Below are 56,949 nucleotides of genomic sequence, written 5' to 3'. Positions count from 1 at the left end.
CTACAGCCGGCGTGTTGGCTGGACCACCCTCAACCGGTTTTCCAGTTCAGGGGGAGCCAGCGCCCGCTTCACCTGCAGCCGCCTGACGGGCTGTTGAGGGCAATAGGGGACATGGCTTGAAAAAGCTGTCGTCGATTTTATTGTTATAATATAACATTCGAAATCATCTCCTACGACGGACCCGCTCATGAATGCGCTGACTCTGCCGGATATCGCCGCGCAGGCCGCACGCCAATCCTTGCCCCTGGACTGGGTGGGCATGTGCGGCATTGCTCTTCCTGTTCTATTCGACGACCAGCGCCTGAATGCCAAAGCCGATGCCGGCGTCAGCCTCGATGACGCGCAAGCCCGTGGCATACATATGTCGCGCCTGTACCTGGCACTGGCCATGCTGGAGCAGGAGAACCTGACACCCGCGCTCCTGCGCCGCGTACTGCAAGATTTTCTCGACAGCCATCAAGGCCTGGCGACCTCTGCTTACCTGCGTATTCACAGCGATGTCCTGCTGCAGCGCTCAGCCTTGGTCAGCCCATTGGCCGGCTGGAAAAGTTACCCGATCAGCCTCGATGCGCGCCTGCAAGGGGCGGTGTTCCACGTGGAACTGCGTGTCGATGTCAGTTACTCCTCCACCTGCCCCTGCTCCGCGGCGCTGTCCAGGCAACTGATTCAGCAGCAGTTCGTCGATGACTTTGCCAACACACCTTTGCAGCATGCCGAAGTGCTGGCTTGGCTTGGTTCCACCCGCGGCATAGTCGCCACCCCCCACAGTCAGCGCAGCACGGCCCAGTTGTGCTTGCACCTGGACGGGACGCTCGACGATCTGCCGCTGATCGCCGCCATCAACCACGCCGAAGCCGCCCTGGGCACCGCGGTACAAACCGCAGTCAAGCGCGCGGACGAGCAGGCCTTCGCCCTGGCCAACGGGCAAAACCTGATGTTCTGCGAGGACGCTGCACGCCGCCTGCACCTGGCGCTGCAACGCTTCCCGGGGCTGCAGGCGTTCGATGTGCGCGTGGTCCACGCCGAAAGCCTGCACGCCCATGATGCAGTCGCCGAAAGTCACTGGCGCCGGGAGCAACCATGATCCGCAAGAATCCCTCCGGCGACTTGCCGCGCATTGCCGAGTCCGCCTACGTCGATAAAACCGCAATCATCTGCGGCAAGGTGGTAATCGGCGAGAACGTGTTCGTCGGCCCCTACGCGGTGATTCGGGCCGACGAAGTCGATGAGTCGGGCCAGATGCAACCGATCACCATCGGCGCCAATTCGAATATCCAGGACGGCGTGGTCATCCACTCCAAATCCGGTGCGGCGGTGACCATCGGCGAGTTCAGTTCCATCGCCCACCGCTCCATCGTCCACGGTCCCTGCACCGTCGGTAATCGGGTGTTCATCGGTTTCAACAGCGTGCTGTTCAACTGTGCGGTCGCCGACGGTTGTGTCGTGCGGCACAACTCGGTGGTCGATGGCCGCGACTTGCCCAGGGATTTCTATGTGCCCTCCACCACTCGCATCGGCCCCCACACCGACCTGTCCCAGTTCCCGCCGGTCAGCGTCAGCGCCTCGGAGTTTTCCGAAGATGTGGCACGCACCAACGTCGATCTGGTGCGAGGCTACAAAGCCTTGCAGAACGAGTTTTGAGCATGGCCAGTGTGCTGATTCGCAATGCGCGACTGGTCAACGAAGGACGAGTATTCGATGCCGATCTGCTGGTGGATCATGGGCGCATCGTGAAAATTGCCAGCAGCATCGACGGCGAAAACGCTGCGGTGCAAATCGACGCCAACGGCCAATGGCTGCTGCCGGGGATGATCGACGACCAGGTGCATTTCCGTGACCCGGGGGCGCCGGAAAAAGGCAGCTTCTACAGCGAGTCGCGCGCTGCGGTGGCCGGTGGCATTACCAGTTTCATGGACATGCCCAACACCCATCCGGCGACCTTGACCCTGTCAGCGCTGGCCGATAAAAAACGCCGGGCGGCGATGCATTCGGTGGCCAACTACGGCTTCCACTTCGGCGTCAGCAACGACAACCTGGACACCGTCGCGGCGCTCAACCCCAGTGAGGTGGCAGGGGTCAAAGTGTTCATGGGCGCGTCCACCGGTAACATGCTGGTGGATGACCCGCGCGTTCTGGAACGGCTGTTTGCCGAGGTGCCGACCTTGCTCCTGGCCCATTGCGAACACAGCCCCAGCATCCGCCTCAACGAGAGCGAATTCGCCGAACGTTACGGCGACAGTGTGCCCGCCAGCGCCCACCCGCTGATTCGTGATGCCGAGGCGTGCTTTCGGTCATCCTCCCTGGCCGTCGACCTGGCCAAGCGGTTTGGCACTCGCCTGCACGTCCTGCACCTGACCACCGCCCGCGAACTGGCGCTGTTCGATGACCGGCCCCTGGCGCAGAAACACATCAGCGCCGAGGTCTGCCTGCATCACTTGTTGTTCGATGATCGTGACTATCCACGCCTGGGCAACCTGATCAAGTGCAACCCGGCCATCAAGACCCAGGCTGACCGCGATGCGTTGCGCCGGGCCCTGCTAAGTCACCGCCTGGATGTCATCGGCAGCGACCATGCGCCGCATACCTGGGCGCAGAAACAGCTGCCTTATCCACAGGCACCCGCCGGCTTGCCACTGGTGCAACACGCCCTCCCCGCGCTGTTGGAACTGGTGGCCGACGGCCTGATTCCGCTGCCGACGCTGGTGGCGAAAACCAGCCATCGGGTAGCGGACCTGTTTGCGATTCCCGATCGCGGTTACCTGCGCGAAGGATACTGGGCCGACCTGGTGCTGATCCGCCCCGAACCTGGGGGCAAGGCGGTCGACCAGCAGCCGATTCTCGCGCAATGCGCCTGGACGCCGTTTGCCGGACGGCAGTTTCGCCACAGCGTCAGCACTACTCTGGTCTCGGGACAAATCGCCTGGCACGCCGAAAGTATTAATGACGGCTGCCAGGGTTTACCTTTACGGTTCATGCGTTGAATCCGGTTTTGCGTAAAACTGCCGGGGGTCACTGAGCATGCTGAAAATCACCTTGGCCGATGGGACCGTGCGCGAGTACGACCAGGCGCTCTCAGTATCGGAGCTGGCCTCGAGCATAGGCCCGGGGCTAGCGAAAGCAGCGGTCGCCGGACGGGTGAACGGCCTGCTGGTGGACTGCGCGTTCATGATCCGCCAGGACGCCCGCGTCAGCCTCATCACCGCCCGCGAACCGCAAGGCCTGGAGATTCTACGGCGCTCCTGCGCACTGCTGCTGGGCATGGCGCTCAAGCAACTGCATGCCAAGGCCGAGCTGGTTGCCGCAGCGCCAGTCGGTGATGGTTTCTACTGTGATTTCACTCTGGCGCGAGCCTTGGGCCCTGAAGATCTGCAACGGATCGAGACCCGGATGATCGCGCTGGCCGCCGCCAACCATTCACTGCATTACGTGCTGGCGAGCTACTGGTCGATGGACGGCACCGCGCTGGCCGCAGGCCCCTATGTGCCCACCACCCGGGTGATGAACGCGTTTGCCCTGAGCCACTTGAGTGGCAAGGGAACGCAACGCATCTATGGCGTGTGCTGGACCGACCAGCAGGAGTTGCAGGCGTGGCAAGCCACCCCGCAACTGGTCGTCATCAACATCGATGAACGCCAGATCGACTACAGCCAAGCGCTGACCGACACCCTGCGCCGCGCCGGGGTGCACGCTCACTCGGACCTGCGCAACGAGCATATCGTCAGCAAGATCCGCCAGCATCGATCGCAGGGCGTGGAGTATGTGCTGGTGATTGGGCAACGGGAGATGGAGGGCGGTTTTGTCAGCCTGCGCGCCGGCTTTGGAGACGACCTGGGCAGGATGAGTGTGCAGGCTGTGTGCGAATACTTACTGAAGGTTAGTGACGGGCGGCATTGCGCCGCCCCACAGCAAAGCGCTTAAGCCCGCGGCTTGACGGTGCCGCAATCCTGTCCCAGCCACACCGCACGGGTGTCCATGCTGCCCTGTTGCTGGATGCCGGTGGCATTGAAGGTGCCATTGACCTTGGTATTGAACTCGCGGTCGCTGAGGAAGGTGGCAACACCGGAACCCTGGGCTTTCGGGCAACTGAAGCGAAACTTCCACTGGTTAGCGCTGCGGTCGGTGATCTCTTGCTTGCAGCCCGACTGCGCATCCTGCAGCGGAATATCGTCGGTTTTCACTTGCTCGGGTGTCAGGCAAACGCGGATGCCCTTGCCGCCCATGTTGATCCCCTGTTTCTCCAGGGCGGCCTTTTGTGCCGGGGTCATCTGGTTACCCAACTGCCCGAGGATCAATTGCAGGTCCGGCAGATTCTGGTTGTCGACCTTCATGTTGCTGGAGGTCAATTCCCACAGACCCGGTTGCAGCATCTGCGCCTGAGCGGCCACAGGAAGTGACAAGCCAACAGCCATGGCCAAACCCAGCAGACGTACGTTCATTGAGTAACTCCTAGTCAGTAATGGCCGTTAGACGTCGCCAATCTACTTCGGTTGCATGGCGAATTAAATAGCGACATTCATCGAAGAACATGGTCTGTTACGCATTGAATTCTCCGGAGCAAGGTTGCCCCATGGATTTTTTTGGCCCCCATCTTTTTGCCTACCTGATCACGCTCATTCACTCCCTGGGCACGATGGCCGCAGTCCACGCCGTGCTGACCGTCAGGACCGCCCAAGGCTCGATTGCCTGGGCCCTGTCGTTGATCTTCATTCCCTACCTGACCCTCATTCCCTACCTGGTGTTCGGACGCAGCACCTTCGATGCGTACATCAAGGCTCGGCGCCAGGCCAACGAAGAGATGCGCAAGGCCATCGCTGACCTGAACTGGCGCCCCTGGGTCGAGGAAGCGCTGACGGCCCGTGCCTCCAATGCCTACGACTCGCTGCGCGCCATGCCGAAGCTGGGGCGCATGCCGTGCCTGGCGAACAATCAACTGCGCCTGCTGATCAACGGCCAGGCCACCTTCGACGCCATCTTCGAAGCCATCGAGCAGGCCCGGGAAGCGGTGCTGATCCAGTTCTTCATTGTCCATGACGACCAACTCGGGCGGCGCCTGCAAAGCCTGCTGATCAAAAAAGCCGCGCAAGGGGTCGCGGTCTACCTGCTGTATGACCGCATCGGCAGCCACTCCCTGCCCCACCGCTACGTGCAGGCCCTGCGCGACGCCGGTGTCCAGGTCAAAGCGTTTGCCACCCGCAGCGGCTGGCTCAATCGGTTCCAGGTGAACTTTCGCAACCATCGCAAGATCGTGGTGGTCGACGGCCGGCAAGGCTTCGTCGGTGGGCACAACGTCGGCGACGAATACCTGGGCGCCAAGCCCCCGCTCTCGCCATGGCGCGACACCCACGTGGCGGTCAGCGGCCCGGTGGTGGCCTGCATGCAGGAATCGTTCGCCGAAGACTGGTTCTGGGCGGCGCGCGAACTGCCGCCATTGATCCTGCCACAGAGCTATCCCGACGACGGCGTGCTGTGCCAGTTGTTGGCCAGCGGCCCGGCAGACCCCTACGAAACCTGCTCGTTGTTCTTCGTCGAAGCGATTCATGCCGCCACGCAGCGTGTGTGGATCACCAGCCCGTACTTCATCCCCGATGAAGCGGTATTTGCCGCGCTGCGCCTGGCGGTCCTGCGTGGCGTCGATGTGCGGTTGCTGCTGCCGTCGCGACCGGATCACCGCATCGTCTATGCCGCCTCCAGCCTGTATGCCTTTGAAGCCGTACGGGCCGGGGTCCGGGTGTTCCGTTATCAACCGGGGTTCCTGCATCAGAAGGTAGTGCTGGTCGACAGCGAAATCAGCGCCATCGGCAGCGCCAACCTGGACAACCGTTCGTTCCGGCTGAATTTCGAGGTGATGTTGTTGACCGTCGACAGCGCCTTTGCCGGCGAAGTCGAACAGATGCTCAACGCCGACTTCGCCCTGTCCCACGAGATCAACGAGGACGAAGGCCGGGAGACCCACCGCCTCAGGCAGCTCGGTATGCGGGTCGCCCGCCTGATTTCGCCGATTCTCTAGGGCGTGTAGATATCGTCCCGGGTCCAGGGCAGCTCGTGGCTGCCATCGGCATGGGCCTTGACCGCCAGGATCTGGTGCAGGTTGATCCAGCCCCGCGCGAACGCGTAGGCGCAGCCTGCCAGGTACAGCCGCCAGATCCGCAGCGCTTGCTCCGGCACCTCTTTGGCCGCAGCTTCAAGGTTGTCTTCCAGGCGCTCGCTCCAGTGATCCAGAGTGCGCGCGTAGTGCAGGCGCAAGCTTTCGACATCGACTATTTCCAGGCCCACCTCGCTGATCTCGGCCGAGATCATCGACAGATGGGGTAGCTCGCCATTGGGGAACACATAACGCTCGATGAACTCGCCGGCGCCTCGCCCCACTGGCCGACCATCGATATGTTTGGCGGTAATCCCGTGGTTCATCACCAGGCCGCCTTCGCGGACCGCACCAAATAAAGTCTGGCAGTACTGCGCCAGGTTGGCGTGGCCGACGTGTTCGAACATGCCGACGCTTACCACCTTGTCGAATCGGCCATCCTGCGGCAGGTCGCGATAGTCGAGCAGTTGCAACTCCACCAGATCCTCCAGCCCTTCGTCGATGACCCGCTGCCGGGCCAACGCCAGTTGCTCTTTGCTCAGGGTGACGCCGAACACCCTGACCCCGAATTCCCGCGCCGCATACCGCGCCAACCCGCCCCAGCCGCAGCCGACATCCAGCAAGTATTCACCCGGCTGCAGCCGCAGCTTGCGGCACAGGTGGCGGAATTTGGCTTGCTGGGCCTGCTCCAGGGATTCACTGCCGGTTTCGAAATAGGCACAGGAATAGGCCATGTCGCTGTCCAGCCACAGCTGGTAGAAGGCATTCGACAGGTCGTAGTGGTAGGAGATCGCCGCCGCATCGGTGGCCTTGTCATGCACGCTGCGAACCGGCTGGTCGTCATCGTCTTCGTTGAGCAGGGCCTGGCTCCACTCATCACACACCCGGATCACGTCGCTGATCGAACCTTCGAGTTCGAGCTTGCCCTCGACGAAGGCCGCGCCCAACAGGTCCAGGCTGGGGTGGGTAAATTGCGCGACCATTTGCGGGTCCTTGACCACAATCGTGACACTGGGCGCAGGGCCCAGGTTAAATTCGTGGCCGTCCCAGAGTCGCAAGCGAAGTGGCAGTTGCAGATTCTGTAAGGCCGGTGGAAGTTGCGCGAGCATGAAAATTCCCCTTGTTTCAGACGTCTGAAATGAGGGTAGACCATAGTAGAAAATTAGCTGGCTATCGAATCAGACAGCTGCGCAGGCACGCCCTCACTGCGGTTGACTGTCATTTCTGGTTTCAGTTCGATAAAGCCGATTGTTCACAATTTGTCCCCGCCTACATGTTCCACGTGGAACCCCGCGCCTGGCTGTCAACCAAACGCGGGGTACGCCGTTACTGACTCAGGAAGCCTGGCGCCGGCGCCGCAGCAACAACAGGCCCGCTACCCCCACCAGAAGCAGCCCGCCGACCTGCAGCACGCGCTTGTACGGCCGCAAGTCCGAACGCACGTTGTCCACTGCCTCGGTCACGTAGCGCTGGTTGGCGGCGGCGAAGTCCGGCTCCTCACACTGCTGGCCAAAGTTCTCTGCCCACGGCACATAAGGCCCCTGCTCGACGTAGCGCCGGTACAACGCACGCTGGTCCTCCAGGCCGGTGCCCCAGCCCGAGGCCTTGCACAGCACGGCGGCGAAGGCCTGGCTGGTATGGGGCAGCAGGTCGGCCGCCTGGCTCGCCAGCGCGGTGGCGACGTAGCGATAGTGGAAGCGCTCGTTCGGCTGGGCGACGCTGGCGTGCTGACGCTGGACTTCGCCGAGGGCGATCAGGGGGGCGGCCTTGATCTCGGGGATGTCGAGGCTGAAATTGCCCTCGAAGGTGGCGAAATCCGGGGCCATCTCGTAGCCGAGCAGCTCCATGCCGTGTTCCCGGGCCAACCGGCCCGCGTCATAGAAGGCTGCGGCGCGTTTGGTCGGCCACCAGCTCGAGTGCGCGGTTTCGCGCAAGCCCACGTACTCCTTGGCCAGCGCCTGCAGCCCAGGGTTGTCGAAGTACGCCGCGGCCTCGGCATAACGCTCCTCGCGCAGTAAACGCCGGCCCAGCAGGTCGCGCAAGCGCGCGCTCACCGGCAGGGGCTCGTAGTTGTCACGCTGCTCCTGGGTCAGTGGTGTGGGGGCTGGCACCTGCTGGTCCACGAACTGCTTGAGTTCGTCCACCGTCAGCACCCGCTCCGCGACCAGCGCGGCATCCTGCCAATACAGGTCCTGGCTGCGGTACAACTGCTCGAATGCCTGCAGGTAGTCGCCGCGCTCCAAGGCCAGCAAGGCACTTTCACCCTCGACCCGGCAGCCGGGCTTCAGCGCTTCATAGTCACCGCTGGCGGTGTTGCGCAGGCCCCAGTCTTCATCCTGGGGAAAGGCTTTGGCCGCCTTGGCATACGCACTGGCAGCCAAGGCCTTGTCGCCGTCGCGCAGCGCCATTTTTGCCCGCAGCCACCAGGCCAGGCCACCGTCACCTGCATGCTCGAGCAGGGTTTTGCTGGTGGCGTAATCACCGATCTGGTAGTTCAGCGCCGCCAGGCGGTCAGCATTTTCCAGGCTGCCGGTAGTGCTCTGTATCAGGGCCTTGATGATTTTCTGTTCAGCCGGCGGTTGCTCACCGAAGGACCAGCCTACGTGGCTGATCAACGCCGCCGTGACCAATTGCTGGACTGCCTGGCCTTCGAGCAAGGGGATGAGCTGCGCCTCAGGCATGGCATTGAGCTCATCGATCAACTGCTTGAGGGAGCTGTAGCCGACGGGCGAACCTTGCCGGCTCTGGGTCGCGTACAACTCGACTGCACTGTTCCAGTCACCCTCCTGGCGCACCAGTCGCGCTTCTTCACCGAGGCTGGCAATACCCAGTTCGAGCGGGTCACTGAAGCCGTCGACACTCAGTTGACGGGCCTGGATAAAGGCCTGCCGGGCTTGTTGCAAGACGTCCTGGCTGGCGGGTTGATTCTGCTCGCTGGCCTGCTGATTGATAGCCATCAATGCCCGGCCGAGCGAGTACGCGGCCCAGGTGCTGCGCAGGGCGCGCTGGTCGGCCGGGAGCGCCAGCACCTGGCGGAAGTAGTCGGCTGCCGTGGCCGCATCGCCAGCGTTGAACGCCACCGCACCCGCGGTATAGAGGCTGAGTTCCGGGGCCAGGCCGGCACTCTCGGCCAACACCTGGTGCGCGTCCTGCAGGGTTCGCAGCCGGGTTACCTGCGCGCGCTGCGCATCAGTCAGGCCCAGCTGTTCAGCGTTGTTCCGGGCCTGTACGTAGGGGTCCAGGTCACTGTCGTAATCGCGGCTGAGGCCCGTTGTCGCCGCTGGTTTCAGGCCGGCGATGACCTTGCCCAGGCGATTGATCTCGAACTGGAAACTGCCTTCCGGCAACTCACCCAGGGTCATCGCCCGGTCGCCCAACAGGCGCAGTGGAAAGTCCGGCCCGCAGGCGGTGGCAGTGCCCAGCGGCAGAAACAGACTCAACGCGAGCAAATGCCGCGACCAGTTACGGGAATACATGTGAACCTCCTTGATCAATTTGTGTGCAGCGTGCCCAACCCAGGGTACGCTCGGCACCGGCGGGCAAACGGCCGTCCCTGAGGCGGCTGAAACTCAGTTGTCCAGGCGTCTGCTGTACGGCATAGCCGTTGAGCGCATCTACGGCGACGCATTGGCTGACGGCCAGGGTCACCCGTTGCGGCAACGTGCCGTCGAGGTTGCCGTCATTTCTGACCACGATGTCGTACAGACCTTGCTGGCTGGAAAGGTTCAACGCCAGGCGGCTGCGCAGTTGCTCGCCGCGCGCCACGGCCCCCAGGGTTGTCAGGCTCCAGGCACGCCGGTCGCCCTTGAGCGGCAGGCGAAACCAGATCAATCCGGCCAGGTGTGGCGGCGGCTCGGCACGCAACTGACTGGCCAGTGTCGCCAGTTGTTGCGGGTCGGCCATCAGTTCGCGGCGCTGGCCGACCCGTTCGATCGGCACTTCACTCTCCACCAGGGGCGCCCCGCCCTCTCCCGGCAGCAGGGCGATGCCATAGGCCGGCAATGCCAGGTAAAACGGTTGCCGAGTGATGCGGCTCCAGCGCTCGGCCCATTGCTTGGCTTGCACCGGGTCGAACAGGCCAAGCTCCGGACGGCTCACCGCGTGCACCTGCAAGACGCTGCTGTCGACCGCCGCCAGCAAGGCCGCCAGCTCGGGACTGTCGAGCCAGGCTGGCAAGGCAGTGATGCTCAGCTTCAAGGAGGCGGGCAAGGCCTGGCGCAAACCCAGCAGGAACTCGCGATAGGCCGGCAATCGCGCGGTCCCGGCGTCGTGATCGATTTCCACACCTGCCAGCGTCAAGCCCAAGGCCTGCCAATCGGCGACCATTTGCAGGATCTGCGCCGTGGTATCGACCGGGTCCAGGTGCTTGAGCTGGCCATCCAGGCGGACCACCGCAATCAGTGGCCGGCCGTCACGCTGCAACAACGACCCATCGATCTGCGCGCGACGCCAGCCGCCTTGTGGATAAGTCTGCAGGGCGAGGACCCGCAGGGTGGAAAAATCGGCACGCGATTGCGCCAGCGCCTCGGCATGGGCGGTGGTCCATTGGCGCTGCCAGATGTAGAGCTGTTGATCGAGGGGGGGCGCGGTCGACTGCTGGCAACCGCCCAGGAGCGCGAGGCTGAACAACAGCGCACGACGCAGAAGATAAATCGAAGACATTAAGGGCCTGTGGCTGAAGGACTGACCTGGCCTGCTGGGTATGGGGTATGGGGTATGGGGTATGGGCGTAGGAGCGAGCTTGCTCGCGAAAAACTCAAGAGCGACGGGTTTTTTCAGACAGCACGCGTCATCGTTAACGTCCATCGCGAGCAAGCTCGCTCCTACACCCATACCCCACATACGCGCATCAACACCCACACACAGCCGGGCCGGTGCGTCAGCCTACGCAGCCAATGGCTTGCGGGCAATGATCACCTGACTTTTTGCGACTACGCCATCCAGCGCCTGCTTGATCTGCTCGCCGCGTGGCGACTCCAGGACCGCCGCCCAGGTCTCGGCCCAGTGGTTGAGCAGCGGATGGTCGGGACTGCTCAGGTCGACCTTGGCTTCCCAGAACAACATCATCCACAGCGACCAGTAAAAGCCGTACTGGCTGTGGCTGAGCACTTCCAGCCCGGCGTCGCTGACCATCTGCTTGAACTGATCTTCGCTGATGATGCGGATGTGGTTAGGCTTCTGGAAGTACTCGGGGGCGGCGATGTCTTTCTGCAGGTTTTCCGAACTGGGGTGCGGGACACTCAGCAGATAGAGCGCGCCCGGCTTGCCGACGCGCACCAGTTCGGCGAGAAACTGCGCGGGGTCGTCGACGTGTTCGATGACCTCGGTGGACACCACCCGGGTCGCCGTCTGATCGGCAATCGGCAGTGGCGCGCAGTCGGTGACGTGGCACTCGACGCTGGCCGCGATGGTATCGCCCAGGCGCAGGCGAGTGGCTTCGACCTTGGCCGCGTCGATGTCAGCAATGATGATGTGCGCCCCCCGGGTAGCACAGAAGTGCACGTTGCCACCGTCACCACACCCCACGTCCAGCAGCGTGTCGGCGGCCGTTACCGGAAAGCCGGTGAACAGTTCGCCGGTCTGCTGGTTGAACCAGCCACTGAGCACCGCATCGCGCAGGCCCAGCATGTAGGGATCGACCTTGGGTGCCGGCGCAGGCGTTGCCACCGGGGGCGCGGCTGGCGCAGGGGGACAGGCCGCAGCGGGGGCAACAGCGCCCCCCGCCAGCTTCTTCAACAGGCTCAGCATGAGGTGACTCCTGGGGATGGGGTGGCCGCTCGGGACGCACTCAAGCGTTTGACCAGCGCCGCGCCGCGATTACGCATGGGCATTTCGATAAACCGGTAGTTGAGCTCGCTCAACAGCACGATCAGGCCGAACGCCAGCAAGATCGTGATGATCGGGTGGCCGGCCGGGCTCGGCAAAGACGCCGCCTGCAAGCGAAAGATCAATTCGCGCACCAGCGCATAGGCCGGGATATGGATCAGGTAGATGCCATAGGAGCGACTGCCGATCCAGGTCATCACCCGCTTGAACAGCCCCGGTGGCATCAGGTAGTCACAGTTGTAGGACGCCAGCCAGACCAGCACCGCACTGAGCAGCGCGATGGCGCCGATGCGGTAGGAGGTGAAGGTAAAACGATCGGTCGCCAGAAAGCTCATCAACATGGCAATGGCCACCAGCACCGCGATACCTGCCCAGGGCCGGCGCAAGAAGGTCGGCTGCCAACGGCGGTAGGAAGGTTGTGCACTCCACATGGCCAGCAACACCCCCAACGCCAGCGCGTCGGTGCGGATCACCATCAGGATCGGCGTGCGCAACGTCAGCAGTTGCACCGCCACCAGGGCCAGCAAGGCCCACACCAGATGTTTGCGGCAGACCAGGATCAACAACGGAAACAACAGGTAGAACTGCTCCTCCAGGGACAGGCTCCAGTACACGAAGCTGGTGCCGTACTCATAGTGGAAGAAGCTGTCGGCGAAGCGGAAGTTGGCGTACTGCAACACCCCGGCCAGCGTCGCCTGCAGGTTGGCGGCCAGGGTGCCGAAGGCGCCTGAGCGGTTGATGAACAGGCAGGCGAGGAGCATCAGCGCTAGCCACAACCAGGCCGACGGCAAGAGTCGAAAGGCGCGCCGCAGCCAGAAATTGCGGGTCTGCTCCCAGCACTCCTGGCGCGTACTGCAGCCCTGCAGCGCGGGGATCAGGCTGCGCGCGATGACAAACCCGGAAATCGCGAAAAACAGATCGACGCCCCACCAGGGCTGGCCCAGGGCATGGATGGCTTGCAACAGCGGGACCTGCCCGGCGAACAGGCTGTCTTGCAGGTGATGGAACAGCACCCCGAGCACGGCAATGCCGCGCAACAGTTCGATGTCCATGATCCGCTTGTCACTCATCCCGCGCTCCCGGGCGTTACTTCGCCAGCCATGGGCTTGCGCGCGATGATCACCTGGCTCTTGGGCATGAACTGGTCCAGCACCTGCTTGATGGCCAACCCGTCGGGCTGCATCAGCAAGTCATGCCAGGTGCCGGCCCAGCCTTCCATCAGGGGCGGGTAAGGCGCCTGGATCCGGTCACGCACTGCGCCTGCCATATCCCGCCCCGCCGCGCGCTCGCTGGCCCAGAAGAAGATCATGCCCATGACCCAGAAAAAGCCGGTGGCCTGACGGTGTTCAATGATTAGCCCCGCGTCTTCGACCAGGGCGGCAAAACGTTCATGGGAAAAGATCTGCACATGGTTCGGCGCCTGGAAATAGGCGGCAGGCGCGATGCCTCGTTGCAGGTGCTCACCCACCGGCGCGGGCACGCTGAGCAAGTACTGGGCACCGGGACGACCCATGCGCACCAGCTCGGCCATGAACTGCTCGGGGGTATCGACGTGCTCCAGCACTTCCATGCACACCACTTTGCTCGCACAGCCGTCCGCCAGCGGCAGCGGCAGGCTGTTGCTGACCAGGCCGAGGGCTGGGGCCTGGGTCATGGCATCCACCTGGCGTGCCAGTTCGCGGACCTTGTCCTGTTCGCTGTCGGTAAAAATCACCGCGGCGCCCTGGCGAACTGCAAACAAGGTCGCCGCGCCCTCGCCACAACCGACGTCGAGCAGGGTGTCGTCGGCGCCAATCGCAAAGCCCTTGAGCAATTCCCCAGTACCGCCGAGAAACCAGCCGTCGAGTACCGCATCGGTGAAACCACAATCACGCGGCGATACCACCGGGACCGGGGCCGGTACTGGCTCCGCTACCGGGACGGGCGCAGGACGCAGCCAGTCGAACAGGCGGCCGATCATGCTGGTTTCGCCTGGGCGATCACGCTTGCCAGAAACGCCTGCAAGCGCTGCTCGGTAACCGCTTGGCTGCAGAACGCCTGCAGACGACTGACGGCATGGGCTGACATGCGTGCATAGCGTGGCGCATCGTTACGCGCCACCTGATAGCTGGCCTGGTAGGCCGAACACAGCGAATCCCAATTGGTGACGTACCGCAGGGTGCGGTAGGCCGCGCGCGGGTCATGGGGCCAGGCGGTGAGTTCATCGGTCGAGTCGACGATGAAGGTGTTTTGCCCATCGATGTAATCGGCCATCGCCGTGTTGCACGGGGCAACCGCCGGTTTGCCGCAGGACATGAACTCCATCAGCGGCAGGCACTGGCCTTCACCGAATGAACTGTTGACCACAAAGCTGGTGGCCTGCACCAGGCGCTCATAGTCCGCATCGGCGAGAAAGCCGTGGATCAACACAATGCGGCAACGGTAGTGCTGGTTCTTGTAGAGGTGGTGCAGCATGTCGTTCAAGGCGTCGGTGATGTCGTGGTGCGTGAGCTTGAGCACCAGAGTGGCATCGGCACACTCGCGGAACGTGGTGCAGAACGCGCTGAGCATGTCCTGCCAGTTCTTGCGCCCATCGTAGGGGTTGAACACCGAGGTGTAGATCACCCCGTCGAGCACCAGTTCGTGCTCGCCGGCAGGCGCGGCGAAATCCACCGGCTCGCCTTCACGCAACGCCACCGGGCCATACGGCCGCAGGTCCAGGTTGCGGCTGTCGATCAGCAGGCCACGCAGGCTGAGGCTGACCTGTTCGGCCAACGGCTGCTGCCCGAGCCCGCGCCCGCGCCCGGCAAAACGGTCCCAGACCGGCGCCGGAATCGCGCTGATCGGATAGTCCGGGCCCATGGCATCACGCACCGCGGTCACGGTAAAACTGGAATGGGTAATCGCGGCGCCGACCTTGTCCAGCACCATGCGCCAGTCGTGCCGGGGTTCGCCCTGCCAGGTGTCGGTGGGAATGGTGCTGAACTCCCAGGCAAACACCGGAATGGTCGGACAGGCGTAGTGGATCGGGGTGCGATGGGGCGGCGAGAACGACAGGAACACGCAGTCTTCGCCACGGCTTTGGCAGTCGAAATACAGGCGGTCGACCAGTTCGTCGGGGTTGCTGACCTCGATCACCTGCCCCAGCCGCTCCAGTACCGGACGGAACTCCTTGAGCACAAAGTAGTAGCTGTACTCGGGACGGCCGAGATTCTGCTCGATGTTACTTTTGTTGGTTTCCGAATGAATGATGATCAGCATGAGGCCGCCCCTGCGGTCGCGACCGGCGACTCAGGCACCGGGTTGGTTGGCTGTTGCAGTCGCAGGAAGTCCGCCAGGCGTTGCTGCACTCCTGGGAAATTGCAGTAGTCGCGCATCCGCTCGTTGGCCGCACTGGCCATGGCCTGGTAACGCTCGGGCTGCGCCTTGGCCATGTGATAACTGGCCAGGTAGGCATTTTTCAGCGATCCCCAATCGGGACGCTGGTAGACAGTGCGGAACAGGATCCGGCTGTCCTGCGGCCACACAGTCGGCTCCTGGCTGGAGTCGACGATAAAGGCCACGCGGTCGTCGATGTAGTCCAGCATCGCCGTATGCCGAGGGGCGATCACCGGCTTGCCACAGGCCATGAACTCCATCAGTGGCAGGCACAGCCCTTCGCAGCGCGAGGCATTGACATAAAAACTGGCGGCGCCGTACAGCCGGGCAAACTGCTGGTCGTCCAGGTAGCCGTGGATGACCACCACCCGGCAACTGAAGGGCGACAACTGCGACAGCAGGGTCAGCATGTGCACGTAGTAAGTGGACAGGTCTTTCTGGGTCATCTTCAACACCAGGGTGGCGTCTTCGACATCGCGCATGGCCCAACAGAATGCGGTGATCACGTGGTGCCAGTTCTTGCGTCCGTCATCGGGGTTGAACACGCTGACGTACACCACCCCCTCGACCTGAATTTCGACCACTTGATCGGTGTCGGGAAACACTGCTTGCGGGTGTGAATCCTCGAGGGGCACATGCGCCCTTTCAACCACCTCCACTACCGGGGCAAGCGGCGATACTTCGGCGGCAGGTCGCTCGCCGCGCAGGCGTGCTCGCAGGCTTTGCGGCAGCAAATCACGAAAACCTTCGCCGTAGACCTGGTGCAGGTAATGGCGAAAGATCACCAACTGCCGGCGCAAGGGTTGGCTGGCAGCCTCGCGCAGACTCTGGCGCAGGTAATGTTTGGTGATGAACAGACGCCGATGCCAGGTCAGCGGTGGCGCCAGAACCACCGCTTCAGGCTCAAGAGCGGGCTCGGGTTGCGGCTCAGGTTGCGGTTCAGCCTCAGCGACGATCGGCGCGATCAGGCCGTCCGCCGAAAGCCCCAACGTGCGGCTGTCGATGATGCAGCCCAGGGTCTGCAAGGTGGTGCCGGGGTTGACCGGCTGGCTCGCGGACTGTTGGCGAATATCGGCAAAGCGTTCCCAGAGCGGGGTCGGCAGCACCAGCACCGGGAAGTCTTCGCCCAAGGCCCGACGCATCGCCTGCGCCGTATGGCTGGACAAGGTGATGACCCGGCCATGCTGCGCCAGGGTATGGCTCCAGTCCTGCCGGGGGTCGTTGTCCCAGTGCTCGGTGGGAATGGTGTCGAACTCCCAGGCAACCACGCAGATCGTCGGGCAGCTCAGGTCGGTAGGCGTCTTGTGTGGCGGTGCGAACGAAAGGAACAGGCTTTCTTCACCCTCGGCGGCGAGGCGTCGAAAAAGTGGGTCGACTTCGCTGATCGCGTCCACCATATGGACCCGACCCAGGCTTTCAAGGACCGGACGATAAGCCTTGAGGACAAAGTAGTAGCTGTATTCAGGACGGCCGAGGCTCTGGCTGATCGAGCGCTCGTTCACATCCGAGTAAAGAATGAAATTCATGGCATCCCACGCTGAAACCGCCTTTTCGGCAGCCTCATTCTTATGACGGCACAGCCCTGGATTTACCCGCCATAGCGCAGTTCGTCCAGCGCCTGCATGCCCGTCTACGTTCTTGTTTTTGTGGTCAGCTTTGTGTGGTCGAAGGACCACTTTGCTGATCGCTGGGCAATCGTGCTGAGGGGCATTCTAAACACATCCGTTGGGGATTCGTGAACACCGGCGATGAATAAATCCGACGGTCCTGACGAGAACTGCCCAGTCACGTTAAGACCTGTTGAAATTGCCGCGCAATTGGCACAGATTGACGCAAACAACTACAACAACGACTTTGCATATCAGAACCTTCCGAAAAGTGAGCACAGCTTTTCGGGTTCGCCCAATGAATTGATTGGGGTATGGCAAAGTTTACCGATTGAGGGGCTGTTGCTTGAAAAAGCGTCTGTTCGTTACAGGCCTGAATGGATTCGTCGGCCGTCATATCCAATCACGTCTGAACGCTGTCGACTCGCAGTGGCAACTGCTACCTGTTGCCCCGGGCTACGACCTGCGCGAGCCAAAAAGCCTCGAAGGCCTATGGCCAGAACTGCCCGATGCGGTGATTCACCTGGCGGGGCAAACCTTCGTTCCCGAAGCCTTCCGTGACCCGGCCAATACCTTGCAGGTCAACCTGCTGGGCACCCTCCACCTGTTGCAAGCACTCAAGGCTCGCGGCTTCAGCGGCACCTTCCTGTATGTCAGTTCAGGCGATGTGTATGGCCAGGTCAGCGAAAGCGCCTTGCCCATCGACGAACACCAGCCACCCTGCCCGCGCAACCCCTATGCAGTGAGCAAGCTCTCGGCAGAATTGTTGTGCCTGCAATGGGGCATGACCGAGGGCTGGCCGGTACTTGTCGCGCGCCCGTTCAACCACATTGGCACCGGGCAAATGGACAGTTTTGTCGTCGCCAGCGCCGCCCGGCAGATCTGCCGGATCAAACAAGGCCTGCAACCGGCGCAACTGCAGGTCGGCGATATCGATGTGACGCGCGACTTCCTCGACGTCGCGGACGTGGTGTCGGCCTACCTGGCCTTGCTGGCGAAGGGCGAGCCTGGGCAGGTGTACAACATCTGCTCCGGCATCGAGCAGAGCGTACGTGGCCTGATCGAGCAATTGGCCGATCTGGCCCAGGTCCCAGTGCAACTGATTCAAGACCCTGCGCGCATGCGCCGTGCCGAGCAGCGGCGTGTCTGCGGCAGCCATGCCCGGCTGCACCAGACCACCGGATGGGCGCCTGAACTTACAACACAACAATCCTTGCGGGCGATCCTGTCCGACTGGGAGTCACGGGTACGACAAGAATGACAAAAAGTGCACTGATCACAGGGATCACCGGCCAGGATGGCGCCTATCTGGCCAAACTGTTGCTCGACAAGGGCTACCAGGTTTTTGGCCTGGTCGCACGGCGCAGCAGCGACTCGCGCTGGCGCCTGCGGGAAATGGGTGTGGAAGGTGATATCCACTACCTGGACGGCGACATGGCCGACGCCTGCTCGGTGCAGCGCGCAGTAATCAAGTCGGCACCCGATGAGGTGTACAACCTGGCGGCGCAAAGTTTTGTCGCGGCGTCCTGGGACCAACCCGTGACCACCGGAATCGTTGACGGCCTGGGCGTGACCCACCTGCTTGAAGCGATTCGCCAGTTCAGTCCACACACCCGTTTCTACCAGGCCTCGACCAGCGAGATGTTTGGCTTGATCCAGGCCGCACAGCAGGACGAAAACACTCCGTTCTATCCACGCAGCCCCTACGGCGTGGCCAAGCTCTACGGCCACTGGATCACGGTGAACTACCGCGAAAGCTTCAACCTGCATGCCAGCAGCGGCATCCTGTTCAACCACGAGTCCCCGCTGCGCGGAATCGAGTTCGTGACGCGCAAGGTCACCGACGCAGCCGCCCGCATCAAGCAGGGCAAACAGCAGGAACTGCGCCTGGGCAACATCGACGCCAAGCGCGACTGGGGTTTTGCCGGTGACTATGTCGAAGCCATGTGGCTGATGCTGCAACAGGACAAGGCCGACGACTATGTGGTTGCCACCGGCATCACCACCACGGTGCGCGAGATGTGCCAGATCGCCTTCGATCATGTGGGCCTCAACTACCGCGACTTCGTGAAGATCGACCCGGCGTTTTTCCGCCCGGCCGAAGTCGACGTGTTGCTCGGCAACCCGGCCAAGGCTCAACGGCTGCTGGGCTGGAAACCGAAAACCGATTTGCAGACCTTGATCCGCATGATGATGGAAGCGGACATGAAACGCGTCGCCAAGGAGTAGGTCATGTTCGAAGATCAGTACGGCAGGACAGTCTGAATGCTCCTCAACCTCTATCGCTCACTGCGCAGCTATCGGGGTTTCATCCTCGGCAGCGTCAAGCGCGAGTTCCAGTCGCGTTATCGCAACTCTCTGTTCGGTGCCTTGTGGACCGTGCTCAACCCACTGTCGATGATCGTGGTGTACACGGTGATCTTCTCCCAGATCATGCGCGCCCGGTTGCCGGGCGTGGAGGATGGGCTGGCCTATAGCGTGTACCTGTGCGCCGGGCTGCTGACCTGGGGGTTGTTCTCCGAGATCACCCTGCGCAGCCAGAGCATGTTCCTGGAAAATGCCAACCTGCTGAAGAAGATCAGCTTCCCCAGGATTTGCCTGCCGGTGATTGTGCTGCTCAACGCCGGGATCAACTTCGCAATCATCCTCGGCCTGTTCCTGGGCTTTTTGCTGATCACCGGGCGCTTGCCCGGCATGGCGTTGTTGGCGCTGGTGCCGTTGCTGGCCCTGCAAGTGATGTTCTCGGCCGGGCTGGGGATGATTCTTGGTGTACTGAACGTGTTCTTCCGGGATGTCGGGCAATTCTTCGGCATCCTCCTGCAGTTCTGGTTCTGGCTGACGCCCATCGTCTACCCGATGTCGATCCTGCCCGAAGGCATCCAGCGCGTCCTGGCGCTCAACCCGCTGACCGCCTTGATGCACAGCTACCAGAATGTGTTTCTCTACAACCAGTGGCCGGACTGGAGTTCGCTGACCCCCGTGCTGGTGATCGGCCTGCTGTTCTGTGTGATGGGGCTGCGGCTTTTCCGCCAGCGTGTCGGTGAAATGGTGGATGAGCTCTGATGGGAACCATACGCGTCAGTGGCCTGGGCAAGGCCTACAAACAATACCCGAACCGCTGGAGCCGGCTGGTTGAATGGCTGGTGCCCTTCTCCCGTCCTCGCCATCAACAGCATTGGGTGCTGCAAGGCGTCGATTTCGAAATCCCGGCCGGTGAAGCCGTGGGCATTGTCGGGGTCAACGGTGCCGGCAAAAGTACCCTGCTGAAAATGATCACCGGCACTACCCAGCCCACCTGCGGGCAGATTCATCTGCAAGGCCGGGTGGCGGCCCTGCTGGAATTGGGTATGGGTTTCCACCCGGATTTTACCGGTCGGCAGAATGCCTTCATGGCCGGTCAGTTGCTGGGTATGCAAGTCGAGGAGATCGAGGCGCTGATGCCGGAGATCGAAGGGTTTGCCGAGATCGGCGAAGCCATCGATCACCCGGTGCGCACCTATTCCAGTGGCATGCAGATGCGCCTGGCGTTCAGTGTAGCTACCGCGCGCCGACCCGACATCCTGATCGTCGATGAAGCGCTGTCGGTCGGTGATGCCTACTTCCAGCACAAGAGCTTCGAACGCATCCGCAGCTTTCGCCGCGCCGGCACCACGTTGCTGATCGTGTCCCACGATCGCTCGGCCATCCAGTCGATCTGCGACACCGCGATCCTCCTGGAGAAGGGCCGCATGGCCATGCACGGCAAGCCGGAAGAAGTCATGGACTACTACAACGCCATGCTCGCCGAGCGCGAAGGCCAGATCGTGCGCCAGGAAATGCTCGCCAACGGCCAGGTGCAAACCATCTCCGGTACCGGTGAAGCGACCATCCACAGTGTGCGCCTGCTGGACCAGCGCCAGCGTTCGGTGGAAGTCGCCGAAGTCGGCCAGCCCATGGTGCTGGAGGTGCAAGTGGACGTGCGCCAGGACATCGAGCGCCTAGTGCTGGGCTTCATGATCAAGGACCGCCTCGGCCAGGCGATCTACGGCATCAACACCCACAGACTCGACCAGGCGCTGACGGACCTGCACGCCGGCGAGCGGGTGACTTACCGCTTTGCGTTCCCTATGCGCCTGGGCAAGGGCAACTACTCCGTGGCCCTGAGCCTGTCACGCCTGGACTCGCACCTGGACCGCAACTTCGAATGGCGCGATTACGGCCTGGTGTTCCACGTGATCAACAACCGCCAGGAAGACTTTGTCGGCTGCTCGTGGCTGGAGGCACAAACCAGCATCACCCGTTCATCAGAAACCTCGGTACAACCTCAGGCGCCGGAGACCGCCCCATGACACGACTGCTGGTTGAATGCACCTATGTGTTCGAACACCCGCAAGCCAACTCGGGTATTCAGCGCGTGGTGCGCAACGTCATTACCGAGCTGCCAAGAAACAACCCGGCCGTCGAATGCATTCCCGTGGTGATGCTCAAGGGCGCGCTGTATCAAGTGACCAGCCTGGCGCCACTCAAGGTGCCCAAGCTGGACCTGATGGGCGTGCGCGTACGGCTGGAGCAGATCGCCAACCGGTTCTGGCTGATGCACCGCACGCTGGAGCGGCGCACGCCGTTTCGCCAATCCCGGTTCGCTCGCCGAGTGTTGTATGTAGGCTGCCGGCTGGCGGCATTTGCCGCGTTGAGCGTGCCGATCCGGCTGCTCAATTACTGCCTCAGGCGCCAGGAGATCCCCACCCGCTGCCAACCCCTGCAGCATCAGGCGGGTGATCAACTGGTGCTCCTGGACTCTTCCTGGCACGCCGATTTTTTCCCCCTGGCCGAACAACTCAAGCGCGATGGCGTGGGCATTGTCTCGGTGATCTATGACTTGATCCCGCTGACCCACCCGCAGTTCTGCGACGCCGGACTGGTCCGGGTGTTCAACGACTGGTTCGACTGGATCGCGAAGACCGCCGACGGTTACGTGGCGATTTCCGCGACCATTGCCGATCAGGTACGCGATGAGATGCTGCGCCGCGTCGGGCCCGAGCAAGTGGCGCAACGCTGGTTCGACCACTTTCACCTGGGCAGCGAGCTGGACCTGTGCGACGACGCGTTGCCTGTGGAGCCGGCCCTCAAGCAGATGTTCAAGAACAAAGACCCGGTGTACCTGATGGTCAGCACCATCGAGCCGCGCAAGAACCACGCCTACCTGCTCGATGCGTTCGAGCTGGCCTGGGCCAAAGGTTCGCGCGCGCGGCTGTGCATTGCCGGGCGCATCGGTTGGAAGTGCGATGCGCTGATCGAGCGGATCCGCCAGCACCCGCAGCTCAACCAACGCCTGTTCATGTTCAATGACCTCACCGACAAGAGCCTGGAGTACGCCTACTCCAACGCCACCGCGCTGGTCTTCCCGTCCTATGTCGAAGGGTTCGGCCTGCCGCTGGTGGAGGCCATGCAGCGCGGTTTGCCGGCGATGGGCAGTGACATCCCGGTGTTCCGCGAGATCGGCGGCCCGTTCATGGCGTACTTCGACCTGGATGACCCGCAGACCCTGGTCGACCTGATGACACAGATGGAAACCACCGGCACCTTCCCGGCGGAGCGCGACGTCAAGGAGTGGCGCTGGCTGGGCTGGCGCGAGGCCAGCGCACAACTGGTGGAGCGCGTCCTGCGCCATGTGCGCAAGACCCCGACGACGGTTGAGAGGCAGCATGCAGATTGCTCTTAATGCGCGAATCCTGCAGGCGCCACGCACTGGCATTGGCCATTACCTGGCGGAGCTGGTCAACGCCCTCGGCCAGGAACCGGACATCACGCTGTCGTTGTTCCACGGCTGGGGCTGGAGCTCCCAGCTGCCGAGCGCCGCGATGCCCGGTTACTCACGGCTGAGCCCGGTGCTGCGGCAGATCCCCGGGGCGTATCAGGCACGCCGCTGGCTGGAGCAACGGCGCTTCGATCAGGGTCGCCCCGGCAACATCCAGCTGTACCACGAACCGAGCCTGTGGCCGCTTGCATTCAAGGGGCCGACGGTCGTCACCCTGCATGACCTGACGCACGTGCACTACCCCGCCACCCAGCCGGCGGCACGCTTGAAAGAGATCGAGCGACGCCTGGAACAGGGGGTGAAACAGGCCAGCCTGATCCTCACCGATTCCCAGTTCATTGCCGATGAGGCACAAGCGTATTTTGGCCTCGGCCCGGAACGCTTCGTGGTCGCCCCCCTGGGAGTCGCTCCGCGTTTTCACCCCCGTACCGACTCGACCTTGCACCCGGTGCTGCAGGCGCACGGGGTCGAGCCGCGCGGCTACTTCCTGTGTGTCGGCACCCTGGAGCCGCGCAAGAACCTCGGGCTGGCGCTGCGCGCCCATGCCCAACTGCCGGAATCGCTGCGCCAGCGCATGCCCTTGCTGATTGTCGGGATGGCCGGCTGGAAAGCCCAGCAGCTCGACGATGAACTGCGCAAAGGCCTGGCCAGCGGGCATGTCTGCCTGCTCGGGTACCTGCCCGATGAGGAAGTCGCCCACTTGGTGGCCGGCGCCCGGGCCCTGGTATTTCCATCGATCTATGAAGGTTTTGGCCTGCCCGTGCTGGAGGCCATGGCCAGTGGTACCCCGATCATCCTCACCCGACGCTCGGCCATGCCGGAGGTCGCGGGGGCTGCGGGCAACTATATTGAACCCGAGGACCTGCACGGCTTGCGTGATGCCATGAGCCGGCTGGCCGACGATCAAGTGCATTGGCAGGTAAGCCGAGAAGCCGGGCTGCAACAGGCGAAGCTTTTTTCCTGGGATCGCTGCGCGACGCTCACCGCGCGCGCCTATCGCCAGGTTTTAGGAGGTTGAATGCGCGTCCTACATTTCTATAAAACCTATCTGTCGGAAACCGTCGGCGGCATCGAGCACGTGATGTTCGAACTCTGTGAAAGTGGCGCCGCCCATGGCATCGAGAGCCAGGTGCTGACATTGAGCGCCAACCCCGTGCCGGCGGTTATCCCATTTGGCCAGCACCAGGTGCACCGAGCCAAACTCGATGTGCAGATCGCCTCCACCGGGTTCTCCTACAGCGTGCTCAAACAGTTTCGTGAGCTGGCGGCCGAAGCTGACGTGATCAACTATCACTTCCCCTGGCCGTTCATGGATGTAGTGCATTTTCTCAGCGGCATGAACAAACCGAGCGTGGTGACCTACCACTCGGACATCATCCGCCAGAAGCTCCTGCTCAAACTCTACCAGCCGTTGATGACGCGGTTTCTGGCCAGCGCCGATCGGATTGTCGCAGCCTCGCCGAACTACCTGCATACCAGTGAAGTGCTGAAAAAATTCCCGGACAAGACCCGGGTCATTCCCTATGGCCTGAACAAGGCCGCCTACCCCAAGTCCGACCCTGAGCGTATGGCCCGTTGGCGGGAACGCCTGGGCGAGCGCTTTTTCCTGTTCGTCGGGGTGATGCGCTACTACAAAGGGCTGCACATCCTGCTCGAAGCCCTCAAGGGTGTCGATTACCCGGTGGTGATCGTCGGTGCCGGGCCGCTGGAGGCCGAATTGCACGCGCAGGCCGCCGCACTGGGCCTGCGCAATATCCAGTTCCTCGGTCGTCTCGACGATGAGGACAAGGCCGCCTTGCTGGAGCTGAGCTATGCCATCGTGTTTCCTTCGCACCTGCGCTCGGAAGCCTTTGGCATTTCGCTGCTGGAAGGGGCGATGTATGGCAAACCGATGATCTCCAGTGAGATCGGTACCGGTACCAGCTATATCAACAGTCACGGCGAAACCGGGCTGGTGGTGCCACCGAGCGATCCACCGGCCTTGCGCCAGGCCATGCGTACCCTGTGGGATAACCCGCAACAGGCCGCGGCCATGGGCATCAAGGCCGAGGCTCGTTACCGGCAGTTGTTCAGCGCTGAAGAAATGGGTCGCCAGTGGGCGGCGCTGTACGAGGAAGTGCTGGCCGAGAAGTCACTGTCCTATGCCTGAACGGCGCCAGCGTAGAGCCAGCGCCGCCGGACGCCGCACGACCTGCTCCACCTGCAGCGTCCACAGCCTTTCAGCGCCTTGGCAGGCCGCCACTTGCGGCCCGTCGAGGATGATTTCGCTACGACCACTGAGCTGCAGCACATCACCCGTGGTGAAATCGATGAACAGCAGCCCCGCTCGGGGATTGAGCAGCAGGTTGCCCAAGGTATTGAAGTGGCGGTTGCCGGCAAAGTCGGGGATGGTCAGGCGATTGCCCTGCACCTGGACAAAACCGGCATCACCGCCACGATGGGAAACATCCACCGCCCGTGAGTTATCCACATCCACATAGCTGGCGACAAAGAAGGTGTCGGCTGTGCGAATCAGCGCCCGGGCCGCGTCATCCAGGGCATCCAGGTAGTGCACGATGCGCGCGGATGGGTCGGCCAGCGGCACTGACTCGAACTGGCGGACCTGGACGTACTGCGGGCAATTGCCGAAGGCCTGCTCGACCGTAACACTCAACCCCAACTCATCGACCGTCAACACCCGGCCATTGAGGCGGTTGCGCCGACGACTGTGCAGTTCGATCCCCAGTAACCCGATCGCCGCGCCGGCCCGTACCTGCGCCGGATCATCGAGACTGGGCAGGCTGTCCAGGCGCAACCGCGCAGGTTGCGGTGAATGGGCAAAACCGGGTGGGCCCTCGAGAACGCTGGCCCAAGGATTACCTTGGGCGTCGACTGCACCGAACAGCATGAAGGGTAACTGAGCATAGAACTGGCGATGTTGCTCCGGCATCTCGGTGCGGATCACCTTGCGCCCGAACGCCTCCATGCGCTCGGCAACCCCCACCAGGGATTGCAACTGCCGCTCACCTGCGTGCCAGGGTGAAATGTCCATCACACAACTCCCCTGCGCACTTGGCGCAGTTTCAGGCGGTTTGCAGGCCGGCGACAGTGCGGGGCATCGCCACGAAACCCGGCAGCGCTTCGATTCGCGCCAGCCACGCCCGCACGTTGGCGTACTCGTCCAGGGCAACATTGCCTTCCGGGGCGTGGGCGATATAGCTGTAGCCGGCGACATCCGCGATGGTCGGCTCGTCACCCACCAGGTAGCGGGAGGTGGCGAGTTCCTGATCCATCACCTTGAGCAGTGCGTGGGCGCGGGCGATCACTTCTTGCGCGTTGTGGGAGGCGCCAAATACCGTGATCAGGCGCGCCGCGGCCGGACCATAGGCGATTGGCCCGGCGGCCACCGACAACCAGCGCTGCACCCGGGCAGCGCCCACGGGGTCGGCAGGCAGCCAACGACCCTGGCCATATTTTTGCGCCAGATACAGCAAAATGGCGTTGGAATCAGCCAGCACCACGCCTTGATCATCGATCACCGGCACCTGGCCAAACGCATTCAACGCGAGGAAATCGGCTTGCTTGTGCTCACCTTTCGCCAGATCGACAAAAATCAGTTCGGTGGGCAAATCCAGTAAAGACAGCATCAGCTCCACCCGATGGGCGTGGCCGGAGCGAGGGAAGTTGTAGAGTTTGATGCTGTGCATGGTCGACTCCAGAGGGGGAAATCGCGCCGCTCAGGAGCGAACCGCGCTGATGGAGTCCATCTTGCGTCAGCTGAAAAAACAACAGAATCACCAGAAAAGGTAATCCACCATTTCACCCACCGCAATAATGCTTCAGCCGCGTAATGCCGGATGCTCGCGCAGCGCCTGCACTGCGTAGTCGACAAAACTGCGCACCCGCGCCGGTGCCTTGCGCCCACCTTGATACACCACGTGGATAGGCAACGGCGGCAGCTCAAAATCCTCGAGGACAATTTCCAGCTCACCGGCTGCCACCTTGTCCGCCACCTGATAGGACAACACGCGGGTCAACCCCAGGCCCAGGGTTGCTGCCGTGATGGCCGCCTGATTGGCCGTCACCACCATGCGTGGCTCCAGGCGCACACTCATCGAGGCGCCCGCCGCCATAAAGGGCCAACTGCGCTGCTGCCCGATGGCAGAGGTGGCAATAATCCGCGCGCGGGTGAGTTCCTCTGGGTGCAGGGGGCGACCAAAACGCCTGAGGTAGTCGGCAGAGCCGCACACCACCCGGCGTACCTCACCGACCGCAATCGCGTACTGGCTGCTGTCCGGCAGCTCGCCAATACGCACCGCAACATCAACGCCCTCCTCGACCAGGCTCACCACCCGGTCGACCAGCAATGCATTGATGCTGACCTGCGGATACTGCTCAAGAAAGCCCACCACTACCGGCGTGACATACAAATCGCCAAACAGCACCGGCGCGGTAATCGTCAATTGCCCCCGGGGGTCGGCATGGCTACCCGCCGCCGACTCTTCGGCGTCCTGAATGTCGGCGAGAATCCGTCGACAGTCTTCCAGGTACCGCTGCCCCGCTTCTGTCAGCTGCACAGTGCGCGTGGTGCGAATCAGCAACTGCGCACCGATCCGCACTTCCAGCGCCGCCACCGCCCGGGTCACGCTGGCAGCCGACAGCCCAAGGCGCCGGGCTGCCGCCGCGAAGCCCTGGTCATGGGCCACGGCCATGAACACCTGCATTTCCTGAAAACGGTCCATTGCCTGTCCTCGGGCTGGAGTGCTTGGTTTGCAAGAAAAGCACAGAGGCTGCCAACGCAGCAACCAACGCTCCTACTAGCGGGATGTGCGACAAGCTGCCGAACGCAATGGTGATGCTGCCGAGTACTCCACCCAGTGCTGTGCCCAGGTTGAAGGACGCGATATTCAATCCGGCGGCCACGGCGGTTGATTCCGGGATATAGCACTGGGCCTGTTTCAGCAGACGCAGTGTCAACATGGTCACGATGGAAAAGAAAAAGACCCCCAATGTGCCGACCAAGAGCGTCATCATGAGCGCAGAGCCACTAAACCAATAAAGTCCGATCAAGTTTATGGCCAAGCCCGCCAATGCCATCACGGTGCTGCGGTTCGCGTCCATCTTGTCCACAAGATAGCCGCCAAGCAGATTCCCCACGATGGAGCACAGGCCAAACAGCAGCATGCCCAGACTCAGCCGCTGCACGTCCACCTCGGTGATTCTCAGCAAGTAGGGAGAGACGAAGGTGAAGAATGAAAAGGTCGCAATGCTCACGAGTACGCCGATGCCGGCGGTGATGAGCAATTGCGGATGGGTGATGGCCTTGATCCCTTTCCATGCGCTCGCTTGCCTGCCGTCCGAAGGCTCTGTGCTGCTGGTCATGAAAAGCAGCAGTCCGAGCATGCTCAACAGGCTGAGTACCCCGATAGACATGAAAATGCCCCGCCATGACCAGATGCTGCCCAGAAACGTGCCAATCGGGACGCCGAAGGCGAGTGCCAGTGTCAATCCTATCCACACCACGGATAGCGCCCGTCCCGAACGCTTCTGATCAACCAGCTTCGTCGCGGCGTCCGATGCTACCGCCATGAAAACACCATGGCCCAGGCCCACCAGAAACCGGATCACCAGCAGCATCGACAGATTCGGCGAAAGGCTCATCAACACGCTGCCGACAGCGAGGACCGCCATGGCAAGCATCAGAATGTGCTTGTCCCTCCAGTGCGAGACGAGGGCTGTGATGAACGGTGCGCCAATGGCTGCGCCCATGGCATAAGCGGCAATAGCGGTGCCAACTGCAGCAATTTTTGAGTCGAGGTCGGCCGCGATGGCGGAAACCAAACCTGCGACGACAAACTCGGAGAGGCCGAATGCAAAGGTACACAATGAAAAGACATAAATGGCGGCAGGCATGGCAGTCCCTGGTTCGACAATAGTGGAGTGACCTTGGGCTCACTCTGGGATCGGGTGCTGCCGTACAGTAGTGCCAGTGCCTATGTTGGTAAAATACTGTTTTTATCGCGAAACAAGACGCTGAACGTCTCAATGGGTCAGTGGCAGAACAGCGCCTCGGACTGCCTCGATTAGCCGGTCCCGGATCGGCGAGTCCTGATTCGCGTTCCACGCCATCAGCAGGTCCAAATGCAGCAGTTCTTCGGGCGCATCCACGATGATGGGGCGAAAGACAATGTCTTCGTGCATTCCTATCGCCAGCGATGCGGGTACCAGGGCAATGCCGAACCCGCTGGCCACTAACGCGATCAAGGTTTGCAACTGCCGTGCTTGTTGAACAATGTTTGGCAGGAACCCTGCGGCTTGGCAAAGACCGATAAGTTGATCGTGAAAGCCTTGCCCCAGCGGTCGGGGCGATGCCACGAAAGCCTCGTCCTTGAGTAACGCCAACTCGATGGATGCGTGATCCTCAAGCCGATGCCCAGCAGGCAGCGCGACGCATATCGGCTCACGCAGGATAGTCTCGAAGCGCAGATGGGGCGTGGTCGTCCCCGGTGTGCGCATGAAGCCGATATCAGCAGCGCCGCTCTCCAGCGCCTCCACCTGCTCGTGGGTCGTGGCCTCTTTCATGGTAAACGCTACCCCTGGCGACGCGAGCCGGAAGCCGCGTAGCGCCCGCAGCAACGGGGCATAGGACACAATGTTGATGAATGTCATCGTGAGGTGGCCCTCGAGCCCTTCGGCGACACGCCGGGTATGCGTCACGCCCTCATCGAGAGACTGAAGAATGCACCTGGCAGTCTGCAGAAACGCTGTGCCGGCAGGCGTCAACAATACGCTGCGGTTCGTGCGCTCGAACAGCGGGAAACCAATCTCGCTCTCCAGCCGGCGAATGGCTTGGCTCAGGGGCGGCTGAGCCATATGCAGGCGCACCGCAGCCCGATTGAAGTGCAGTTCTTCGGCAACGGCAATGAACTGCTGTAGCAGGCGAGTTTCGATCATTGAAACCTCCAAAGTCTTATTGATTTGATCATTCTGACTGATAGTCGGCTTCATCGAGGCTTGAGCGCTTGACGGATTCGGGTTCGGCATTACTCGCGATATGTCTTAAAATAGCCGGTTGCCGAAAGAACCGTCATGGCCATAGCCATGAAGGGCTTTCATCCTTTACAAATAAATGTGGTGAAGATGAACAAGCCTTTCATTTCGCTGTGCCCTGAAATTACTCGGGCGCACGCACTGACGCTGATGGATTGGTTGGAGGATGAGCGCGTCACCTGCTATCTGAGCGATTCGCGTGATGTTTCCCGCTCCATCGAGCAAGTCATCGATCGGACTCAATCGCCGATCCTGACCCATCTATTCAACCGTGGCGGCCGATTCTTCATGGCCTATGACCGGTATGACGCCCCGGTGGGCTTTGTCCGTCTGATCAAGACCGACTCAAATTGCGAGATAGTCCTGGTCATCGGAGACAGCGACAAATGGGGCCGAAACCTTGGCGCCCGCACGATCCGCGAAGGCATGAAACTGGCCTTCCTCGACATGCGGGCCGAGAAACTCATCGCCAAGATCCACCCGGACAACGCGCGCTCGCTGAAAGCCTTTTTGCGCAGCGGCTTTGTGCTTGAGAGCGAAACGCCGACATTGAAGTCATTTTCCATGACGGCGGGGCGCTACCTCCAGCTCTTGCGCGAAGGTGCCGTTGACGACTCCACCAGGATCTATATCACTGAAATCGACAAGGCCAGGCTCGAGAGTCTAATCGTGCTCGAGCAAGGCCCGACCGTGGTTGAACTCGAACATGAGCTTGAGCGAGCCATTGTCGTCAAGCCGCAGCAGGTGGCGTGCAATGTCGTCACGATGAACTCCAGGGCCTTGCTGCAGCTGGACGACGAAGAGATCGAAGTGGTCCTGGTCTACCCCGAAGACGCGGACAGCAACGCAGGGAAGCATTCCGTGTATTCCGACATCGGCGCCGCCATCCTGGGCTATCAGGAGGGGGACGCAATCGACTGGCGAATTTCTGACCGAACCCGCCGGATTGAAATCAGGAAAGTGCTTTACCAGCCGGAGGCGGCGGGCGATTTCCACCTGTAATTGCGTCTTTTACTCAGTGTTCGTCCATCAGGCGCGAGGATCCCGGCCCGTTGGACGGTCAAGGGTAGGAGCGAAGCCAGTTGCGAAAGGCAGGAGGCGGTGGGACAGACCCAGCCGGCTCCTGCGACAGTTTTAATTATCTAAAACCATGTTTTGATCCTACGGAATAAAGTCTGTCGGATCGAGCCCAGCAATCCCGGGAGCTAATCAGCGGGCCAATCAAAAATAAAGTCTGTCGCAACGACATTTTTTGAGGTTTTGGAGCCAGATCTACTAAATAAAGTCTGTCGATAGCATTTAACCTATTGATTAATGATTGTTTTTCTCAAAAAACCAGCACATGTGCCGAGCGCAAGCACAATGGCGGTATGACGGCCGAGAATGCCTCACGCCGTTGAATGGCTTGACCGATTCAATCTGAGTGAGCGCGCGAGGGTTTTCAGAGAAAAACTTATCACGGGCAGCCTGATACCGATTTTCAATACTCATTGATTTTTTCAGTGAGTTCGTAGCTCGTTGATAAACCTCGCGACCTGGCCCACTCCGCCACACTTGGGGAGTGGGTTGCCCGGTTTTCCATCGTGTCTGTGACTGTCGGCAAGCATGCAGCCCAGTGCTCGTGTAGCCCAAGGTACAACTTGGGTTGTGCCATTACCCCCTAACGGCCAACCAGCGGCGAAACAAGTGTAATTGCGCCGTGGTTGGTATGGATGTTGACGCTGATGCCGAATTGACCTATGTGCCGACGCCAGACTAACCCACCTCCAGATCGGCATAAACCCAGCACAGGCAATGGTCGGGAAGAATCAGGCTGGGTCAGTGGCCCCTCGGCAACTAGGTTAATTCCACATCGGTGCCAACACAGCTGCTGCTAGATCTGATCAAGAAACGTAGGTAACGGTGGGCGAACCCAAAAACCAAAAAACCGCCAAAAAGGCGGTTTTTTGTAAAACGTTTTCTTCTGCAGTATATGCCCTAAGGCCGTCGCGAGGTTCCGGTACTGCTCCAGCATTCCCCGCCGTTCCTAAGAAGATTACTGATCGCTAATCACTTTGTCAATCAGATTGGCGCTTCTGACATTCGATTAGGCGGTCAATTTCTCAGGCGAACCCTCGGTAGCCATCGTCTCGTATAGCTCTCGCAAATCACCGACAGCTGCTTCGAGCTGACCTTCTCCGAACCCTTTGCCCCAATCCACGGCAACCTCCTGGTACAGCAATAACTCTTTTCGTTCGGCCTCGAGCGCGGCTATACGGCCGTTTGCCGCTTCCAGGTCGGTTGCGGCTGCAATGAGCTCTTGAAGCTGTTCGCGGGTTTCGCTCAGTTTGGTCTTGGTTTGCTGGTAGTCCGTGACCCCGATGCTATGAAGCAGAGAGTTCCTCAGCAGGGCCTTTTCTGCCTCGGCAAGACGCAACGTATAGTGAGTGTTACGACCTCGACGGGTTTGCCCACGTGCCTGGTATTCAGTAACTGGCGGCAGGATTCGGCTGACCGATACCGACTCCACCATCTGGCAAATTGCCCAGCTGTCCTTTCCGCTAGAGCCCCAAAACGTCAGCTGGTCGAGGGTCGGTCGCGAAAGCTGAAAGCTCGTCTTGTCAGCGATGCCTGGTGAATCGGAGGTCACCGGGACAACCTGACATACCCCTCTGTTGGCTCGCACGACGATTGCCAGCCTACGCTTATGCATCTCGCCTTTTTGCAAGGTATCGCAGTAACGTTTGTTCGTCCGGAGAGCGCCATCTTCCCGGCCAATGGTCTGAATGAAGCCATAGTCGACCTCCACAATAGTCCCGAACTGAATCACTCGGTTCAGGGAGGCGCCAGTTTTCTTCAGGGTCTGCTGCAGGTATTCCTCAGGCACCGTGATGAAAATCTTACTGAGCGTCACCGAGTACTCAGCAGGAACGACGCCTGTAGTCGTGAGCTGTGCAACCCCTTCCACGTACCAGCGGTAGTTTGCGACGCCTGTGAATTTCTTGATGCAGAAGATTTTGTGCGTGCCACTTCCAGGCATGAGCGCCTCAGAAATGGATTCGTAAGTTTCTTTGCCCAAGGGGGACACGCTCATTGTCCCTGTGGCCAGGTCTTTGATCTGCTCAAAGTACCGAATGACGATTGTGTCCATGCCTTTCCCTGGTGCCAGCGGTTCATTCAAAGGGTGCCAATATGCCATAAATGGTCCGTCTCCTGCTCTAAATGGCAGTAGCCGACGCCTGCGCCGAATCAGGCAGCTCTGAGGTGCCGGAGGTTTTGGCGGCAGATTGCTCTCTATACCGCAGATTGAAACCTTTGATCAGGTAGCGGTTCGTCCGGTCAAAGTCTAGAAAGTCGGAGGTGTTCGGATCGCCGGAGCGGAACGAAATCATGTTCATCTCCATCAGCAGATTGATGGCCAGACTCACGGAATGACGCTTCACGCCCGTGTACTCGGAGATCTTGTCATACGTGATCAAGGTCAAGCCGTCCCCGTTCGGAAAGTCACGGTTGCGCATGGCCAGCAGCAGCACGTAGATCTTCAATGCCTGCAGCGAAAGACGTTTGCCGAAGGTGAAGGCTTTGAGCTTTATCAGGGTTTCCTCGGGCGGATTGCTCGCCCGATCATCTTTCGACCCCCGACCTTGGTACAGCCAGCTCTTCGGAATCTTTGCGAAGCCTTTATCTTCCATCCAGCGCTCAACGTAGATCCGCGATCCACCGCGTGGCTGAGCCGTATCGCGGCGGATGTGCCCCCCCTCCTCGAGTACCCGCAGCGAGCGTGCCACTACGTTCCGCGAATGACCTACCAAAGCGCAGAGCTCAGGGTAGGTCGTCCTCACAATCCCGCTGTGATAGTCCGCCCGTGTGCAGATAGCTAGATACACCTTCAGCGAAGCCAGCGACGCATTTATCGCGATCGTGTCGACCTTACCCTGGCCATCCACCTCACCAAATTTCTTCAAGCCCCCGGACATCGCCCACCGATTTGGCATCTTTGCCCAGCGAGGCTTGGGTTTCTCCGATTCGCTCATTAGTGGTTCCTCATCAAAGCCAGGCTCAACACCAGTGCGATGCACAGGGAGAGATTCAGCGGGGCGGTCGTGATCGCTTTGTCGACCAGGAGGATCAAGTCAGTCATGGAATTAGGCTCCGTTACCTTCGATGAGCTGAAATTTACTTGTACTCGGCAACTTGTATCTAGATATAGGCGGAATTTGATATAGGCTCGAACGCCACGAAATTCAGGGTATTGAGAGCATTTTCTAGGAAAATTATTAGTATTTTCAACTGTGTTTGAAATAAATCAAAATCGATATTTTGATTCGTGATAATGGAATATTGAAATAGAAATTAAGGAAATGATATGACTGGTCGTGATTTGTCGATCCTCGAAGGTCAGCTGCATGACCATCTGGGGGTCTCCGAGTGTCGAGTCCGGTTCGTAGCTCAGGCGACCGGCTTCACGCTCCAGATTAGGCATTCAGGTCTGCAGCACACACTGTTCACCCAGCGCGGTAGCCCAAGGGTCTTTAAAAATCTAACCCTGGCAGCGGCCTTCCTCAAAGAACGGGGGGTGAAAAGGTTCACGGTGATGCTGGTGCAGCCGAGTGCCTCTAAGAAAGGAGCCAAGGCCACAGAGGTTGGCAAAAAGAAGCTAAAGAGGAAGCCTGCCGAACCGCGGCGTTTTCTCCCTGACCTAGAGTGATACTGAGAGTGGCCTGAGACTGATCAGCTTTTAGTGCTCACCTATAAGCCGCATCACCGCACGCTTTCTACCCGGAATCGATATGCCTTTGGCTAGGCACATTCTGATAAGTCAACATCTTTTCTCTGACGCCGAAAATTTTAAGCTTCGAGTAGGTGAAGAAGCCCTACTAGGAAGTTACTCAAAGCCAACCCAGCTAAAAATCGACTATAACGTTTGCCTTGACTAAATTGGAGACACAACAATGAAATGGAATGAAAAATGGATGTGGGCGGCTATAGTTTTCTACATTGCTTCAGTGGCTGGAGTTTACATATTTAATTTGCACGATTATCCATTTTCTAAGTCTCCAGGCGACTGGGGCACCATTGGCGATTACTTTGGCGGCTTAATTAACCCATTAACTTCGCTTATTGCATTGTATTTTTTAATAAAAGCATATTTGAGTCAAAAAGAAGAACTATCAGCAACGAAGAGCGCTTTAGAAGAAAGCGCCAAACATCAAGAGGCGCTAGCAAAAGCTCAGATCCTTAGCATACAAGCCGCGGCAAAGTTTGAAGAAATAAAATTCTGGTCGAGCGAGGCAGAGAGATGCACGATAGCAACAAATAATGACCGGAAAACCTGGGATCTGAACGGTAAGCAGCTATTCACAGACAAAGAAATACATGACTACAGACTGAGCTGCTTCGACATGATGAATAAGCTACTTAAAGAATCCAAACTGCTGCAGGTCGAAGTGGAAGGTCTCAGAAAGCAACCATAGCCTGTTTTCAGTGATATGGAGTTGACCCACTTGCCGAAATTGCAATGACCTAGACTGATGCGTAGTAGACCTTTTACTACGGTCTATTTTTGCCAATTGGTATACGGTCGGCGATTCATCAGCACCTGGGTCAATTCGGCATCAGCTCCAACACCCTGGTCTCACATCGTGCCGCGCCCCCTATGACGATATGTTGACGCTGATGCCGAATTGACCCATGTGCCGACGCCGACTAACCCACCTCTAGATCGGCATAAACCCAGCACAGACAATGGCCGGGAAGAATCAGGCTGGGTCAGCGGCACCTCGGAAACTAGGTTAATTCCACATCGGTGCCAACACTGCTGGGCCTTCAAGTGCTGAGAGATCATCCGCGCGCCTGCACTTTCCCGGCTTTCGTCATGCAGTTGCACGACTTTTGCTCTGAGTGCATCACGCTTGGTATTCGGCGCTGAGCGACGCTTAAGCCAGTCATAAAACGCGCTGCGGGAAACGCTCAGCACACTACAAAGAAGGCGGGTCGGATATGAGCTCGACTCTCTCAGCTCCTCGATCAGGAAAAACGATCGGGATCCGACATCAAGAGAGCCGTAGCCTTTTTTAAGATTTCAGCCTCGGTCTCCAGGCGCTTGATCTTGGCTCGCAGCTGTTGAAGCTCTCGCTGTTCGTCGCTGATTGCCTTAGTACCTGCCACTGGCTGCCCTTTCTGACGTTCTTTGCGAACCTGATCAATCAAGCGGCGCAGAGCCGTAGGCCCAACGTCCATCGATGCACAGACGTCAGGAACTGAACAGCTATCATCAAGAACCATGCTTGCAGCACGTTGCTTGAACTCGCGGGTGTAGGTCTTTCGCTCTTGCATGGAACCTCCTGATTGGGCGAATCATATCGCCCTTAAGAGGTGTCCGGGATCATTAGGCCAGTTCAACCAGACGCGTTCAAGCGGCGTTGGCGGTTCGGACAATGAGGCAGTTTGGTACTTGGAAAGAGGCGGTAAAGGTACTGGACTGCGATGCGAAAACCTTGCAGCGCGATGCTGCTTTCATAGGGAGCATCCTCAGGCTGAATGGATAGGATCATTTAGGGCTTTTAAACCTTGAGCTACGCCGAGAGCGGGGAGGAGCGGAGGAAAGCGTCGCTAGCTACCGGACCGGGAGACGTAGGAGCCAGCGACAGACTTTATTTCGTAGCTTCAGTTTTTATTTCTCTGTGGATAACTTATTCCACAGTCACCGACTTCGCCAGGTTGCGTGGCTGGTCGACGTCAGTGCCCTTGAGCACGGCGACGTAGTACGACAGCAGTTGCAACGGAATGGTGTAGAGGATCGGCGACAGGGTGTCGTGGATATGCGGCATGTTCACCACGTGGGTGCCTTCGCCATTGCTCATGCCGGCTTGTTCGTCGGCAAACACCACCAACTGGCCGCCACGGGCACGAACTTCCTGCAGGTTGGATTTGAGTTTCTCCAGCAGCTCGTTGTTCGGCGCCACGGTGACCACTGGCATATCGTTGTCGACCAGGGCCAATGGACCGTGCTTGAGCTCGCCCGCCGGATAGGCTTCGGCGTGGATGTAGGAGATTTCCTTGAGTTTGAGTGCCCCTTCCATGGCCACCGGGAACTGTGCGCCACGGCCCAGGAACAGGGAGTGATGCTTGTCTGCGAACAGTTCCGCGACTTTCTCGACGATACCGTCCATGGCCAGGGCTTCGCCCAGGCGGATCGGCAGGCGACGCAGCTCTTCGACCAGCTCGGCCTCCACGCCCGGGGCGAGGGTGCCGCGGACCTGACCCAGGGACAGGGTCAACAGCAGCAGGCCGACTAGCTGGGTGGTGAAGGCTTTGGTCGAAGCCACACCGATTTCACGACCGGCCTGGGTCAGCAGGGTCAGGTCGGATTCACGCACCAGGGAACTGATGCCGACGTTGCAGATTGCCAGGCTGGCGAGGAAGCCCAGCTGCTTGGCGTTACGCAGGGCGGCCAGGGTGTCGGCGGTTTCGCCGGACTGGGAGATGGTCACGAACAGGGAATCGGGTTGCACCACCACCTTGCGGTAGCGGAACTCGCTGGCGACTTCGACCTGGCACGGGATGCCGGCCAGCTCTTCGAGCCAGTACCGGGCAACCATGCCGGCGTGGTAACTGGTGCCACAGGCGACGATCTGCACGTTGCGCACTTTGGCAAACAGCTCGGCGGCTTGCGGGCCGAAGGCCTGGACCAGCACCTGGTCCTGGCTCAGGCGCCCTTCCAGGGTGCGTTGGACCACGGACGGCTGCTCGTGGATTTCCTTGAGCATGTAATGGCGGTACTCGCCCTTTTCGGCCGATTCGGCGCTGTCGCGGTACTGTACCGACTCGCGTTCCACGGCCTGGCCGTCGACATCCCAGATCTGCACGCGGTCACGCTGGATTTCGGCGATGTCGCCTTCTTCCAGGTACATGAAGCGGTCGGTTACCTGACGCAATGCCAGTTGGTCGGAGGCGAGGAAGTTCTCGCCCAGGCCCAGGCCGATTACCAGCGGGCTGCCACTGCGGGCGGCAACCAGGCGATCCGGCTGTTGGGCGCTGATCACGGCCAAACCATAGGCACCGTGCAGTTCCTTGACCGTGGCCTTGAGGGCAACGGTCAGGTCAGGCTGATCCTTGAGCTTGTGGTTGAGCAGGTGGGCGATGACTTCGGTATCGGTGTCCGAGGTGAACACATAACCCAGGGCCTTGAGTTGTTCGCGCAGGGCTTCGTGGTTCTCGATGATGCCGTTGTGCACCACCGCCAGGTCGCCGGAAAAATGCGGGTGGGCGTTACGTTCGCACGGGGCGCCGTGAGTTGCCCAGCGGGTGTGGGCGATACCCAGGCGGCCGACCAGTGGTGTGGTTTCCAGAGCCTGCTCCAGTTCGCTGACCTTGCCCGGCCGACGCACTCGCTCCAACGTATTGTCGTTGGTGAAGACTGCCACACCGGCGCTGTCATAGCCGCGGTATTCGAGGCGCTTGAGGCCTTCGAGCAAAATGGCGGTGATATTACGTTCCGCAACTGCGCCGACAATTCCACACATGCTATTTCTCCTGGCTGACTGCCGCGCAAATCAAGTGAATGCCGCGGGCCTGAATCTGATCGCGCGCTTCGATGGGCAGGCGGTCATCGGTAATAAGGGTATGGACGCTGCTCCATGGCAGCTCCAGGTTAGGGATCTTGCGTCCGATCTTGTCGGATTCGACCATCACGATCACTTCGCGGGCTACATCGGCCATGACCCGGCTGAGGCCGAGTAGCTCATTGAAGGTGGTGGTACCGCGCACCAGGTCGATGCCGTCGGCACCGATGAACAACTGGTCAAAATCATAAGAGCGCAGGACCTGTTCGGCCACCTGCCCCTGGAATGACTCTGAATGTGGGTCCCAGGTTCCGCCGGTCATCAACAGCACAGGCTCGTGTTCCAATTCGCTCAAGGCGTTGGCCACATGCAGAGAGTTGGTCATGACCACCAGGCCAGGTTGCAGGCCCAGATGGGGAATCATCGCTGCCGTGGTACTGCCGCTATCGATGATGATGCGCGCATGCTCGCGAATCCGCTGCACGGCGGCGCGAGCGATGGCCTGTTTGTAATGGGAAACCGGCTGGCCGGGATCGCTGACCAGCTCCTGGGGCATGGTGATTGCGCCGCCATAACGGCGCAGCAGCAGGCCATGGCTTTCCAGTGCAGCCAGATCCTTGCGAATCGTCACTTCCGAGGTTTCGAAGCGTTTGGCCAATTGATCCACACTGACTTCACCCTGCTCGGTGAGCAAGGCAAGGATATTGTGTCGGCGTAGGGGCGTGTTGCGTTTCGACATGGCTTGGTAAGTTTCGTTTCGAAAGATAACGAAAGCAATAAAAACCTATCAGCGAAACTTCGTCAAGCGGGAAAGAAGAAAAAAGCTTCGCGGGCAAGCCCTGCTCCTACCGGGAGGGGGGCTTGCCCGCGAAGGTGGTGGATCATCAGCCTGTGGATAAATCAGACCTTCTTGATCTTCTCCGGGCGTTTCCAACCGTCGATATTTTTCTGCCTGGCCCTGGCCACTGCCAGTTGGAACTTATCCACATTGGTGGTGATCGTTGACCCAGCCGCGGTGGTTGCACCGGCAGAGATATCCACAGGCGCAACCAGGGAGTTGTTGGAGCCAATGAACACGTCTTCGCCCAGCACGGTTTTCCATTTGTTGGCGCCGTCGTAGTTGCAGGTGATGGTGCCTGCGCCGATGTTGCTGCGCGCACCGATTTCAGCGTCACCCAGGTAGGTCAGGTGGCCGGCCTTGGCGCCTTCGCCGAGATGGGCATTTTTCAGTTCGACAAAGTTACCCACATGGGCCCGCGCTTCCAGGACCGTGCCCGGACGCAGGCGGGCGAACGGGCCGGCATCGCTGCCTTCCCCCAGAATCGCGCCATCAATGTGACTGTTGGCCTTGACCACCACGCCTTTGCGCAGGGTGCTGTCCTTGATCACGCAGTTCGGGCCGATCTCGACGTCGTCCTCGATGACCACGCGACCCTCGAGAATCACGTTGATATCAATCAGCACATCCCGACCGACGGTCACTTCGCCACGCACATCAAACCGGGCCGGATCGCGCAATGTCACACCCTGGGCCATCAGTCGGCGACCCGCGCGCAGCTGGTAATGACGCTCGAGTTCGGCGAGTTGCTTGCGGTCGTTGGCGCCCTGCACTTCCATGGCGTCGTGGGGTTGTTCGGTAGCCACCACCAGGCCATCGCTGACGGCCATGGCAATTATGTCAGTCAGGTAGTACTCGCCTTGGGCGTTGTTGTTGGACAACCGGCTCATCCAGTCACCCAAACGCTCGAAAGGCACCGCGAGAATCCCGGTATTGCCTTCGGTGATGGCCCGCTCGGTCTCATTGGCGTCTTTTTGCTCGACGATGGCGGTGACTTTGCCAGCCGAGTCACGCACGATCCGGCCATAGCCGGTCGGGTCATCCAGCTCGACGGTCAACAAGCCCAATTGCTGCGGCGCTACGTGGGTAAGCAGACGTTGCAGGGTCTCGACTTCGATCAGCGGCACATCGCCGTAGAGAATCAATACGGTGTCGGCCGTGATGAACGGCACAGCCTGGGCCACGGCATGCCCGGTACCCAATTGCTGGTCCTGCAGGACAAAATTCAGGTCATCCGCCGCCAGGCGCTCACGCACGGCGTCGGCACCATGGCCGATCACCACGTGAATGCGCTCGGGCTGGAGTTGCCGGGCGCTGTGGATAACATGGCCAAGCATCGAGTTACCTGCCACGGGATGAAGCACCTTGGGCAAGGCTGAACGCATGCGGGTGCCTTGACCTGCGGCGAGGATAACGATTTCTAATGACATGACTGGCTACCAATCCGGGATGGTCAGCGGCTGCGACCAAATGGTGAATTGCAGAAAAAGAAAAAGGGTAGCCGAGGCTACCCTTTTTAATCAATCACACAACAAGCGGGAGGCGATTAGCCGCCGAACTTCTTGCGGATCTGCTGGACGGTGCGCAGCTGAGCTGCAGCCTCGGCCAGACGTGCGGAAGCAGAGCCGTAATCGAACTCGGCGCCGCGCTCATGCAGGGCCTTCTCGGCAGCCTTGACGGCTTCCTGAGCGGAGGCTTCATCCAGGTCGGCAGCACGTTGCACGGTATCGGCAAGTACCTTGACCATATTCGGCTGAACCTCGAGGAAACCACCGGAGATGTAGAACACCTCGGCTTCCCCGCCTTGCTTGATCAGGCGGATCGGACCCGGTTTCAGATTAGTGATCAGCGGCGCGTGACCCAGAGCGATACCAAGATCACCCAGTGCACCGTGCGCAATCACCATCTCGACCAGACCGGAAAAGATTTCTCCTTCCGCGCTGACGATGTCGCAATGGACTGTCATAGCCATCTGATTGCCTCAACCTAAATTAGCGCCCGTCGCCGGGCGCCTGGATTACAGTTTCTTGGCTTTCTCGATCGCTTCTTCGATGCCGCCAACCATGTAGAACGCTTGTTCTGGCAGGTGGTCGTAGTCACCGTTGAGGATGCCTTTGAAGCCAGCAATGGTGTCTTTCAGGGAAACGTATTTACCCGAAGCACCGGTGAAGACTTCAGCCACGAAGAACGGCTGCGACAAGAAACGCTGGATCTTACGAGCACGGTTTACCAACTGCTTGTCGGCTTCCGACAGCTCGTCCATACCCAGGATCGCGATGATGTCCTTCAGTTCTTTGTAACGCTGCAGAACATACTGTACGCCGCGAGCGGTGTCGTAGTGGTCCTGACCGATCACGTTCGGGTCCAACTGACGCGAAGTCGAGTCCAGTGGGTCTACCGCTGGGTAGATACCCAGGGAAGCGATGTCACGGGACAGAACGACGGTGGCGTCCAAGTGGGCGAAGGTGGTCGCTGGCGACGGGTCAGTCAAGTCATCCGCAGGTACGTATACCGCTTGGATCGAGGTGATCGAACCGTTTTTGGTCGAAGTGATGCGCTCTTGCAGAGTACCCATCTCTTCAGCCAGGGTCGGCTGGTAACCTACTGCAGAAGGCATACGGCCCAGCAGTGCGGATACTTCAGTACCGGCCAGGGTGTAACGATAGATGTTGTCGACGAACAGCAGAACGTCGTTACCTTCGTCACGGAACTTCTCGGCCATGGTCAGGCCAGTCAGTGCTACGCGCAGACGGTTACCCGGCGGCTCGTTCATCTGACCGTAAACCAGTGCCACTTTGTCCAGAACGTTGGAGTCCTTCATCTCGTGGTAGAAGTCGTTACCCTCACGAGTACGCTCACCCACACCGGCGAACACGGAATAACCGCTGTGCTCGATGGCGATGTTACGGATCAGTTCCATCATGTTTACGGTTTTGCCTACACCGGCACCACCGAACAGACCAACTTTACCGCCCTTGGCGAACGGGCAAACCAGGTCGATAACCTTGATGCCGGTTTCCAGCAGGTCGTTGCCGCCCGCTTGTTCTGCGAAAGTTGGCGCAGGACGGTGAATGCCCCAGCGCTCTTCGGTGTCGATTGGACCTGCTTCGTCGATCGGGTTGCCCAGAACGTCCATGATCCGGCCCAGGGTCGCTTTACCGACTGGTACGGAAATGGCTGCGCCGGAGTCGATGACGTCCAGACCACGCTTCAAGCCCTCGGTGGAGCCCATCGCAATGGTACGAACCACGCCGTCGCCCAGCTGTTGCTGAACTTCCAGAGTGGTTGCGGCCGCGCTTTGAACTGTCAGCGCGTTGTAGATGCTCGGTACGCTGTCGCGTGGAAATTCCACGTCGATAACGGCGCCGATGATTTGAACGATACGTCCGCTACTCATAGCTGGATCCTCTGAATATTTGAACCGTTAAACCGCGGCAGCGCCGCCGACGATTTCCGAGATCTCTTGGGTGATCGCAGCCTGACGCGCCTTGTTGTAGATCAGCTGCAAATCGCTGATCAAGTCACCGGCGTTGTCGGTAGCGTTCTTCATTGCGATCATCCGCGCCGCTTGTTCAGCTGCGTTGTTCTCGACCACCGCCTGGTAGACCTGCGACTCCACGTAACGGACCATCAAGCCGTCCAGCAGCTCCTTGGCATCCGGTTCGTAGAGATAGTCCCAGTGGTGCTTGAGTCCTTGATCCGGGGTTGCCACCAGCGGAATCAACTGCTCCACGGTAGGCTGTTGCGTCATGGTGTTGATGAACTTGTTGGATACCACGCTCAGGCGGTCGATACGGCCGTCCAGGTAGGCATCCAGCATCACCTTGACGCTGCCGATCAGATCATTGATCGATGGCTCTTCACCCAGGTGGCTGATAGCTGCTACGACGTTACCGCCGAAGTTGCGGAAGAAAGCCGCACCCTTGCTACCAACAACACACAGATCGATCTCGACGCCATTTTCGCGGTTTACCGCCATGTCCTTGACCAGGGCCTTGAACAGGTTGGTGTTCAAGCCACCACACAGACCACGGTCACTGCTCACTACTACGTAACCGACGCGCTTGATTTCACGGTCGATCATGAAGGGGTGGCGATATTCCGGGTTGGCGTTGGCCAGATGACCAATAACCTGGCGGATGCGCTCCGCGTAAGGACGGCTAGCAGCCATGCGCATTTGTGCCTTGCGCATTTTGCTGACCGCCACTTTTTCCATGGCGCTGGTAATCTTTTGCGTGCTTTTGATGCTCGCAATCTTACTGCGAATCTCTTTTGCGCCTGCCATGTAACACCTATCAGGTTAGCAAGCGGGAGCCTTGCGGCTCCCGCTGCGGCTTACCAGGTTTGGGTGGCCTTGAACTTCTCGATACCGGCTTTCATGCCAGCGTCGATTTCGTCATTGAAGTCACCCTTCACGTTGATCTTCGCCATCAAATCGGCGTGATCGCGGTTGAAGAAAGCAATCAGCGCTTGTTCGAAGCTGCCGATCTTGGCGATTTCAACGTCAGTCAGGAACCCACGCTCAGCGGCATACAGCGACAGCGCCATGTCAGCAATCGACATTGGTGCGTATTGCTTCTGCTTCATCAGCTCGGTAACGCGCTGACCATGCTCAAGTTGCTTACGGGTCGCTTCGTCCAGGTCAGAAGCGAACTGGGCGAATGCCGCCAGTTCACGGTACTGAGCCAGAGCGGTACGGATGCCACCGGACAGCTTCTTGATGATCTTGGTCTGAGCGGCACCACCCACACGGGATACCGAAACACCGGCGTTCACAGCAGGACGGATCCCGGAGTTGAACATGGCCGATTCCAGGAAGATCTGACCGTCGGTGATGGAAATCACGTTGGTCGGAACGAACGCGGAAACGTCGCCAGCCTGGGTTTCGATGATCGGCAGTGCGGTCAGGGAACCGGTTTTGCCGGTCACTGCGCCGTTGGTGAACTTCTCTACGTATTCTTCCGAAACGCGGGATGCGCGCTCCAGCAGACGGGAGTGGAGATAGAACACGTCGCCTGGGTAAGCTTCACGGCCTGGTGGACGGCGCAGCAGCAGGGAAATCTGGCGGTAAGCCACTGCTTGCTTGGACAGATCGTCATAAACGATCAGCGCGTCTTCACCGCGGTCGCGGAAGAATTCACCCATGGTGCAACCGGAGTACGGTGCCAGGAACTGCAGTGCTGCAGATTCCGAGGCGCTCGCAGCCACGACGATGGTGTTAGCCAGTGCGCCGTTTTCTTCCAGCTTGCGAACCACGTTGGCGATGGTCGATTGTTTCTGACCGATCGCTACGTATACGCAGAAGATGCCGCTGTCTTTCTGGTTGATGATCGCGTCGATCGCCAGAGCGGTTTTACCGATCTGACGGTCACCGATGATCAGCTCACGCTGGCCACGGCCGACTGGGATCATGGCATCGACAGCCTTGTAGCCAGTCTGTACAGGCTGGTCTACCGACTTACGCCAGATCACGCCTGGAGCAACTTTCTCGACCGCATCGGTCTCGGTGTTGTTCAGCGGACCTTTGCCGTCAACTGGGTTACCCAGTGCGTCGACTACGCGACCCAGCAGTTCCTTACCAACCGGAACTTCGAGGATGCGGCCGGTGCACTTGGCGCTCATGCCTTCAGCCAGGGACTGGTATGCGCCCAATACAACGGCACCTACGGAGTCCTGCTCCAGGTTGAGAGCCATACCGAAGACGCCGCCCGGAAACTCGATCATCTCGCCGTACATTACGTCGGCCAGACCGTGAATCCGCACGATACCGTCAGATACGCTGACGACAGTGCCTTCGTTACGGGCTTGGGAGGTCACATCGAGCTTTTCGATGCGGCCCTTGATAATTTCACTTATTTCGGAAGGATTGAGTTGCTGCATTGCTCTGCTGCCCCTTCAAACTCAAGATTTCAATGCTTCGGCAAGATTCGCGAGTTTTCCGCGAATCGAGCCATCGATTACCAGGTCGCCGGCGCGAATGATGACACCACCAATCAGGGCGGCATCCTCCGCAACTTGCAGGCGCACTTCCCGGTTGAGTCGTGCACTGAGAACCTTGGCGAGTTTGTCTTGCTGTTCTTGGTTCAATGCAAAAGCACTGGTGACTTCTACATCTACCGACTTCTCTTGTTCAGCCTTGTACAGGTCAAACAGAGCGGCGATCTCCGGCAACAGCGGGAGACGGTCGTTTTCGGCAACGATGTTGATGAAGTTCTGTGCCTTGGCATCAAACTTGTCGCCGCACACGTCAATAAACGTGGCGGCCTTGTCTGCGCTCGTCAGTCGCGGGGCCTTGAGCACGCGCTGCATGGTGTCGTCTTGCGACACTGCTGCAGCCAGGCCGAGCATGGCTGACCAAGAGGCCAGTTGCTGGTGGGCCTGGGCGTGCTCGAAGGCTGCCTTAGCGTAAGGTCGGGCCAACGTGGTCAATTCTGCCATGATCGCCCTCGCTTAAATTTCAGCAGCCAGTTTGTTTACCAGCTCCGCGTGCGCGTTTTGATCGATTGTGGCACCCAGGATCTTCTCGGCGCCGCCAACGGCCAGTGCACCCAGTTGGGTACGCAGCGCGTCTTTGACACTGTTGATTTCCTGCTCGATCTCGGCCTGAGCCTGAACCTTTACGCGTTCAGCGTCGATACGGGCTTTTTCAACAGCCTCTTCAACGATCTGATTGCCGCGCTTCTTGGCTTGCTCAATGATTTCGGCTGCCTGAGTTTTTGCTTCGCGCAGTTGTTGACCCGCTTTATCTTGGGCCAACTCCAGGTCGCGAGCTGCTCGGGCGGCAGCGTCCAGTCCATCCGCGATCTTCTTCTGACGTTCGTGCAAAGCCGCAATGACCGGAGGCCACACGAACTTCATGCAAAAAAGTACAAAAATTAAGAACGCAACGGACTGGCCAATCAGGGTTGCATTAATGTTCACGCCAACACCTCGCTCGTTCGTTGCACATCACACCAATCACTCGAAGGTTCGAGTGATTAGCCAGCGAGTTGACCAACGAATGGGTTCGCGAAAGTGAAGAACAGAGCAATACCAACACCGATCATGGTTACGGCGTCGAGCAGACCGGCAACGATGAACATTTTAACTTGCAGCATTGGAACCATTTCTGGCTGACGCGCTGCGCCTTCCAGGAACTTGCCGCCCAACAGGCCGAAACCAATTGCGGTACCCAGTGCGCCCAGGCCGATCAACAGTGCAACAGCGATAGCGGTTAGACCAACTACAGTTTCCATCTTTCCTCCCGACTTTTACGTCGTATGGTTTAGGTTTTTTAGATTAAAGCGGTAAAACAAATCGTTTCATCGTGCCCGTGATGGGCCCCCTCCCGCCGAGACGAGAGGGACATCAGACTAGCCTAAGCTGGTCTTAATGGTTCTCTTCGTGCGCCATCGACAGGTAGACGATGGTCAGCATCATGAAGATAAACGCCTGCAGGGTGATGATCAGGATGTGGAACACAGCCCACGCCCACTGCAGAACTACGCCCAGGCCGCTAAGCCAGAGCAGACCACTGCCGAACATCACAGCGATCAGAATGAACACCAGTTCGCCGGCATACATGTTGCCGAACAGACGCAGGGCCAGCGAGATTGGCTTGGCGATCAGCGTCACGAACTCCAGCAGGAAGTTCACCGGGATCAGCAGGGCTTGAACGAAGACGTTCTTGCTGCCGAACGGGTGCAGGGTCAGTTCGCCGATGAAACCGCCGATGCCCTTGACCTTGATGCTGTAGAAAATGATCAACGCGAACACCGACAGGGCCATGCCCAGGGTAGCGTTCGGGTCAGTGGTCGATACGGCACGGAACGGAATGTGCGGATCGCCAGAGATCATCATGGCCAGCTGAGGAATCCAGTCAACCGGGATCAGGTCGACGGCGTTCATCAGGAAGACCCAGACGAAGATGGTCAGTGCCAGCGGTGCAATCACCGGGCTACGGCCATGGAAGCTGTCTTTCACGCTGCCATCGACGAATTCGACCAATACTTCAACGAAGTTCTGCAAAGCACCTGGTTGACCGGAAGTCGCTTTCTTCGCCGCCATGCGGAAAAGAAGTACGAAAATCAGACCCAATGCGACCGACCAGCCGAGGGTATCGACGTGGAAAGCCCAGAAGCCCATTTCTTTGGCTTCTGCTGCGGTGTGGGCAAAGCCCCAGCCGCCGGTAGGGTGCTGACCGAAGGTCAGGTTCTGCAAGTGGTGCTGGATATAGCCCGAAGCGGTTGTTTCTGCCATGGTTGCCTCAAACGCCCTAAGGTCTCGAAAGTCTTGTTCTCATCAGCAGGGGAGCGAACCAGCTGACCAGTTGGGTCAACACAAAGACGCCGAAGACTGCTAACGGCGCCAGTGGCTTCACACCTGCGAACGTCAATGCAAAAAGCACTGCCGTCAAAATCAGTTTGCCCGCCTCGCCGGCATAAAAAGACCGGACGATGGCTTGAGCTGCCCGGGCCCCGGAAAACCGAAATGCCCTATGAGCGAAATAAACATTGGGAAGCAAGGCTATCAGGCCTCCGCAGAGTCCTGAGTACCCGGCTACGACTCCATGCCATTGCCAAAGCGCCAAAGCGGCCAGCAGCAAAACGACAAATTGAGCCAGTAACACCGGAAAAACCGCCAGGCGATGGAACGGCAAGCGGTTTGGCGTGCGGCTTTCCATCGATCTTGCTCCTCAAAGGTCGGCTGCCAGAATTCAATAACTTGGCATAATTTGTGCCGACAAAATGCGCGCAGAGTATAGGGGCGGTTCAGCCCCTATTCAACTGTCAGGTAGTGATTTCCGACTGCACGCTACATGAGGAAATGTTTCAGCGGATGTGTGCAAGGACACCTTGAAGCTCATCCAGTGAGTTATAGCCGATTACCAACTGACCTTTTCCCTTCTTCCCGTGGCGGATCTGCACCGCAGAGCCTAGGCGCTCTGCCAGACGCTGTTCAAGGCGGGCGATATCCGGGTCGGCCTTGACCGGTTCGGCGACCTCCGGCTTGCCACTGAGCCACTGGCGAACCAGGGCTTCTGTCTGGCGTACGGTGAGGCCCCGTGCGACAACGTGTCGCGCCCCTTCAACCTGTTGATTTTCCGGTAACCCGAGCAAAGCACGGGCATGACCCATTTCCAGGTCGCCGTGGGACAACATGGTCTTGATGACTTCTGGCAAGGCAATCAGGCGCAACAGGTTAGCGACTGTCACCCGGGACTTGCCCACGGCTTCGGCCACTTGCTGCTGAGTCAGCTGGAACTCCTGCTGCAAACGCTGCAGGGCGACAGCTTCCTCGATTGGATTGAGGTCCTCGCGCTGGATGTTCTCGATCAGGGCCATGGCGATAGCGGTTTCATCCGACACGTCACGCACCATCGCCGGGATGGTTTCCTGCCCGGCCTGTTGACTGGCGCGCCAGCGGCGCTCACCGGCAATGATCTCAAAGCGCCCGGCGCCGATGGGACGAACCACGATCGGCTGCATCACGCCCTGGCTCTTGATCGACTGCGCCAGCTCTTCCAGCGCCTGCGGGTCCATGTCCCGGCGGGGCTGGTACTTGCCGCGCTGGAGCAGGTCCAGTGGCAAGTGCTGCAGCTCGCGCAAGTCGGCCTGCACGGCCTGTTCTTCCAGCGAGCTGACAGTCGGACCACTCAGCAGTGCATCCAGTCCACGTCCGAGACCTCGTTTCTTGACGGCCATGGGGATTCCTTAAGTTGCCTGAGCAGCGGCGGCACGTGAGTTTTTGCGTTGACGGCGAACCATCTCGCCTGCCAATGCCAGGTAGGCAATCGCGCCTCGCGATGATTTGTCGTACGCCAGCGCAGGCATGCCATAGCTGGGTGCTTCGGCCAGGCGGATGTTGCGTGGGATGACCGTGTCGTACAACTGCTCGCCGAAGTGTTCCTTGAGCTGGGCCGAAACATCGTTCATCAGGCTCAGGCGCGGGTCATACATGGTCCGCAGCAGGCCTTCGACCTTGAGGTTCGGGTTCAGCAGTTCGGCGATGCGCTTGATGTTATCCACAAGGTCGCTCAAGCCTTCGAGTGCAAAGTATTCACACTGCATGGGGATAATGACCCCATCTGCGGCGACCAATGCATTCAGGGTGAGCATCGACAGCGACGGCGGGCAGTCGATCAGGATGTAGTCATAGCTCTCGCGAATCGGCGCCAGGGCGCTGCGCAGGCGGCTTTCCTTCATCTGCATTTCCAGCAGGACCACTTCCGCCGCGGTCAGGTCGCGGTTCGCCGGCAACAGCTGGTAACCACCGTGTTCGGAGAAATGCATGGCCTGGGTCAGGTCGCATTCGCCGATCAACAAGTCGTAGACCGAGTTTTCCAGGCCGTGTTTATCCACACCGCTACCCATGGTGGCGTTGCCCTGTGGATCGAGATCGATCAACAGCACCCGGCGCTTGGTGGCGACCAGGGATGCTGCGAGGTTGATGCAGGTGGTGGTTTTGCCCACACCACCCTTTTGGTTCGCTATCGCGAATACCTTAGCCATTCTTGCTTGTGTTCCCAATCATGCCGTGCGGCGCAGTATCAGCAGATGGCGTTGGCCTTGGCAACCAGGTACGGCCAAGGCGTGTTCGCTATCGAGGTGGAAGTCTGCCGGCAATGCTACCAGCTCATCCGCGGGATGAACGCCCTTCATTGCCAGCCAACGTGTATCGGTGTCGCCGAGGTGGCGCGTCCAGTTGCTGAAATTCTCCATGCTGCTGAAGGCCCGGGAGATGATCCCGTTGAATGGCAGCTCAGGCTGGAAGGCTTCGACGCGACTGTGGATAACTTGCAGGTTATCCAGTTTGAGTTCGAGTTTGACCTGGGTCAGGAAGCGGGTTTTCTTGCCATTGCTGTCCAGGCAAGTGACTTGCGACTCGGGAAACAGGATAGCCAAGGGAATACCCGGCATGCCGCCGCCACTGCCGACATCCAGCCAACGGCCGTTTTCGATGAAGGACATCACGCTCAGGCTGTCGAGCAAATGGCGCGAGACCATTTCGTCCGGATCACGCACCGCGGTGAGGTTGTAGGCCTTGTTCCATTTGATCAACAGGGCCAGGTAACCCAGCAATTGGGCGTGCTGGGCTTCACTCAGGTTGACACCGAGCTGGCGTGCACCTGTGGATAACTCTTCGGCGTGTTGCAAGGTGACCAACGAACTCAAGCGCTTTGCTCCAACTGACGGCCCGCGCCGCGTTTTTTCAAATGAATCATCAACAGCGAAATGGCTGCCGGCGTCACGCCCGGAATCCGCGAAGCCTGGCCCAGTGTTTCCGGACGGGTTGCACCGAGCTTGCCCTGGATCTCCTTGGAGAGACCGGAGATGGTCGTGTAATCGATATCCACAGGCAGTTTGGTGTCTTCGCTGGCCCGCAGACGAGCGATTTCATCCTGTTGGCGATCGATGTAACCGGCGTATTTGGTCTTGATCTCGACCTGCTCGGCAACCTGTGGATCGTCTGCACCTATGCCGGTGACCGAGATCAGGCCAGCGTAGTCGATTTCCGGACGGGTCAGCAGGTTCAGCAAGTTGTATTCGTGGGTCAGCGGGGTGCCGAATTTTTCCGCAATCGCATCGCCTTGCTCGGTGCCCGGGCGAACCCAGGTACTTTTCAGGCGCTGCTCTTCGAGTTCGATGCTTTCGCGTTTTTTGCAGAATGCTGCCCAACGCGCGTCATCGACCAGGCCCAGCTCGCGACCTTTTTCGGTCAAGCGCAGGTCGGCGTTGTCTTCGCGCAGGATCAACCGGTATTCGGCGCGGGAAGTGAACATCCGATACGGTTCCTGGGTCCCGAGGGTAATCAGATCGTCGACCAATACGCCGATGTAGGCTTCATCGCGACGCGGGCACCAGGCGTCTTTGCCCTGTGCACGCAGTGCGGCGTTGGCCCCGGCCAGCAAACCTTGGGCGCCGGCTTCTTCGTAACCGGTGGTGCCGTTGATCTGCCCGGCGAAAAACAGACCGCCGATCACCTTGGTTTCCAGGCTGTACTTCAGGTCGCGTGGATCGAAGTAGTCGTACTCGATCGCGTAGCCCGGACGCACGATGTGCGCGTTCTCCATGCCGCGGATCGATTGCACGATCTGCAATTGCACGTCGAACGGCAAGCTTGTGGATATCCCATTCGGGTAAAGCTCGTGGGTGGTCAGACCTTCCGGCTCGATAAACACCTGGTGGCTTTGCTTGTCGGCAAAACGGTGGATCTTGTCTTCGATCGATGGGCAGTAACGCGGACCAATGCCTTCAATCTCACCGGCAGCGGAATACATCGGCGAACGGTCGAGGTTCGCGGCGATGATTTCGTGGGTACGGGCGTTGGTGTGGGTAATCCAGCAACTGACCTGCTTGGGATGCTGTTCCTTGTTGCCCATGAACGACATCACCGGGATCGGCGTATCACCGGGTTGCTCGGTCATCACCGAGAAATCCACAGATCGGCCATCAATGCGCGGTGGCGTACCGGTTTTCAAGCGACCCACGCGCAGCGGCAGTTCACGCAGACGGTGAGCCAGGGCAATCGACGGCGGATCACCGGCGCGACCGCCGGAAAAATTCTGCAAACCGATGTGGATAAGTCCACCGAGGAAAGTACCGGTCGTCAAAACCACGGAGTCGGCGAAGAAACGCAGGCCCATTTGGGTGACAACACCGCGTACCTGCTCCTGCTCAACGATCAGGTCGTCCGCTGCCTGTTGAAATATCCACAGGTTCGGCTGGTTCTCGAGAATCTCGCGAACCGCTGCCTTGTACAACACGCGGTCGGCCTGGGCGCGAGTAGCGCGCACGGCTGGGCCTTTGCGGCTGTTCAACACGCGAAATTGGATACCACCCTTATCGGTGGCCATGGCCATCGCGCCGCCGAGGGCGTCGATTTCCTTGACCAGGTGGCTTTTGCCGATCCCGCCAATTGCGGGGTTGCAGCTCATGGCACCGAGGGTTTCCACGTTATGCGTCAGCAACAGGGTTTTTGCCCCCATACGTGCTGATGCAAGTGCTGCCTCGGTACCGGCATGACCGCCGCCGATGACGATCACTTCAAAACGGGAAGGGAAATCCACCACGCACCTCGTGCCTGCTTCAGTTAGGTAATTCAGAAATGGTTTGAGCTCAGGTTTTTGGACCTGGTCGACAAGTATAGGGACTTCGCCCTTCCTAAAGAACCCTTTGCACAAAATTTAACCAGCTGTGGGTAAGTCACGAACAATAGAAATTAAAAAGAAAGAAATTTATAAGATCTTTGTTTTTATGTTTATTTCTATACAGCTACATTTCTGTGGATAGAATCCTACAAGCCTTTATTTACAATGTGTACAGCGGTTTGAAAGTCTGTGGTCATGTGGCCTTGAGGGCATGGGATAACCGGTCTAAGCCTGTGGATGAATGAGGTGGTTATCCACAGAGGCAGTTTTACTCAGTTTTCAGGCCCTGTTATCAACTGACCTTAGTGGCAGTTATTCACAGGGCTTAATCCACAGAAAAACCGTAAAAAGGCAAATCTCGCCCACGGGAAAACCACCCTGGCGAAAAAATCCCATGGCAACGGAAGAAGAAAAATGGATTAACAGCGGTAGGAGCAGGTGAAAGCCTGCGATCTTTTAACGATTCATCCGCCCGAGAGAGACGCAAGCACGGGTAGAAGCATCAAAAGATGACTAGATCGCAGGCTCCTATCTTGGGAAGGGAGCGTTATTTACCGATGCAGAAGCTGGAAAAGATCCTGCCCAGCAGGTCATCTGAGCTGAATTCACCGGTAATTTCACCCAGTGACTGCTGTGCCTGGCGCAAATCTTCGGCCAACAACTCGCCGGCGCCGGCCAATGTCAGCTGCGCACGCCCATGTTCCAGGGAGTCACTGGCATGGCGCAAGGCTTCAAGGTGACGGCGACGGGCGCTGAAACTGCTTTCTGAGGTCTGCTCGTAGCCCATGCAGGCCTTGAGGTGGTCACGCAGTAGCTCCAGGCCTTCACCTGCCGACTTGGCACTGAGGCTGATGGTGACGTGCCCATCGTCGCAGACCTGCAGCCCAATGGCCTCACCCGTGAGGTCGGCCTTGTTGCGGATCAGGGTGACTTTGCCCGGCTCTGGGCGCTGTTCCAGGAACTCAGGCCACAGGGCAAATGGATCAAGGGCTTCAGGGGCCGTAGCGTCGACCACCAGCAACACCCGGTCGGCTTCGCTGATCGCCTTCAACGCCCGCTCCACGCCAATCTTCTCGACCTGGTCATCGGTATCGCGCAGACCCGCAGTGTCGACCACGTGCAGCGGCATGCCATCGATGTGGATATGTTCGCGCAGGATGTCCCGGGTGGTGCCGGCGATCTCGGTGACGATCGCGGCTTCACGACCGGCCAATGCATTGAGCAGGCTCGACTTGCCGGCATTCGGACGGCCGGCGATGACCACGGTCATGCCATCGCGCAACAACGCGCCCTGCCCAGCTTCACGCAATACCTTGGCCAACTCCTCGCGCACGGCATCGAGCATGGACAGCACATGGCCATCGGCAAGGAAATCGATCTCCTCTTCCGGGAAGTCGATCGCCGCTTCGACGTAGATACGCAAGGCAATCAATTGTTCGGTGAGGTTATGCACACGCTGGGAAAACGCCCCTTGCAGAGAACGCAGGGCATTGCGTGCGGCTTGCGCGGAGCTGGCCTCGATGAGGTCGGCAATGGCTTCGGCCTGGGCCAGGTCGAGCTTGTCGTTGAGGAACGCGCGCTCGCTGAATTCCCCTGGCCGGGCCAGACGACAACCCAGTTGCAGGCAACGCTGCAGCAACATGTCCAGGACAATCGGTCCGCCGTGGCCTTGCAGTTCCAGCACGTCTTCACCGGTGAAGGAGTTGGGCCCTGGGAAATACAGGGCAATACCTTCATCCAGGACTTCATCCTCGGCGCTGAGAAACGGACCGTAATGGGCAAAACGCGGCTTCAGCTCGCGACCACTGATGGCCTGTGCCGCATGACGCGCCAGCGGCCCGGAAATACGAACGATACCGACGCCCCCACGGCCCTGGGCGGTGGCGACGGCGGCGATGGTTTCACGAGGAGCGCTCATAAACCGATATCCCGATAAAAATGGCAGATAGCAAAACGCCCCACGAGGGGGCGTTTTGAATGGTTACATACTGAGCAAGTTACGCGTCGGCTTTTTTTGTCGCCGCTTCAACTTTGCGAGTGATGTACCACTGTTGTGCGATCGACAGGCAGTTGTTCACAACCCAATACAGCACCAGGCCCGCAGGGAACCACAGGAAGAAGAAGGTGAAGATGATTGGCATCAGCTTCATCACCTTGGCCTGCATCGGATCCGGAGGAGTCGGGTTCAGCTGCTGCTGGATGAACATGGTTGCACCCATGATGATCGGCAGAATGAAGAACGGATCCTTGATCGACAGGTCGGTAATCCACAGCATGAATGGCGCTTGGCGCATTTCCACGCTTTCCAGGAGTACCCAGTACAGCGAGAGGAAAACCGGCATCTGCACGAGGATTGGCAAGCAACCACCCAGCGGATTGATCTTCTCTTTCTTGTACAGCTCCATCATGGCTTGCGACATTTTCTGCCGGTCATCGCCATGTTGCTCTTTCAGCGCAGCCAGTTTTGGCGCCACTGCACGCATGCGGGCCATGGACTTGTAGCTGGCAGCCGACAGCGGGAAGAAGATCCCTTTGATCAGCATGGTCAGGAAGATGATCGACCAGCCCCAGTTACCCACAATGGCGTGGATATGTTGCAGCAGCCAGAAGATCGGTTGAGCGATGAACCACAGAATGCCGTAGTCGACCGTCAGTTCCAGACCTGGGGATAACTCTTTCAGTACTGCCTGGCTTTTCGGACCAGCGTACAGGGTTGCGCTGGTTTCAGCCTTGGCACCTGGCGCAATGGTCAAAGCCGGGCCAGTGAAACCGATGATGTAGTTGCCCTGGTTGTCTTTGCGAGTCTGCACCACGTTGCTGTCGTTCTTGGCTGGAATCCAGGCCGTTACGAAGTAGTGTTGCAGCCAGGCGACCCAGCCACCATTGACGGTTTCTTTCAGCGCAGCCTTGTCGATATCTTTCATCGACACTTTTTTGTACGGCTCTGCACTTGTCCACAGGGCGGCGCCCAGGTAAGTGGCGGTGCCGGTGGCTGTGGTGGAAGAAGGATCGGCACTGGCATCACGCTTGAGCTGGGCAAACAGGTTGCCAGTCCAGGCCTTGTCGCTGGTGTTGTCGATCAGATAAGTAACTTTCAGATCGTACAAACCGCGAGTGAAGCTGAAGCGCTTGATGTAATTGACACCGCCATCGCTGAATTTGAGGTCAACGTTGAGCTGGTTCTGGCCATCAGCCAGTTGATAAGTCTTCTGTTCGGACGAGTAAACCGGACGACCGGTCGGGCGAGCATCAGGACCGTTGGTACCGGTCAGGCCACTTTGCGCCAGATAAGTACGTTCACTGCCGTTATCGAACAGCTGGAACGGAATTTCCGGATGGTCCTGGCGACGTGGATACAGCGGCAGCATCAGTTGGGCGATATCACCACCCTGAGGATCGATAGCCAGTTCGAGCACATCCGTTTTTACGTGGATGAGATCTTTACTAGCCACTACCGGAGTTTCGGTAGGGGTGCTGGTATCGGTATTTGCGCTGGGTACATCGGCACTGGCGGAAGCGTTGGTACCGTCCGGAATAGCCGGGGCATTCTGATTGGCAGCAACATTCTGAGTCGGCAGGGCAGCCTGGCCGTAGTCCTGGTTCCATTTCAGGACCATGACGTAGGACACGATTGCCAGGGCGACGATCAGGATCGTGCGTTTAATATCCATGATTACTCGGCCATCGAAGAAGAACGGGAGGTAGGGATAGGCGGAACCGGGTCATAACCACCGGGATTCCACGGATGACAGCGACCTAAACGACGAAAGGTCAGCCAGCCACCGCGCAGAAGGCCATGATTTTCAATGGCTTCATACGCGTAGCAGGAACAACTGGGGTAGAAACGACAGTGACTGGCCATCAGAGGACTAATGGCATAGCGATAAAACTGGATCGGAACGAGTGCCAGTTTACGCATCAGTGCTGTCTACCCCTACAGTTTCGGCTTTGACTGCTGGCTCTGGCTTGCTGCGTGCCAGACGTTTCCAGAGTTTGCCGAAATGCTGAATCAATTCGGGGTTTTCTACTTCGCCCAAACCTTTGCGCGCGACGATCACGATATCCCACCCAACCAGAGAATCCTGGTGGAGGCGAAACGATTCGCGCATCAGACGTTTGAGGCGATTTCGCTCAACGGAGAGTTTCACACTCTTTTTCCCGATAACCAGCCCGAGACGGGGGTGATCGAGATCGTTGGTGCGTGCAAGGAGCAGGAGATTTTTCCCCGGAACCTTGCCGGTAGGGGAGTCAAAGACTGCCTTGAAATGCCGGGGGGTCAGCAAGCGCTTTTCCCGACTGAAGTCCTGACTCACCTCCAGTACCGGATTATCAAACTGCCAGACGCGCACGACCTTTGGCGCGACGACGCGACAGGACTGCGCGGCCGTTTTTGGTAGCCATGCGAGCACGGAAACCGTGGGTACGAGCGCGTTTGATAGTGCTTGGTTGGAAAGTACGTTTCATGTCGTGTTACCTGGTTCGTCCACAACGGGCCGGAATGGCCCCCGTTTTAAGAGACCGGGGATTCTAGAGAAAGCAAGCCTCTAGGTCAATTTCCAACCAAGGTTTCCTTTAAATGGGTATTCGGGTGGTTCGTCCTTGAAAGGTGGACAGCTAGATATAAAAATAAAGAAGGAAAGTATTTAAAGCTTTTCTGTAAAGCTTATAAAAGCTAGGCCCGCCTCTATCTGTGGATAACTGGCTTTAGCCCTTCTATCCCGTGCTGTACAGAGAATGACAA

The 56,949-nt window shown here is 59.4% G+C and carries 53 protein-coding genes and 1 pseudogene (1 of these 54 cut by a window edge); 16 read left to right on the top strand and 38 right to left on the bottom strand.

Features of this window, described 5'->3' with window-relative positions:
* The 5 genes from ACM6IP_RS06820 to ACM6IP_RS06800 form a co-directional block, all read left to right on the top strand.
* A protein-coding gene (locus tag ACM6IP_RS06820; RefSeq protein ID WP_414861195.1) for a glutamine synthetase crosses the window boundary here: on the top strand, positions 1 to 97 show its final stretch. It extends 281 nt beyond the left edge of the window; 97 of the gene's 378 nt are visible here — the last part of the coding sequence; the start codon falls outside the window, past its left edge; its stop codon occupies positions 95 to 97.
* 90 nt (positions 98 to 187) lie between these two features.
* Positions 188 to 1,084: a GTP cyclohydrolase FolE2 gene (gene folE2 / locus ACM6IP_RS06815; RefSeq protein WP_401127116.1), complete on the top strand. Its 897-nt coding sequence runs from the start codon at positions 188 to 190 to the stop codon at positions 1,082 to 1,084.
* The gene (locus ACM6IP_RS06810) at positions 1,081 to 1,641 is read left to right on the top strand and encodes a carbonate dehydratase (RefSeq protein ID WP_095165013.1); all 561 of its coding nucleotides are present in this window, start codon (positions 1,081 to 1,083) and stop codon (positions 1,639 to 1,641) included. The genes folE2 and ACM6IP_RS06810 overlap by 4 nt, the downstream gene beginning before the upstream one ends.
* Before the next feature lie 2 nt (positions 1,642 to 1,643).
* Entirely contained in the window at positions 1,644 to 2,981 is a 1,338-nt protein-coding gene (locus tag ACM6IP_RS06805; RefSeq protein WP_414861194.1) for a dihydroorotase, read from the top strand.
* A 37-nt stretch (positions 2,982 to 3,018) separates the two neighbouring features.
* Positions 3,019 to 3,918: a His/Gly/Thr/Pro-type tRNA ligase C-terminal domain-containing protein gene (locus ACM6IP_RS06800; protein ID WP_414861193.1), complete on the top strand. Its 900-nt coding sequence runs from the start codon at positions 3,019 to 3,021 to the stop codon at positions 3,916 to 3,918.
* Here the strand turns inward: ACM6IP_RS06800 and ACM6IP_RS06795 are convergent.
* The gene (locus ACM6IP_RS06795) at positions 3,915 to 4,436 is read right to left on the bottom strand and encodes a DUF3617 domain-containing protein (protein ID WP_095165019.1); all 522 of its coding nucleotides are present in this window, start codon (positions 4,434 to 4,436) and stop codon (positions 3,915 to 3,917) included. The two genes, ACM6IP_RS06800 and ACM6IP_RS06795, sit on opposite strands and share 4 nt — an antisense overlap.
* A 131-nt stretch (positions 4,437 to 4,567) precedes the next feature.
* On the opposite strand from ACM6IP_RS06795, the gene cls reads away from it, so the two are divergent.
* Positions 4,568 to 6,007, top strand: coding sequence for a cardiolipin synthase (cls, locus tag ACM6IP_RS06790; protein ID WP_414861192.1), 1,440 nt, complete (start codon positions 4,568 to 4,570; stop codon positions 6,005 to 6,007).
* On the opposite strand, the gene cfaB is transcribed toward cls, so the two are convergent.
* The 8 genes from cfaB to ACM6IP_RS06750 form a co-directional block, all read right to left on the bottom strand.
* Positions 6,004 to 7,191: a C17 cyclopropane fatty acid synthase CfaB gene (cfaB, locus tag ACM6IP_RS06785; protein WP_401127122.1), complete on the bottom strand. Its 1,188-nt coding sequence runs from the start codon at positions 7,189 to 7,191 to the stop codon at positions 6,004 to 6,006. The genes cls and cfaB overlap by 4 nt on opposite strands.
* Positions 7,192 to 7,416: 225 nt before the next feature.
* Positions 7,417 to 9,558 carry a hypothetical protein gene (locus ACM6IP_RS06780; protein WP_414861191.1) on the bottom strand — a complete coding sequence of 714 codons (2,142 nt, stop codon included), beginning with the start codon at positions 9,556 to 9,558 and terminating at the stop codon, positions 7,417 to 7,419.
* Positions 9,545 to 10,744: a DUF3142 domain-containing protein gene (locus tag ACM6IP_RS06775; RefSeq protein ID WP_414861190.1), complete on the bottom strand. Its 1,200-nt coding sequence runs from the start codon at positions 10,742 to 10,744 to the stop codon at positions 9,545 to 9,547. Before ACM6IP_RS06775 ends, ACM6IP_RS06780 begins: the two co-directional genes overlap by 14 nt.
* A 222-nt stretch (positions 10,745 to 10,966) precedes the next feature.
* On the bottom strand, positions 10,967 to 11,830 hold the full coding sequence (locus tag ACM6IP_RS06770) for a class I SAM-dependent methyltransferase (RefSeq protein ID WP_414861189.1): 864 nt from the start codon (positions 11,828 to 11,830) through the stop codon (positions 10,967 to 10,969).
* Positions 11,824 to 12,978, bottom strand: coding sequence for an acyltransferase family protein (locus tag ACM6IP_RS06765; RefSeq protein WP_414861188.1), 1,155 nt, complete (start codon positions 12,976 to 12,978; stop codon positions 11,824 to 11,826). Before ACM6IP_RS06765 ends, ACM6IP_RS06770 begins: the two co-directional genes overlap by 7 nt.
* Positions 12,975 to 13,868, bottom strand: coding sequence for a class I SAM-dependent methyltransferase (locus tag ACM6IP_RS06760; protein ID WP_414861187.1), 894 nt, complete (start codon positions 13,866 to 13,868; stop codon positions 12,975 to 12,977). The genes ACM6IP_RS06765 and ACM6IP_RS06760 overlap by 4 nt, the downstream gene beginning before the upstream one ends.
* Entirely contained in the window at positions 13,865 to 15,148 is a 1,284-nt protein-coding gene (locus tag ACM6IP_RS06755; RefSeq protein ID WP_414861186.1) for a glycosyltransferase, read from the bottom strand. The genes ACM6IP_RS06760 and ACM6IP_RS06755 overlap by 4 nt, the downstream gene beginning before the upstream one ends.
* A complete protein-coding gene (locus tag ACM6IP_RS06750) occupies positions 15,142 to 16,791 on the bottom strand; it encodes a glycosyltransferase (protein ID WP_414861185.1) in 1,650 nt (549 codons plus the stop codon). The genes ACM6IP_RS06755 and ACM6IP_RS06750 overlap by 7 nt, the downstream gene beginning before the upstream one ends.
* A gap of 427 nt (positions 16,792 to 17,218) precedes the next feature.
* On the opposite strand from ACM6IP_RS06750, the gene ACM6IP_RS06745 reads away from it, so the two are divergent.
* The 7 genes from ACM6IP_RS06745 to ACM6IP_RS06715 are packed head-to-tail and all read left to right on the top strand — an operon-like array spanning position 17,219 to position 24,818.
* Positions 17,219 to 18,133, top strand: a complete 915-nt coding sequence (locus ACM6IP_RS06745; RefSeq protein ID WP_401127137.1) for a GDP-mannose 4,6-dehydratase — start codon at positions 17,219 to 17,221, stop codon at positions 18,131 to 18,133.
* Positions 18,130 to 19,101, top strand: a complete 972-nt coding sequence (gmd, locus tag ACM6IP_RS06740; protein ID WP_095165043.1) for a GDP-mannose 4,6-dehydratase — start codon at positions 18,130 to 18,132, stop codon at positions 19,099 to 19,101. The genes ACM6IP_RS06745 and gmd overlap by 4 nt, the downstream gene beginning before the upstream one ends.
* Before the next feature lie 36 nt (positions 19,102 to 19,137).
* A complete protein-coding gene (locus ACM6IP_RS06735; RefSeq protein ID WP_095165044.1) occupies positions 19,138 to 19,935 on the top strand; it encodes an ABC transporter permease in 798 nt (265 codons plus the stop codon).
* Positions 19,935 to 21,200, top strand: coding sequence for an ABC transporter ATP-binding protein (locus ACM6IP_RS06730; protein ID WP_414861184.1), 1,266 nt, complete (start codon positions 19,935 to 19,937; stop codon positions 21,198 to 21,200). The genes ACM6IP_RS06735 and ACM6IP_RS06730 overlap by 1 nt, the downstream gene beginning before the upstream one ends.
* Positions 21,197 to 22,573: a glycosyltransferase family 4 protein gene (locus ACM6IP_RS06725; protein WP_414861183.1), complete on the top strand. Its 1,377-nt coding sequence runs from the start codon at positions 21,197 to 21,199 to the stop codon at positions 22,571 to 22,573. The genes ACM6IP_RS06730 and ACM6IP_RS06725 overlap by 4 nt, the downstream gene beginning before the upstream one ends.
* On the top strand, positions 22,557 to 23,687 hold the full coding sequence (locus ACM6IP_RS06720) for a glycosyltransferase family 4 protein (RefSeq protein WP_095165050.1): 1,131 nt from the start codon (positions 22,557 to 22,559) through the stop codon (positions 23,685 to 23,687). Before ACM6IP_RS06725 ends, ACM6IP_RS06720 begins: the two co-directional genes overlap by 17 nt.
* Positions 23,688 to 24,818 (top strand): glycosyltransferase family 4 protein, encoded by a 1,131-nt coding sequence (locus tag ACM6IP_RS06715; protein ID WP_159998678.1) that lies wholly within the window; start codon positions 23,688 to 23,690, stop codon positions 24,816 to 24,818.
* Here ACM6IP_RS06715 and ACM6IP_RS06710 read toward each other — a convergent pair.
* From ACM6IP_RS06710 to ACM6IP_RS06690, 5 genes and pseudogenes are all read right to left on the bottom strand, one after another.
* Positions 24,810 to 25,700: pseudogene (locus ACM6IP_RS06710) on the bottom strand (pyridoxamine 5'-phosphate oxidase family protein); the annotation flags it as partial. The gene ACM6IP_RS06715 and the pseudogene ACM6IP_RS06710 overlap by 9 nt on opposite strands.
* A 31-nt stretch (positions 25,701 to 25,731) precedes the next feature.
* Positions 25,732 to 26,355 carry a glutathione S-transferase family protein gene (locus ACM6IP_RS06705; protein ID WP_414861182.1) on the bottom strand — a complete coding sequence of 208 codons (624 nt, stop codon included), beginning with the start codon at positions 26,353 to 26,355 and terminating at the stop codon, positions 25,732 to 25,734.
* A 132-nt stretch (positions 26,356 to 26,487) separates the two neighbouring features.
* Positions 26,488 to 27,390, bottom strand: a complete 903-nt coding sequence (locus tag ACM6IP_RS06700; RefSeq protein WP_414861181.1) for a LysR family transcriptional regulator — start codon at positions 27,388 to 27,390, stop codon at positions 26,488 to 26,490.
* Positions 27,344 to 28,561, bottom strand: coding sequence for an MFS transporter (locus tag ACM6IP_RS06695; protein WP_414861180.1), 1,218 nt, complete (start codon positions 28,559 to 28,561; stop codon positions 27,344 to 27,346). Before ACM6IP_RS06695 ends, ACM6IP_RS06700 begins: the two co-directional genes overlap by 47 nt.
* 129 nt (positions 28,562 to 28,690) lie before the next feature.
* A complete protein-coding gene (locus tag ACM6IP_RS06690; protein ID WP_414861179.1) occupies positions 28,691 to 29,602 on the bottom strand; it encodes a LysR family transcriptional regulator in 912 nt (303 codons plus the stop codon).
* A gap of 135 nt (positions 29,603 to 29,737) precedes the next feature.
* Between ACM6IP_RS06690 and ACM6IP_RS06685 the strand changes: the two genes are divergently transcribed.
* Positions 29,738 to 30,700, top strand: coding sequence for a GNAT family N-acetyltransferase (locus ACM6IP_RS06685; RefSeq protein WP_414861178.1), 963 nt, complete (start codon positions 29,738 to 29,740; stop codon positions 30,698 to 30,700).
* Positions 30,701 to 31,784: 1,084 nt separating this feature from the next.
* Here ACM6IP_RS06685 and ACM6IP_RS06680 read toward each other — a convergent pair.
* A complete protein-coding gene (locus ACM6IP_RS06680; protein WP_414861177.1) occupies positions 31,785 to 32,876 on the bottom strand; it encodes a hypothetical protein in 1,092 nt (363 codons plus the stop codon).
* Positions 32,877 to 32,895: 19 nt separating this feature from the next.
* Positions 32,896 to 33,711: a hypothetical protein gene (locus ACM6IP_RS06675; protein WP_174519160.1), complete on the bottom strand. Its 816-nt coding sequence runs from the start codon at positions 33,709 to 33,711 to the stop codon at positions 32,896 to 32,898.
* A gap of 332 nt (positions 33,712 to 34,043) precedes the next feature.
* Here ACM6IP_RS06675 and ACM6IP_RS06670 point away from each other — a divergent pair, with 332 nt between their 5' ends.
* Together ACM6IP_RS06670 and ACM6IP_RS06665 are read left to right on the top strand one after the other, a co-directional pair.
* Complete coding sequence (locus tag ACM6IP_RS06670) at positions 34,044 to 34,385, top strand: hypothetical protein (protein ID WP_057438326.1); 342 nt, start codon at positions 34,044 to 34,046, stop codon at positions 34,383 to 34,385.
* 244 nt (positions 34,386 to 34,629) lie between these two features.
* Positions 34,630 to 35,151, top strand: coding sequence for a hypothetical protein (locus ACM6IP_RS06665; RefSeq protein WP_414861176.1), 522 nt, complete (start codon positions 34,630 to 34,632; stop codon positions 35,149 to 35,151).
* 553 nt (positions 35,152 to 35,704) lie between these two features.
* Here ACM6IP_RS06665 and ACM6IP_RS06660 read toward each other — a convergent pair.
* The 22 genes from ACM6IP_RS06660 to rpmH all read right to left on the bottom strand — a co-directional run bounded on the left by ACM6IP_RS06660 (position 35,705) and on the right by rpmH (position 56,672).
* Complete coding sequence (locus ACM6IP_RS06660) at positions 35,705 to 36,013, bottom strand: transposase (RefSeq protein WP_414861175.1); 309 nt, start codon at positions 36,011 to 36,013, stop codon at positions 35,705 to 35,707.
* Between the two features lie 356 nt (positions 36,014 to 36,369).
* Positions 36,370 to 38,202 carry a glutamine--fructose-6-phosphate transaminase (isomerizing) gene (gene glmS / locus ACM6IP_RS06655; RefSeq protein ID WP_414861174.1) on the bottom strand — a complete coding sequence of 611 codons (1,833 nt, stop codon included), beginning with the start codon at positions 38,200 to 38,202 and terminating at the stop codon, positions 36,370 to 36,372.
* Between the two features lies 1 nt (position 38,203).
* A complete protein-coding gene (locus ACM6IP_RS06650; RefSeq protein ID WP_401127153.1) occupies positions 38,204 to 38,980 on the bottom strand; it encodes a DeoR/GlpR family DNA-binding transcription regulator in 777 nt (258 codons plus the stop codon).
* Between the two features lie 161 nt (positions 38,981 to 39,141).
* Positions 39,142 to 40,509: a bifunctional UDP-N-acetylglucosamine diphosphorylase/glucosamine-1-phosphate N-acetyltransferase GlmU gene (gene glmU / locus ACM6IP_RS06645; RefSeq protein WP_414861173.1), complete on the bottom strand. Its 1,368-nt coding sequence runs from the start codon at positions 40,507 to 40,509 to the stop codon at positions 39,142 to 39,144.
* 116 nt (positions 40,510 to 40,625) lie between these two features.
* Positions 40,626 to 41,051 carry a F0F1 ATP synthase subunit epsilon gene (locus ACM6IP_RS06640; protein ID WP_095165061.1) on the bottom strand — a complete coding sequence of 142 codons (426 nt, stop codon included), beginning with the start codon at positions 41,049 to 41,051 and terminating at the stop codon, positions 40,626 to 40,628.
* Positions 41,052 to 41,096: 45 nt separating this feature from the next.
* On the bottom strand, positions 41,097 to 42,476 hold the full coding sequence (gene atpD / locus ACM6IP_RS06635; protein WP_095165062.1) for a F0F1 ATP synthase subunit beta: 1,380 nt from the start codon (positions 42,474 to 42,476) through the stop codon (positions 41,097 to 41,099).
* Positions 42,477 to 42,503: 27 nt separating this feature from the next.
* Positions 42,504 to 43,364 (bottom strand): F0F1 ATP synthase subunit gamma, encoded by an 861-nt coding sequence (gene atpG / locus ACM6IP_RS06630; RefSeq protein WP_042556891.1) that lies wholly within the window; start codon positions 43,362 to 43,364, stop codon positions 42,504 to 42,506.
* Positions 43,365 to 43,414: 50 nt separating this feature from the next.
* Positions 43,415 to 44,959: a F0F1 ATP synthase subunit alpha gene (gene atpA / locus ACM6IP_RS06625; protein ID WP_095165063.1), complete on the bottom strand. Its 1,545-nt coding sequence runs from the start codon at positions 44,957 to 44,959 to the stop codon at positions 43,415 to 43,417.
* Between the two features lie 21 nt (positions 44,960 to 44,980).
* Positions 44,981 to 45,517: a F0F1 ATP synthase subunit delta gene (locus tag ACM6IP_RS06620; RefSeq protein ID WP_095165064.1), complete on the bottom strand. Its 537-nt coding sequence runs from the start codon at positions 45,515 to 45,517 to the stop codon at positions 44,981 to 44,983.
* Positions 45,518 to 45,529: 12 nt separating this feature from the next.
* The gene (locus ACM6IP_RS06615; RefSeq protein ID WP_095146191.1) at positions 45,530 to 46,000 is read right to left on the bottom strand and encodes a F0F1 ATP synthase subunit B; all 471 of its coding nucleotides are present in this window, start codon (positions 45,998 to 46,000) and stop codon (positions 45,530 to 45,532) included.
* A gap of 56 nt (positions 46,001 to 46,056) precedes the next feature.
* Positions 46,057 to 46,314, bottom strand: coding sequence for a F0F1 ATP synthase subunit C (atpE, locus tag ACM6IP_RS06610; RefSeq protein ID WP_002555987.1), 258 nt, complete (start codon positions 46,312 to 46,314; stop codon positions 46,057 to 46,059).
* A 133-nt stretch (positions 46,315 to 46,447) separates the two neighbouring features.
* Positions 46,448 to 47,317 (bottom strand): F0F1 ATP synthase subunit A, encoded by an 870-nt coding sequence (gene atpB / locus ACM6IP_RS06605; protein ID WP_095165065.1) that lies wholly within the window; start codon positions 47,315 to 47,317, stop codon positions 46,448 to 46,450.
* Between the two features lie 16 nt (positions 47,318 to 47,333).
* Positions 47,334 to 47,741, bottom strand: a complete 408-nt coding sequence (locus ACM6IP_RS06600; protein ID WP_095165066.1) for a F0F1 ATP synthase subunit I — start codon at positions 47,739 to 47,741, stop codon at positions 47,334 to 47,336.
* A 148-nt stretch (positions 47,742 to 47,889) separates the two neighbouring features.
* Positions 47,890 to 48,762: a ParB/RepB/Spo0J family partition protein gene (locus tag ACM6IP_RS06595; protein ID WP_095165067.1), complete on the bottom strand. Its 873-nt coding sequence runs from the start codon at positions 48,760 to 48,762 to the stop codon at positions 47,890 to 47,892.
* 9 nt (positions 48,763 to 48,771) lie between these two features.
* Positions 48,772 to 49,569: a ParA family protein gene (locus ACM6IP_RS06590; RefSeq protein ID WP_095165068.1), complete on the bottom strand. Its 798-nt coding sequence runs from the start codon at positions 49,567 to 49,569 to the stop codon at positions 48,772 to 48,774.
* An 18-nt stretch (positions 49,570 to 49,587) separates the two neighbouring features.
* Positions 49,588 to 50,232, bottom strand: coding sequence for a 16S rRNA (guanine(527)-N(7))-methyltransferase RsmG (gene rsmG, locus ACM6IP_RS06585; protein ID WP_095165069.1), 645 nt, complete (start codon positions 50,230 to 50,232; stop codon positions 49,588 to 49,590).
* A complete protein-coding gene (gene mnmG, locus ACM6IP_RS06580) occupies positions 50,229 to 52,127 on the bottom strand; it encodes a tRNA uridine-5-carboxymethylaminomethyl(34) synthesis enzyme MnmG (RefSeq protein WP_159998698.1) in 1,899 nt (632 codons plus the stop codon). Before mnmG ends, rsmG begins: the two co-directional genes overlap by 4 nt.
* A gap of 628 nt (positions 52,128 to 52,755) precedes the next feature.
* Positions 52,756 to 54,126 (bottom strand): tRNA uridine-5-carboxymethylaminomethyl(34) synthesis GTPase MnmE, encoded by a 1,371-nt coding sequence (gene mnmE, locus ACM6IP_RS06575; RefSeq protein ID WP_159998700.1) that lies wholly within the window; start codon positions 54,124 to 54,126, stop codon positions 52,756 to 52,758.
* Between the two features lie 79 nt (positions 54,127 to 54,205).
* Entirely contained in the window at positions 54,206 to 55,879 is a 1,674-nt protein-coding gene (yidC, locus tag ACM6IP_RS06570; RefSeq protein WP_095165071.1) for a membrane protein insertase YidC, read from the bottom strand.
* Between the two features lie 2 nt (positions 55,880 to 55,881).
* Positions 55,882 to 56,127: a membrane protein insertion efficiency factor YidD gene (gene yidD / locus ACM6IP_RS06565; protein WP_010465488.1), complete on the bottom strand. Its 246-nt coding sequence runs from the start codon at positions 56,125 to 56,127 to the stop codon at positions 55,882 to 55,884.
* Entirely contained in the window at positions 56,120 to 56,521 is a 402-nt protein-coding gene (rnpA, locus tag ACM6IP_RS06560) for a ribonuclease P protein component (protein ID WP_202982093.1), read from the bottom strand. The genes yidD and rnpA overlap by 8 nt, the downstream gene beginning before the upstream one ends.
* 16 nt (positions 56,522 to 56,537) lie before the next feature.
* Positions 56,538 to 56,672, bottom strand: a complete 135-nt coding sequence (rpmH, locus tag ACM6IP_RS06555; protein ID WP_003213577.1) for a 50S ribosomal protein L34 — start codon at positions 56,670 to 56,672, stop codon at positions 56,538 to 56,540.
* Positions 56,673 to 56,949: the final 277 nt, after the last annotated feature.

The organism is Pseudomonas sp. IT-P176 (assembly GCF_949767245.1).
Classification (GTDB): Bacteria; Pseudomonadota; Gammaproteobacteria; order Pseudomonadales; family Pseudomonadaceae; genus Aquipseudomonas.
The sequence above is the reverse complement of the archived record's forward strand: the minus strand, read 5'-3'. Positions and strand labels throughout refer to the sequence as shown.

Coding starts and splice junctions, on each gene's coding strand:
- folE2 (WP_401127116.1), top strand. CDS start 188: ATGAATGCGCTGACTCTGCCGGATATCGCCGCGCAGGCCGCACGCCAA.
- ACM6IP_RS06810 (WP_095165013.1), top strand. CDS start 1,081: ATGATCCGCAAGAATCCCTCCGGCGACTTGCCGCGCATTGCCGAGTCC.
- ACM6IP_RS06805 (WP_414861194.1), top strand. CDS start 1,644: ATGGCCAGTGTGCTGATTCGCAATGCGCGACTGGTCAACGAAGGACGA.
- ACM6IP_RS06800 (WP_414861193.1), top strand. CDS start 3,019: ATGCTGAAAATCACCTTGGCCGATGGGACCGTGCGCGAGTACGACCAG.
- ACM6IP_RS06795 (WP_095165019.1), bottom strand. CDS start 4,436: ATGAACGTACGTCTGCTGGGTTTGGCCATGGCTGTTGGCTTGTCACTT.
- cls (WP_414861192.1), top strand. CDS start 4,568: ATGGATTTTTTTGGCCCCCATCTTTTTGCCTACCTGATCACGCTCATT.
- cfaB (WP_401127122.1), bottom strand. CDS start 7,191: ATGCTCGCGCAACTTCCACCGGCCTTACAGAATCTGCAACTGCCACTT.
- ACM6IP_RS06780 (WP_414861191.1), bottom strand. CDS start 9,558: ATGTATTCCCGTAACTGGTCGCGGCATTTGCTCGCGTTGAGTCTGTTT.
- ACM6IP_RS06775 (WP_414861190.1), bottom strand. CDS start 10,744: ATGTCTTCGATTTATCTTCTGCGTCGTGCGCTGTTGTTCAGCCTCGCG.
- ACM6IP_RS06770 (WP_414861189.1), bottom strand. CDS start 11,830: ATGCTGAGCCTGTTGAAGAAGCTGGCGGGGGGCGCTGTTGCCCCCGCT.
- ACM6IP_RS06765 (WP_414861188.1), bottom strand. CDS start 12,978: ATGAGTGACAAGCGGATCATGGACATCGAACTGTTGCGCGGCATTGCC.
- ACM6IP_RS06760 (WP_414861187.1), bottom strand. CDS start 13,868: ATGATCGGCCGCCTGTTCGACTGGCTGCGTCCTGCGCCCGTCCCGGTA.
- ACM6IP_RS06755 (WP_414861186.1), bottom strand. CDS start 15,148: ATGCTGATCATCATTCATTCGGAAACCAACAAAAGTAACATCGAGCAG.
- ACM6IP_RS06750 (WP_414861185.1), bottom strand. CDS start 16,791: ATGAATTTCATTCTTTACTCGGATGTGAACGAGCGCTCGATCAGCCAG.
- gmd (WP_095165043.1), top strand. CDS start 18,130: ATGACAAAAAGTGCACTGATCACAGGGATCACCGGCCAGGATGGCGCC.
- ACM6IP_RS06735 (WP_095165044.1), top strand. CDS start 19,138: ATGCTCCTCAACCTCTATCGCTCACTGCGCAGCTATCGGGGTTTCATC.
- ACM6IP_RS06730 (WP_414861184.1), top strand. CDS start 19,935: ATGGGAACCATACGCGTCAGTGGCCTGGGCAAGGCCTACAAACAATAC.
- ACM6IP_RS06725 (WP_414861183.1), top strand. CDS start 21,197: ATGACACGACTGCTGGTTGAATGCACCTATGTGTTCGAACACCCGCAA.
- ACM6IP_RS06720 (WP_095165050.1), top strand. CDS start 22,557: ATGCAGATTGCTCTTAATGCGCGAATCCTGCAGGCGCCACGCACTGGC.
- ACM6IP_RS06715 (WP_159998678.1), top strand. CDS start 23,688: ATGCGCGTCCTACATTTCTATAAAACCTATCTGTCGGAAACCGTCGGC.
- ACM6IP_RS06705 (WP_414861182.1), bottom strand. CDS start 26,355: ATGCACAGCATCAAACTCTACAACTTCCCTCGCTCCGGCCACGCCCAT.
- ACM6IP_RS06700 (WP_414861181.1), bottom strand. CDS start 27,390: ATGGACCGTTTTCAGGAAATGCAGGTGTTCATGGCCGTGGCCCATGAC.
- ACM6IP_RS06695 (WP_414861180.1), bottom strand. CDS start 28,561: ATGCCTGCCGCCATTTATGTCTTTTCATTGTGTACCTTTGCATTCGGC.
- ACM6IP_RS06690 (WP_414861179.1), bottom strand. CDS start 29,602: ATGATCGAAACTCGCCTGCTACAGCAGTTCATTGCCGTTGCCGAAGAA.
- ACM6IP_RS06685 (WP_414861178.1), top strand. CDS start 29,738: ATGGCCATAGCCATGAAGGGCTTTCATCCTTTACAAATAAATGTGGTG.
- ACM6IP_RS06680 (WP_414861177.1), bottom strand. CDS start 32,876: ATGGCATATTGGCACCCTTTGAATGAACCGCTGGCACCAGGGAAAGGC.
- ACM6IP_RS06675 (WP_174519160.1), bottom strand. CDS start 33,711: ATGAGCGAATCGGAGAAACCCAAGCCTCGCTGGGCAAAGATGCCAAAT.
- ACM6IP_RS06670 (WP_057438326.1), top strand. CDS start 34,044: ATGACTGGTCGTGATTTGTCGATCCTCGAAGGTCAGCTGCATGACCAT.
- ACM6IP_RS06665 (WP_414861176.1), top strand. CDS start 34,630: ATGAAATGGAATGAAAAATGGATGTGGGCGGCTATAGTTTTCTACATT.
- ACM6IP_RS06660 (WP_414861175.1), bottom strand. CDS start 36,013: ATGCAAGAGCGAAAGACCTACACCCGCGAGTTCAAGCAACGTGCTGCA.
- glmS (WP_414861174.1), bottom strand. CDS start 38,202: ATGTGTGGAATTGTCGGCGCAGTTGCGGAACGTAATATCACCGCCATT.
- ACM6IP_RS06650 (WP_401127153.1), bottom strand. CDS start 38,980: ATGTCGAAACGCAACACGCCCCTACGCCGACACAATATCCTTGCCTTG.
- glmU (WP_414861173.1), bottom strand. CDS start 40,509: ATGTCATTAGAAATCGTTATCCTCGCCGCAGGTCAAGGCACCCGCATG.
- ACM6IP_RS06640 (WP_095165061.1), bottom strand. CDS start 41,051: ATGGCTATGACAGTCCATTGCGACATCGTCAGCGCGGAAGGAGAAATC.
- atpD (WP_095165062.1), bottom strand. CDS start 42,476: ATGAGTAGCGGACGTATCGTTCAAATCATCGGCGCCGTTATCGACGTG.
- atpG (WP_042556891.1), bottom strand. CDS start 43,364: ATGGCAGGCGCAAAAGAGATTCGCAGTAAGATTGCGAGCATCAAAAGC.
- atpA (WP_095165063.1), bottom strand. CDS start 44,959: ATGCAGCAACTCAATCCTTCCGAAATAAGTGAAATTATCAAGGGCCGC.
- ACM6IP_RS06620 (WP_095165064.1), bottom strand. CDS start 45,517: ATGGCAGAATTGACCACGTTGGCCCGACCTTACGCTAAGGCAGCCTTC.
- atpE (WP_002555987.1), bottom strand. CDS start 46,314: ATGGAAACTGTAGTTGGTCTAACCGCTATCGCTGTTGCACTGTTGATC.
- atpB (WP_095165065.1), bottom strand. CDS start 47,317: ATGGCAGAAACAACCGCTTCGGGCTATATCCAGCACCACTTGCAGAAC.
- ACM6IP_RS06600 (WP_095165066.1), bottom strand. CDS start 47,741: ATGGAAAGCCGCACGCCAAACCGCTTGCCGTTCCATCGCCTGGCGGTT.
- ACM6IP_RS06595 (WP_095165067.1), bottom strand. CDS start 48,762: ATGGCCGTCAAGAAACGAGGTCTCGGACGTGGACTGGATGCACTGCTG.
- ACM6IP_RS06590 (WP_095165068.1), bottom strand. CDS start 49,569: ATGGCTAAGGTATTCGCGATAGCGAACCAAAAGGGTGGTGTGGGCAAA.
- mnmE (WP_159998700.1), bottom strand. CDS start 54,126: ATGAGCGCTCCTCGTGAAACCATCGCCGCCGTCGCCACCGCCCAGGGC.
- yidC (WP_095165071.1), bottom strand. CDS start 55,879: ATGGATATTAAACGCACGATCCTGATCGTCGCCCTGGCAATCGTGTCC.
- yidD (WP_010465488.1), bottom strand. CDS start 56,127: ATGCGTAAACTGGCACTCGTTCCGATCCAGTTTTATCGCTATGCCATT.
- rpmH (WP_003213577.1), bottom strand. CDS start 56,672: ATGAAACGTACTTTCCAACCAAGCACTATCAAACGCGCTCGTACCCAC.